Annotated in this window: 56 protein-coding genes and 1 tRNA gene (1 of these 57 cut by a window edge); 24 read left to right on the forward strand and 33 right to left on the reverse strand. The window is 66.8% G+C overall.

Annotated elements, in window-relative coordinates; genetic code table 11:
- Positions 1 to 123: 123 nt before the first annotated feature.
- The 4 genes from EG854_RS10550 to EG854_RS10565 are packed head-to-tail and all read right to left on the reverse strand — an operon-like array spanning position 124 to position 2,545.
- Complete coding sequence (locus EG854_RS10550; protein ID WP_123288092.1) at positions 124 to 318, reverse strand: Trm112 family protein; 195 nt, start codon at positions 316 to 318, stop codon at positions 124 to 126.
- A gap of 46 nt (positions 319 to 364) precedes the next feature.
- The gene (locus EG854_RS10555; RefSeq protein WP_123288093.1) at positions 365 to 1,024 is read right to left on the reverse strand and encodes an LON peptidase substrate-binding domain-containing protein; all 660 of its coding nucleotides are present in this window, start codon (positions 1,022 to 1,024) and stop codon (positions 365 to 367) included.
- Between the two features lie 9 nt (positions 1,025 to 1,033).
- Positions 1,034 to 1,948, reverse strand: coding sequence for a thioredoxin (gene trxA / locus EG854_RS10560; protein WP_123288094.1), 915 nt, complete (start codon positions 1,946 to 1,948; stop codon positions 1,034 to 1,036).
- Entirely contained in the window at positions 1,949 to 2,545 is a 597-nt protein-coding gene (locus tag EG854_RS10565) for a prolyl-tRNA synthetase associated domain-containing protein (RefSeq protein WP_123288209.1), read from the reverse strand.
- 79 nt (positions 2,546 to 2,624) lie between these two features.
- Between EG854_RS10565 and EG854_RS10570 the strand changes: the two genes are divergently transcribed.
- Entirely contained in the window at positions 2,625 to 3,365 is a 741-nt protein-coding gene (locus tag EG854_RS10570; RefSeq protein ID WP_123288095.1) for a DUF6065 family protein, read from the forward strand.
- Between the two features lie 24 nt (positions 3,366 to 3,389).
- Here the strand turns inward: EG854_RS10570 and EG854_RS10575 are convergent, their stop codons facing one another.
- Together EG854_RS10575 and EG854_RS10580 are read right to left on the reverse strand one after the other, a co-directional pair.
- Entirely contained in the window at positions 3,390 to 3,941 is a 552-nt protein-coding gene (locus tag EG854_RS10575) for a CC0125/CC1285 family lipoprotein (protein WP_123288210.1), read from the reverse strand.
- 126 nt (positions 3,942 to 4,067) lie between these two features.
- The gene (locus EG854_RS10580) at positions 4,068 to 4,721 is read right to left on the reverse strand and encodes a LysE family translocator (protein ID WP_123288096.1); all 654 of its coding nucleotides are present in this window, start codon (positions 4,719 to 4,721) and stop codon (positions 4,068 to 4,070) included.
- A gap of 117 nt (positions 4,722 to 4,838) precedes the next feature.
- Between EG854_RS10580 and EG854_RS10585 the strand changes: the two genes are divergently transcribed.
- The 5 genes from EG854_RS10585 to EG854_RS10605 all read left to right on the forward strand — a co-directional run bounded on the left by EG854_RS10585 (position 4,839) and on the right by EG854_RS10605 (position 9,294).
- Positions 4,839 to 7,541, forward strand: a complete 2,703-nt coding sequence (locus EG854_RS10585) for a PAS domain-containing protein (RefSeq protein WP_164462004.1) — start codon at positions 4,839 to 4,841, stop codon at positions 7,539 to 7,541.
- A gap of 63 nt (positions 7,542 to 7,604) precedes the next feature.
- A complete protein-coding gene (locus tag EG854_RS10590; RefSeq protein WP_164462005.1) occupies positions 7,605 to 7,970 on the forward strand; it encodes a response regulator transcription factor in 366 nt (121 codons plus the stop codon).
- A gap of 19 nt (positions 7,971 to 7,989) precedes the next feature.
- Positions 7,990 to 8,364 carry a response regulator gene (locus EG854_RS10595; RefSeq protein ID WP_123288099.1) on the forward strand — a complete coding sequence of 125 codons (375 nt, stop codon included), beginning with the start codon at positions 7,990 to 7,992 and terminating at the stop codon, positions 8,362 to 8,364.
- 35 nt (positions 8,365 to 8,399) lie between these two features.
- Entirely contained in the window at positions 8,400 to 8,804 is a 405-nt protein-coding gene (locus EG854_RS10600) for a response regulator (protein WP_206423401.1), read from the forward strand.
- A 79-nt stretch (positions 8,805 to 8,883) separates the two neighbouring features.
- A complete protein-coding gene (locus tag EG854_RS10605) occupies positions 8,884 to 9,294 on the forward strand; it encodes a response regulator transcription factor (protein WP_123288211.1) in 411 nt (136 codons plus the stop codon).
- A 223-nt stretch (positions 9,295 to 9,517) separates the two neighbouring features.
- Here EG854_RS10605 and groL read toward each other — a convergent pair whose 3' ends face one another.
- The 3 genes from groL to EG854_RS10620 all read right to left on the reverse strand — a co-directional run bounded on the left by groL (position 9,518) and on the right by EG854_RS10620 (position 13,271).
- Positions 9,518 to 11,167: a chaperonin GroEL gene (gene groL / locus EG854_RS10610; RefSeq protein ID WP_123288101.1), complete on the reverse strand. Its 1,650-nt coding sequence runs from the start codon at positions 11,165 to 11,167 to the stop codon at positions 9,518 to 9,520.
- 140 nt (positions 11,168 to 11,307) lie between these two features.
- Positions 11,308 to 11,595, reverse strand: a complete 288-nt coding sequence (groES, locus tag EG854_RS10615) for a co-chaperone GroES (protein ID WP_123288102.1) — start codon at positions 11,593 to 11,595, stop codon at positions 11,308 to 11,310.
- A 137-nt stretch (positions 11,596 to 11,732) separates the two neighbouring features.
- Positions 11,733 to 13,271 (reverse strand): tetratricopeptide repeat protein, encoded by a 1,539-nt coding sequence (locus tag EG854_RS10620; protein WP_123288103.1) that lies wholly within the window; start codon positions 13,269 to 13,271, stop codon positions 11,733 to 11,735.
- A gap of 160 nt (positions 13,272 to 13,431) precedes the next feature.
- On the opposite strand from EG854_RS10620, the gene EG854_RS10625 reads away from it, so the two are divergent.
- Complete coding sequence (locus EG854_RS10625) at positions 13,432 to 13,923, forward strand: hypothetical protein (protein WP_123288104.1); 492 nt, start codon at positions 13,432 to 13,434, stop codon at positions 13,921 to 13,923.
- Between the two features lie 3 nt (positions 13,924 to 13,926).
- Here the strand turns inward: EG854_RS10625 and pgi are convergent, their stop codons facing one another.
- A complete protein-coding gene (gene pgi / locus EG854_RS10630; protein ID WP_123288105.1) occupies positions 13,927 to 15,576 on the reverse strand; it encodes a glucose-6-phosphate isomerase in 1,650 nt (549 codons plus the stop codon).
- 145 nt (positions 15,577 to 15,721) lie between these two features.
- Between pgi and EG854_RS10635 the strand changes: the two genes are divergently transcribed.
- Complete coding sequence (locus tag EG854_RS10635; RefSeq protein WP_123288106.1) at positions 15,722 to 16,204, forward strand: hypothetical protein; 483 nt, start codon at positions 15,722 to 15,724, stop codon at positions 16,202 to 16,204.
- 39 nt (positions 16,205 to 16,243) lie between these two features.
- On the opposite strand, the gene EG854_RS10640 is transcribed toward EG854_RS10635, so the two are convergent.
- The 4 genes from EG854_RS10640 to EG854_RS10655 all read right to left on the reverse strand — a co-directional run bounded on the left by EG854_RS10640 (position 16,244) and on the right by EG854_RS10655 (position 20,136).
- On the reverse strand, positions 16,244 to 16,903 hold the full coding sequence (locus tag EG854_RS10640; RefSeq protein WP_123288107.1) for a redoxin domain-containing protein: 660 nt from the start codon (positions 16,901 to 16,903) through the stop codon (positions 16,244 to 16,246).
- 38 nt (positions 16,904 to 16,941) lie between these two features.
- Positions 16,942 to 19,098: a protein-disulfide reductase DsbD family protein gene (locus tag EG854_RS10645; protein ID WP_241153214.1), complete on the reverse strand. Its 2,157-nt coding sequence runs from the start codon at positions 19,096 to 19,098 to the stop codon at positions 16,942 to 16,944.
- Between the two features lie 123 nt (positions 19,099 to 19,221).
- Entirely contained in the window at positions 19,222 to 19,689 is a 468-nt protein-coding gene (locus EG854_RS10650) for an OmpA family protein (protein WP_241153215.1), read from the reverse strand.
- Between the two features lie 96 nt (positions 19,690 to 19,785).
- Positions 19,786 to 20,136, reverse strand: coding sequence for a YMGG-like glycine zipper-containing protein (locus tag EG854_RS10655; RefSeq protein ID WP_123288109.1), 351 nt, complete (start codon positions 20,134 to 20,136; stop codon positions 19,786 to 19,788).
- Between the two features lie 185 nt (positions 20,137 to 20,321).
- On the opposite strand from EG854_RS10655, the gene EG854_RS10660 reads away from it, so the two are divergent.
- The 5 genes from EG854_RS10660 to EG854_RS10680 all read left to right on the forward strand — a co-directional run bounded on the left by EG854_RS10660 (position 20,322) and on the right by EG854_RS10680 (position 25,012).
- The gene (locus EG854_RS10660; protein WP_241153216.1) at positions 20,322 to 20,657 is read left to right on the forward strand and encodes a hypothetical protein; all 336 of its coding nucleotides are present in this window, start codon (positions 20,322 to 20,324) and stop codon (positions 20,655 to 20,657) included.
- Positions 20,658 to 20,716: 59 nt separating this feature from the next.
- Complete coding sequence (locus EG854_RS10665; RefSeq protein ID WP_123288111.1) at positions 20,717 to 21,670, forward strand: diacylglycerol/lipid kinase family protein; 954 nt, start codon at positions 20,717 to 20,719, stop codon at positions 21,668 to 21,670.
- Positions 21,670 to 22,548 carry a metallophosphoesterase family protein gene (locus EG854_RS10670; RefSeq protein ID WP_123288112.1) on the forward strand — a complete coding sequence of 293 codons (879 nt, stop codon included), beginning with the start codon at positions 21,670 to 21,672 and terminating at the stop codon, positions 22,546 to 22,548. The genes EG854_RS10665 and EG854_RS10670 overlap by 1 nt, the downstream gene beginning before the upstream one ends.
- A 91-nt stretch (positions 22,549 to 22,639) precedes the next feature.
- A complete protein-coding gene (gene purH / locus EG854_RS10675; RefSeq protein ID WP_123288113.1) occupies positions 22,640 to 24,241 on the forward strand; it encodes a bifunctional phosphoribosylaminoimidazolecarboxamide formyltransferase/IMP cyclohydrolase in 1,602 nt (533 codons plus the stop codon).
- Positions 24,242 to 24,247: 6 nt separating this feature from the next.
- The gene (locus EG854_RS10680; protein ID WP_123288114.1) at positions 24,248 to 25,012 is read left to right on the forward strand and encodes a dienelactone hydrolase family protein; all 765 of its coding nucleotides are present in this window, start codon (positions 24,248 to 24,250) and stop codon (positions 25,010 to 25,012) included.
- On the opposite strand, the gene EG854_RS10685 is transcribed toward EG854_RS10680, so the two are convergent.
- The 7 genes from EG854_RS10685 to htpX all read right to left on the reverse strand — a co-directional run bounded on the left by EG854_RS10685 (position 25,009) and on the right by htpX (position 32,222).
- The gene (locus EG854_RS10685) at positions 25,009 to 25,458 is read right to left on the reverse strand and encodes an OsmC family protein (RefSeq protein ID WP_123288115.1); all 450 of its coding nucleotides are present in this window, start codon (positions 25,456 to 25,458) and stop codon (positions 25,009 to 25,011) included. The two genes, EG854_RS10680 and EG854_RS10685, sit on opposite strands and share 4 nt — an antisense overlap.
- A 1-nt stretch (position 25,459) precedes the next feature.
- Positions 25,460 to 26,494, reverse strand: coding sequence for a tryptophan--tRNA ligase (gene trpS / locus EG854_RS10690; RefSeq protein ID WP_123288213.1), 1,035 nt, complete (start codon positions 26,492 to 26,494; stop codon positions 25,460 to 25,462).
- A gap of 45 nt (positions 26,495 to 26,539) precedes the next feature.
- Complete coding sequence (gene murJ / locus EG854_RS10695; protein WP_123288214.1) at positions 26,540 to 28,132, reverse strand: murein biosynthesis integral membrane protein MurJ; 1,593 nt, start codon at positions 28,130 to 28,132, stop codon at positions 26,540 to 26,542.
- 709 nt (positions 28,133 to 28,841) lie between these two features.
- Positions 28,842 to 29,369, reverse strand: coding sequence for a hypothetical protein (locus EG854_RS10700; protein WP_123288116.1), 528 nt, complete (start codon positions 29,367 to 29,369; stop codon positions 28,842 to 28,844).
- A 31-nt stretch (positions 29,370 to 29,400) separates the two neighbouring features.
- Positions 29,401 to 29,847, reverse strand: coding sequence for a hypothetical protein (locus EG854_RS10705; protein WP_123288117.1), 447 nt, complete (start codon positions 29,845 to 29,847; stop codon positions 29,401 to 29,403).
- A 100-nt stretch (positions 29,848 to 29,947) separates the two neighbouring features.
- The gene (locus EG854_RS10710; RefSeq protein WP_123288118.1) at positions 29,948 to 31,183 is read right to left on the reverse strand and encodes an argininosuccinate synthase; all 1,236 of its coding nucleotides are present in this window, start codon (positions 31,181 to 31,183) and stop codon (positions 29,948 to 29,950) included.
- A 94-nt stretch (positions 31,184 to 31,277) separates the two neighbouring features.
- A complete protein-coding gene (htpX, locus tag EG854_RS10715) occupies positions 31,278 to 32,222 on the reverse strand; it encodes a zinc metalloprotease HtpX (RefSeq protein ID WP_123288119.1) in 945 nt (314 codons plus the stop codon).
- A gap of 108 nt (positions 32,223 to 32,330) precedes the next feature.
- On the opposite strand from htpX, the gene EG854_RS10720 reads away from it, so the two are divergent.
- Positions 32,331 to 32,576: a DUF1674 domain-containing protein gene (locus EG854_RS10720; RefSeq protein ID WP_123288120.1), complete on the forward strand. Its 246-nt coding sequence runs from the start codon at positions 32,331 to 32,333 to the stop codon at positions 32,574 to 32,576.
- A 112-nt stretch (positions 32,577 to 32,688) separates the two neighbouring features.
- Positions 32,689 to 33,324: a hypothetical protein gene (locus EG854_RS10725; RefSeq protein WP_123288121.1), complete on the forward strand. Its 636-nt coding sequence runs from the start codon at positions 32,689 to 32,691 to the stop codon at positions 33,322 to 33,324.
- Here the strand turns inward: EG854_RS10725 and pyrF are convergent.
- Positions 33,321 to 34,043: an orotidine-5'-phosphate decarboxylase gene (pyrF, locus tag EG854_RS10730; RefSeq protein WP_123288122.1), complete on the reverse strand. Its 723-nt coding sequence runs from the start codon at positions 34,041 to 34,043 to the stop codon at positions 33,321 to 33,323. The two genes, EG854_RS10725 and pyrF, sit on opposite strands and share 4 nt — an antisense overlap.
- A gap of 95 nt (positions 34,044 to 34,138) precedes the next feature.
- Between pyrF and EG854_RS10735 the strand changes: the two genes are divergently transcribed.
- Positions 34,139 to 34,837: a MarC family protein gene (locus EG854_RS10735; protein WP_123288123.1), complete on the forward strand. Its 699-nt coding sequence runs from the start codon at positions 34,139 to 34,141 to the stop codon at positions 34,835 to 34,837.
- 98 nt (positions 34,838 to 34,935) lie between these two features.
- On the opposite strand, the gene EG854_RS10740 is transcribed toward EG854_RS10735, so the two are convergent.
- Positions 34,936 to 35,736 (reverse strand): SDR family NAD(P)-dependent oxidoreductase, encoded by an 801-nt coding sequence (locus EG854_RS10740; protein ID WP_123288124.1) that lies wholly within the window; start codon positions 35,734 to 35,736, stop codon positions 34,936 to 34,938.
- Complete coding sequence (locus tag EG854_RS10745) at positions 35,733 to 36,197, reverse strand: Rrf2 family transcriptional regulator (RefSeq protein WP_123288125.1); 465 nt, start codon at positions 36,195 to 36,197, stop codon at positions 35,733 to 35,735. Before EG854_RS10745 ends, EG854_RS10740 begins: the two co-directional genes overlap by 4 nt.
- Before the next feature lie 166 nt (positions 36,198 to 36,363).
- Between EG854_RS10745 and EG854_RS10750 the strand changes: the two genes are divergently transcribed.
- Both EG854_RS10750 and EG854_RS10755 read left to right on the forward strand, forming a co-directional pair.
- Positions 36,364 to 38,346 carry a potassium transporter Kup gene (locus EG854_RS10750; RefSeq protein WP_123288126.1) on the forward strand — a complete coding sequence of 661 codons (1,983 nt, stop codon included), beginning with the start codon at positions 36,364 to 36,366 and terminating at the stop codon, positions 38,344 to 38,346.
- A gap of 1 nt (position 38,347) precedes the next feature.
- Positions 38,348 to 39,631 carry an RsmB/NOP family class I SAM-dependent RNA methyltransferase gene (locus EG854_RS10755; RefSeq protein ID WP_123288127.1) on the forward strand — a complete coding sequence of 428 codons (1,284 nt, stop codon included), beginning with the start codon at positions 38,348 to 38,350 and terminating at the stop codon, positions 39,629 to 39,631.
- On the opposite strand, the gene EG854_RS10760 is transcribed toward EG854_RS10755, so the two are convergent.
- The gene (locus EG854_RS10760) at positions 39,628 to 40,632 is read right to left on the reverse strand and encodes an adenosine kinase (protein WP_123288128.1); all 1,005 of its coding nucleotides are present in this window, start codon (positions 40,630 to 40,632) and stop codon (positions 39,628 to 39,630) included. The two genes, EG854_RS10755 and EG854_RS10760, sit on opposite strands and share 4 nt — an antisense overlap.
- Positions 40,633 to 40,722: 90 nt before the next feature.
- On the opposite strand from EG854_RS10760, the gene EG854_RS10765 reads away from it, so the two are divergent.
- A complete protein-coding gene (locus EG854_RS10765) occupies positions 40,723 to 41,598 on the forward strand; it encodes an ATP-grasp domain-containing protein (protein ID WP_123288129.1) in 876 nt (291 codons plus the stop codon).
- Here EG854_RS10765 and nth read toward each other — a convergent pair.
- Complete coding sequence (nth, locus tag EG854_RS10770) at positions 41,588 to 42,283, reverse strand: endonuclease III (RefSeq protein WP_241153221.1); 696 nt, start codon at positions 42,281 to 42,283, stop codon at positions 41,588 to 41,590. The two genes, EG854_RS10765 and nth, sit on opposite strands and share 11 nt — an antisense overlap.
- Before the next feature lie 164 nt (positions 42,284 to 42,447).
- Between nth and EG854_RS10775 the strand changes: the two genes are divergently transcribed.
- A complete protein-coding gene (locus EG854_RS10775) occupies positions 42,448 to 43,200 on the forward strand; it encodes a creatininase family protein (RefSeq protein ID WP_123288131.1) in 753 nt (250 codons plus the stop codon).
- A gap of 22 nt (positions 43,201 to 43,222) precedes the next feature.
- A complete protein-coding gene (locus tag EG854_RS10780; protein ID WP_241153227.1) occupies positions 43,223 to 43,726 on the forward strand; it encodes a phasin family protein in 504 nt (167 codons plus the stop codon).
- Here the strand turns inward: EG854_RS10780 and EG854_RS10785 are convergent.
- The 3 genes from EG854_RS10785 to tsaD are packed head-to-tail and all read right to left on the reverse strand — an operon-like array spanning position 43,723 to position 46,287.
- Complete coding sequence (locus tag EG854_RS10785) at positions 43,723 to 44,115, reverse strand: Rieske (2Fe-2S) protein (protein WP_123288132.1); 393 nt, start codon at positions 44,113 to 44,115, stop codon at positions 43,723 to 43,725. The two genes, EG854_RS10780 and EG854_RS10785, sit on opposite strands and share 4 nt — an antisense overlap.
- Positions 44,112 to 45,113, reverse strand: coding sequence for an NAD(P)H-dependent glycerol-3-phosphate dehydrogenase (locus EG854_RS10790; protein WP_123288133.1), 1,002 nt, complete (start codon positions 45,111 to 45,113; stop codon positions 44,112 to 44,114). Before EG854_RS10790 ends, EG854_RS10785 begins: the two co-directional genes overlap by 4 nt.
- Before the next feature lie 22 nt (positions 45,114 to 45,135).
- Complete coding sequence (gene tsaD / locus EG854_RS10795; RefSeq protein WP_123288134.1) at positions 45,136 to 46,287, reverse strand: tRNA (adenosine(37)-N6)-threonylcarbamoyltransferase complex transferase subunit TsaD; 1,152 nt, start codon at positions 46,285 to 46,287, stop codon at positions 45,136 to 45,138.
- A gap of 75 nt (positions 46,288 to 46,362) precedes the next feature.
- On the opposite strand from tsaD, the gene hemC reads away from it, so the two are divergent.
- The 3 genes from hemC (at position 46,363) to EG854_RS10810 (ending at position 48,111) form a co-directional block, all read left to right on the forward strand.
- Entirely contained in the window at positions 46,363 to 47,307 is a 945-nt protein-coding gene (gene hemC / locus EG854_RS10800; protein ID WP_123288135.1) for a hydroxymethylbilane synthase, read from the forward strand.
- Positions 47,308 to 47,313: 6 nt separating this feature from the next.
- The gene (locus tag EG854_RS10805; protein ID WP_123288136.1) at positions 47,314 to 47,994 is read left to right on the forward strand and encodes a uroporphyrinogen-III synthase; all 681 of its coding nucleotides are present in this window, start codon (positions 47,314 to 47,316) and stop codon (positions 47,992 to 47,994) included.
- Between the two features lie 41 nt (positions 47,995 to 48,035).
- Positions 48,036 to 48,111, forward strand: a tRNA-Thr gene (locus EG854_RS10810).
- A gap of 161 nt (positions 48,112 to 48,272) precedes the next feature.
- On the opposite strand, the gene EG854_RS10815 is transcribed toward EG854_RS10810, so the two are convergent.
- The 4 genes in view from EG854_RS10815 to EG854_RS10830 are tightly spaced (each overlapping or abutting the next) and all read right to left on the reverse strand, a layout consistent with a single transcriptional unit that may run on beyond the window.
- On the reverse strand, positions 48,273 to 49,910 hold the full coding sequence (locus EG854_RS10815; RefSeq protein ID WP_123288137.1) for a type I restriction-modification system subunit M: 1,638 nt from the start codon (positions 49,908 to 49,910) through the stop codon (positions 48,273 to 48,275).
- Positions 49,907 to 51,136 carry an ATP-binding protein gene (locus EG854_RS10820; protein ID WP_123288138.1) on the reverse strand — a complete coding sequence of 410 codons (1,230 nt, stop codon included), beginning with the start codon at positions 51,134 to 51,136 and terminating at the stop codon, positions 49,907 to 49,909. The genes EG854_RS10815 and EG854_RS10820 overlap by 4 nt, the downstream gene beginning before the upstream one ends.
- Positions 51,133 to 52,425 carry a restriction endonuclease subunit S gene (locus EG854_RS10825; RefSeq protein WP_123288139.1) on the reverse strand — a complete coding sequence of 431 codons (1,293 nt, stop codon included), beginning with the start codon at positions 52,423 to 52,425 and terminating at the stop codon, positions 51,133 to 51,135. The genes EG854_RS10820 and EG854_RS10825 overlap by 4 nt, the downstream gene beginning before the upstream one ends.
- On the reverse strand, positions 52,415 to 55,135 hold the 3' portion of the coding sequence (locus EG854_RS10830; protein ID WP_123288140.1) for a type I restriction endonuclease subunit R. It continues 321 nt past the right edge of the window; only the last 2,721 of its 3,042 coding nucleotides appear in the window; its start codon lies off the right edge, out of view — the gene reads right to left on this strand; it ends in the stop codon at positions 52,415 to 52,417. Before EG854_RS10830 ends, EG854_RS10825 begins: the two co-directional genes overlap by 11 nt.

The following is a 55,135-nucleotide window of genomic DNA, read 5'->3' on the forward strand; positions in this document are numbered from 1 at the left end:
GCTTCAACAAGCTCAAGCACTTCCGCCGCTTCGCGACACGCTTCGACAGGCTCGCCAGCCACTACCTGGCCTTCGTCCACATCGCTGCCTCCATGCTCTGGATGCGCTGAATGTCGATTCGTCCTAGTCCAGCGCGCGCGCTTCGCCGACCAGCAGGATCGGCACGCCGTCACGGATCGGAAAGGCCAGTTTGGCGCCCTTGGACACCAGCTCCTGACGGGCGCGGTCATAGGCGAGCGTGCCCCGCGTCACGGGGCAGACCAGCACCTCAAGCAGGCGCGGATCGACGGTCGAGGGGGTGTTGAAACTGTCGCTCATGCGCCGATCATAGAAGCGGTGGCGGCCCCGTCCAGACGGATGCGACCTATTGCAGCGAGGGCGGCGTGTCCTCGTCCCCGCTGTCGGCCGCATTGATGCTCAGCAGGGTGGTCAGGGCCCGGGCCCGCGCGGTCAGGTCCATCGCCTCGACCAGGGCCTGTTTCTCGGCCACCTCGAACGGCAGGGCCATGCAAAGGCTGTTCACCAGCGCCTCGGCCGGGGCGTCCCGCGCCGTGTCCCAGTCGATCTCGAGCCCCCGGTGCTCCAGAAACAGGCGCAGCGCCTCAAGCAGACCGGGGCGACCGATCTCGGCACTGGACGGCGCCGGTATCAGATCGGCGGCATAGGCCTGAAAATCCGCGCGCACCTGTCGATAGGGGGAGCGGGCCGGAATCTCTTCGGCGATCCGAAACCGACAGATGCCGGTCAGGGTGATCATATAGCGACCGTCCGGCGTCTCGGCGAAATTGGTGATCCGGCCGACGCAGCCGACCGGGGCCAGCGTGGGGTTGTCCGCCGGTCCACCTGTGGTCTGCACCATGCCGACCATCCGGTCGCCGGCCATGGCGTCATCGATCATGTTCAGATAGCGCGGCTCGAAGATATTGAGCGGCAGCTGCCCGCGCGCCAGCAGGACCGCCCCGTTCAGCGGAAAGACGGGGATGACCTGCGGCAGGTCTCCAGCCTTGACGATGCCCTGGGCCACCGCGCCGCCCTAGGCGAACAGCAGCGAAGACAGGCGACGACGCCCGTCCTTCGCCACGTCGGAATTCAGACCCGCGGCCTCGAACACGGTCAACAGTTGCTTGCGGGCCGCCTGATCGTTCCACTCGCGGTCGGCCTTGACGATATCCAGCAGCTGGTCGACCGCTCCGGCCAGATCCCCCTGGGCCGCCAGTACACCGGCCAGATCAAAGCGCGCCTGATGATCCGACGGGTCGGCGGCAATCTTCGCCTTGAGGGCCTCGACCTCGCTGTCGTCCGCCACCTGTGCCCCGAGGGCCAGCTGCGCGCGCACGCTCTGGATATCCGGGTCGGTCGAGTTCGGACCCGCCATGGCCAGGGTCTGGATCGCTTGATCCCGGTCGTCGTCCGCCAGATAGACCCGCGCCATCCCGGCGATGGCCTTGGGATTGTCCGGCTCCAGCGTCAGCACCTGGGCAAAGGCCTGGGCCGCGCCGCCCAGATCGTCCAGAGACAGGGACTCGGCTCCCAGAGACAACAGTTGATCGACGTCGGAATTGCCGCCCTTGCCGCCGGTCAGCTTGTCGATAAAGGCCTTCAGCTGGCTCTCGGGCACCGCGCCCTGGAATCCGTCCACCGGCTTGCCGTCGACAAAGGCATAGACGGTCGGGATCGACTGCACCCGCAGCTGGCCCGCATAGGCCGGGTTCTTGTCGACATCGATCTTGACCAGCGCCACGGCGCCGGCGGCGGCCCGCACGGCCTTTTCCAGCATCGGCGTCAGCTGGCGGCACGGTCCGCACCAGGTCGCCCAGAAGTCGACGATGACCGGGCGGCTCTTCGACGCCTCGACCACCTGTTTCATGAACTCCGCATCCGAGCCCTCGACGATCAGGTCGTCGGTGTTGGTGTGGCCGTTCGGTCGGGCGGGATCGATCAGGGACATTCAGGCTTCCTCAGAAGGGGGCGGGGTGTTCCCCGCCACATGGTCATGGGGCACGGGATTGGCAACCGGGTCAACGATGCGCGGTCCCTCTTCCCCGGAGAAATCGACGATCAGGGGGGTCCGTTCCAGCAGGTCGAGGAAACGCCGGAAATCCGTCTGGTCCAGCGCCGTCGTCGCCGTATTGGTCAGGGGGTGGAAATTGACCACCTCCGCGGTCCACAGGGCCCGGTCCAGCACGAACTGCACCCGCCGCTCCGTGTCATTGACCAGACCCAGCGCCGTCACCGACCCCGGCGTCACCCCCAGCGTCTCTCCCATGGCCTCTTCGGAGGCGAACGACAGCCGGTCCGAGCCCAGCCGCTTTGCCAGTCGCTTCAGGTCGATCGTCGTGTCCTGCCGCGCGCTGACCAGCCACAGCCGGCCGCCCCGGCCCTTCAGGAACAGGTTCTTGGTGTGGGCCCCGGGCAGGGCCGCCTTGATGTCGTAGCCCTGGTCGACCCGGAACACCGCCGGGTGGTCATGGGTGCGCGGCGCAAGTCCCGCCTCGGCCATCCAGGCCAGCAGGCGGTCACGGTCAAAGGGGGCAGGAAGGCTCATCTCGCCATCATAGGTTTTGACCGCGTACAGGGCCACCGGATAGGAGAGGGGCTGAGGCAATCTGAACCGGAGGTCCAAGGTGGAACTGGAGTGCTATCCGATGACGGCGCGGCCGCCGGACATGGTGCCGGGGCGACAGTCGCGCGCCTGGATGGACGCCTTTGCCAGCCGCCACCCCTACCGCTGCCTGCCGCTGACCATGGCCAACACCACGGGCTGGGAGATCCTGTGCCCGGTCGGCTTCACGGCCGAGTGGAACGGCGGCCCGCGTCAGGAAGACCTCCGCATCACGCCCGAGCGGGTCAATTCCGACCTCAGCCACTTCGTCACCTCGCACTTCTCGCGCGGCGTGCTGACGATGCATCCCCAGTATATGTTCCGCACCCCGCCGGGCTGGCAGATGATGGCCACCGGCTCGCCCAACCATGTCAAGGACGGCATTCAGGCCCTGACCGGCCTGATCGAGACCGACTGGCTGCCCTTCCCCTTCACCATGAACTGGATCTTCACCCGCCCGGGCAGCATCACCTTCGAGCGCGGCGAACCGTTCTGCTTCATCACCCTGATCGAGGCGCGCAAGGTTGAGGACTTCCAGCCCGTGATCCGCTCGCTGGAGTCCAACCCCGGCATGAAGGACCAGTTCGAGGCGTGGAACCGCCAGCGCACCGACTTCAACCAGCGGCTGGCCCGCGGCGACCCGGAAGCCGCCAGGGAGGCCTGGCAGCGCTACTACTTCAAGGGTGAGATCCCCGAGGCGCTCGGCAATGCGCCCGAGACCCACTCCAACAAGCGGCGCCTGAAAACACCCCGGCTGGGCTGACCCGGCCGGGGCGCGTCCCTGTCCCTAGCGCGTCACGCGCGGGGCGATGTTGGCGATCACATCGCGCGCGTCAAAGGCATTGGGGTCGCCCGCCGGCTTGGGTCCCCGGCCCATGATGATCTCCGAGGTCGCCTCGAACCGGTCGATCTGGCGCACATTGATGTCGTTCCAGTACGGGTCGAACCGGCTCCAGCTGCCGCCGCGATAGAAGCGCCAATAGGGGTTCCAGCCCCGGTAATAGGGGTCATAGAAGGGGTCCCGTCCGCCGACATAGCGGGTGTCGCGATCCGTGGCCCGCTCGACCGTGGCGAACCAGTCAAAGCCCTCCTGCACCGTCAGCTCGGCGGCGCGCAGCAGCAGCGACATCTCGACCTGCTCGCGTGAGGTCACCGAGTTCCCGGCAAAGGCCACGCGGAAGCGGTTGGCCTCCAGCCGCTGCTCGGCATAGCCGCCGGCGCGTCCGGGCTGCATGGGGCCATAGGGGGTCGGTGTGGCACAGGCCGCGACCGTCAGGGCCAGGGCGCTTGCGGCCACCGCAAACAGGGCGGGTCGGCGATTAGTCGTACGAAGGGTCATGTCCATCTCCGAAAGCGAGGGCGTCCGCATAACAGGTGCGCTCACCCGTCATCCAAAACAAGAGGTTGGCTGTGGCCCAGCCAGGCGCTTTCCACCTGAACGACGCCTGAACGCCCCCGGTTCCGTCTATAGCCTCAGCCCGATCAGCACCGCCGCCGCCAGCAACAGCACCCCGACCGCGGCATCAAACCCCCGCCGGAACCCCGGCGCCGTCATCCGCCGCGCCAGCGCCGCCCCGCCCAGGCCGTAGGCATTCATGGTGATCATATCCATGCCGATGGTCGCCAGGGCGAACAGCGCCAGCTGCGGCCCCAGCGGCCGCCCCAGATCCAGAAACGGCGGCAGCACGGCGGTAAAGAACAGCACCGCCTTGGGATTGGCCAGCTGCACCATGAAGCCATCAAAGAACGCGCTGCGCCCCAGCGTCAGGTTGGGCCGCTCAGGCCTGCCCGGCACCTCACTCCCCTTTGGCCCCCGCACAGCCCCCCACAGGGCCTTGCCGCCCAGCCAGGCCACATACAGCGCCCCGCCCACGGCGATCACCCGGAAGGCGGCGGGAAAGGCCAGCACCAGCGCCCCCAGCCCCAGCGCCGCCGCCGTGAACCACACCAGCGTCGCCAGACTCATGCCCAGCACCCCGACCACCACGGCCCGCCGCCCGCGCGCCATGCCATTGGCGATCGAGAACAGATTGGCCGGCCCCGGTGTCACCGCCAGCACCGCCATCACCCCCAGAAAGGCCGCATACCGCTCAGGATCGACGGGCAAGGCATAGGTCATGCCGCCCGATGGATGAGGGTGCGGGTGCGGTCAAGGGGCGTTGTTGCTGTTGATCCCGGGTAATGTTTCATTCTGGGATTGGGACCTATGCTCGCCGCGCCAAGGAGGACTGCGACGGTGGACGAGATCTCGAGAGTTCGCGCGCTTCATGAACATGCGGTGCTTGATACGGAGGCTGAAGAGCGGTTCGATCGTGTCGCTGGGATGGCGGCGGCATATTTTGATGCGCCGATCGCTCTAGTGTCTCTCGTCGATACAGACCGACAGTGGTTCAAGGCATGCATCGGCCTCGACGTTCGGCAGACGACGCGGGACTGGGCGTTTTGCCATCACGCGATCCAGCTTGGAGCGGATCAAGTCATGGTGGTCGAGGACGCGACCAAAGACCGGCGCTTCGTCGATAATCCCCTCGTCACAGGCGAGCCGAACATCCGCTTCTACGCCGGAGCGACCTTGACCACAAAGGAAGGGGCCAACCTCGGTACTCTTTGCGTCATCGACACCCAGCCGCGCACCAGGCCCTCGGAGGCCGATTTGGCGCATTTGGCCTCTCTGGCCAAGATGGTGGTGGACCAGATCGAGCTGTCCAAGGCCCGCAAGGCCTTGGAGGAGCGCCATCAGGTGCTCGACCTCGCGGAGAAGCTGTCTCTGACGGGCTACTGGACCTTGAACACGGATACGGGGGCTGTGTTCTGGTCGCCTCAGGTCTATGCGATCCATGGGGTCGACGATGAGAACTACCGACCCGGCCTTGACGACGCGCTGGCCTTCTACGTCGACGGCGACCGCCAGATGGTCGAAACCCTTCTCGCCGAGAACGCCGCAGCGGGAAAGGGATGGGATTTCGACGCGACGATACAACGACGGGATGGCACCCTTCGGAACGTCCGCTCGGTGGCGGCCTGTCAGAAGGACCCCAACGGTCATGTGAGGGGCTTCATCGGCGTCTTCAAGGACCTGACTGACGAGCGGCGCGTCATCGCCGAAGCCGTGGAGCAGGAGCGGCGCTACCGACTGCTCGCCGACCACGCCAGCGATGTGATCGCAGTGTATGGAGCTGACGGAAGGTTCACTTACCTGTCACCGTCCATTACGGAACTGCTCGGCTATCTGCCGGACGAGCTCTTGGGAAAGACGCCCTATGACCTTATCGCCCCCGAAGACCAGGCTCGTGTCGCTTCCGAGTTCGCCGCTGCGGCCAGGTCGAAGTCCGCTCTGACCGTCGAGTATCGCGTCCGTTCCAAGGACGGTCGAAGCCGCTGGCTCGAAGCGCGGCCCCGGTTTCATCGGGACGAGGCCGGCAAGGTCATTCAGATCACCGATTCGGTGCGCGACGTGACCGAGCGGCGTGAACGCGAGGTGGCGCTGGCAGAGGCGCGGGTTGCTGCCGAGAGCGCAGCCACGGCCAAGGCCGAGTTCCTCGCCAACATGAGTCATGAGATCAGGACACCTTTGAACGGCGTGATCGGATTTGCCGAGGTTCTGGCCAACACCGTTCTGGATACCGACCAAAAGCGTTACGTCGACCGCATTCGCACGGCCGGAAAGGGCCTGTCGGCTCTCATCGACGACATCCTCGACTTCTCGAAGATCGAGTCCGGCAACATGACGATCGAGGCGCGCCCGTTCGACCTACGCGCCATGGCGACGGAAATCGTCGATCTCACTCGCGCAAGCATCGCCGGGCGGCTGCACCTCGACATCGACTATGACGGCGGCCTTGCCGATCGCGTCATCGGCGACGAACAGAGAACCCGGCAAGTCCTCCTGAACCTGATCGGGAATGCCGCGAAATTCACCCATGCAGGCTCGGTGCGGCTGGAGGTGCGTCGGCGACAGGATTGGCTGGAGTTCAGGGTCGTGGATACGGGCATCGGTATCTCGGCCGAAGCCATGAGCCGTCTGTTCGACGGCTTTACTCAGGCTGACGCATCCGTTGGGCGCCGCTTTGGCGGGACAGGGCTCGGCCTCAACATCAGTCGTTCGCTGGCACGCCTGATGAATGGGGATGTCACGCTGGAAAGCGAGCCGGACGTGGGCACCACGGCCATCTTCTCCTTGCCCTACAAGCCGAGCGCGGATCAGCCCGTTTCGCTTCCACTCCGTTCAGCTCGGCAGCGTTCCGAACGCAAGCTGCGCATCCTCGCGGTAGACGATGTTCCGACCAATCTTGAGCTTATCGAAATCCTTGTCGCCGGCGTCGGACACGATGTGACTTGCGCGGCTTCCGGGGAAGCGGCACTCGAACGCTTGCGGGCCGATCCGGCTTTCGACCTTATTCTCATGGACGTCCAAATGCCCGGGATGGACGGTCTGGAAGCCACCCGGCGTATCCGCAGGATGCCCGAGGCGGCCAACGTCCCGATCGTCGCCCTGACGGCCAATGTCCTGGCCGATCAGATCGAGGCCTGCCGTGCGGCCGGTATGGACGATCACCTCGCAAAGCCGATCAAGCCGGAGGTGCTGGGCGAAACGCTGGACCGCGTGTGCCGCATGGCCGTCCCTCCGCCGTCGAGCCCGACAACCCCGCATGGGGCGGACCCCTTGGCCGCACTCAAGGAACGCTATCGCGAGCAAATGAAGACCTTCGCCACTGAGTATTCCCGCATGCTGGCCATGCCTTCCGAAGCGGGGGTCGCCGCCATCGCGGCTTACACCCACTCCATCGCGGGAACGGCGGGAAGTCTGGGCTTCGCCGACGTCTCGACGGCGGCATTTCAACTGGAGTCCGCCGCCAAACAATGCCGCGAAGACGGAAGCGCCGTCGAGAGTTTGCCTGCTCTCATTCAGGCCGTGCTTCGAGCTGTAGAACATACATGAGGGTTGTGTTACGTAACGGTGTGTGGCCGGGGAGCTATTCCAAACCCTTATTCGAGGTTGGTTTTGTCCAAGTGCATCGTGGTCGAGGACGACCCCTTCTGGTCCGCAGAAATCTCTGCCGCTCTGTCGCAGGCCAACATCCAAATTCTGAACGCTCAAGACGGACGCCAGGCGTTGGACCTGGCGAGCCGCTACCCAGATGCCACCATGGTGCTCGACCTCATTTTGCCAGAGGTGGACGGCGTCGAAGTGCTCCAGAAGCTTTCCGAGGTGGCCCCACTTATGCGCGTCCTCGCCGTCACCGGCGGCGGTCGACTCGGAGCGGGCTTCTACCTGAAACTGGCGTCGACGTTCGGCGCCACGGGTCAACTCGCGAAACCTTTCACCGCACAGCAGCTTATAGACAACTGGACGGCCTTGGCGGCTTGACGCCTGGAGCTCGGAGCAAATGATGGGAACTGCCGCGTTGATCCTGGTGGTCGATGACGACCCGGTCATGCGCGAAATCACGCGCGTTCATTTGGAAGGCGCTGGTTATCGAGTGGCCCTCGCCACCAGTGCCTCCGACGGTCTTCAGAAGGCGCGGGCTCTTCGACCGTCAGTGGTCGTAATGGATTTCGCCATGCCGGGAGGCTCCGGAGGCGAAGCGCTGCGGGCCCTTCGGATCGACGACGAGATCGGAAACACACCCGTCTTGATGGTGACGGCCTGGTCTCTGGCAGAGAGCCAATCGTCAGCATCGGGCCTCGCAGCGACTTGGCTCCAGAAGCCCGTTATGGGCGACCGCCTGATTCAGTCCGTGCGAGATCTTCTTCCCGCATGATCCGACCTGGGGGCCATGGTTCGCGAGGCGCACGAGTGCTGGTCGTTGACGACGACCCCTTCATCCAGAAGATGGCCGAAGCACTGCTGGGGCGGGACGGTCGCCGTGTGAGCGTGGCCGCGACCGGCGCGGCCGCCTTGGCCAAGATGGCAGAGCCCGCGCCGGAGCTCGTGTTGCTGGACCTCGGCCTTCCGGATATTTCCGGCTTGGAAGTTCTGCGACATTTCCGGGCGACGAGCGCCTGGCAGCAGGTGCGCATCCTGGTGTTCACCGCGTCGCACGAGACCGAGAACATCGTTCGCGCCAAGCAGGCCGGCGCCTCGGGCTATGTCTGCAAGCCTGTTAAGCCGGACACCCTGGCGGACATGGTCTGCGACCTTCTCGATCAGCCCTCTCTGACCTGGGTCGACGACTACACCCGAGCCCATCGGCCGATCTGATCCGGCTCAACGCGACGTTTACCCCAACTCGGTAGGTTCGACCCCGGCCCGGAAGTAGTTGTCGTCGTCGGAGTATCCCGTGATCAAGCCCCGCATTCTCGTTGCCGAGGATGACCGCTATCTGGCCGCCTTGATCCGTCAGACCCTGGAAGGGCGAGGGCTGGCGATCACCCTGGCCCAGAATGGCGAAGAGGCGCTGTTGCAGGCCGATGAGATTTGTCCTGATCTGGTGATCCTGGACGTCGGCATGCCCGTGCTCGACGGCTTCACCGTCCTAAGAACCTTGAAGGCTGACCGCTTTCACAGCCAGGTGTCGGTCTTGATGCTGACGGCGGCCAGAAGCGAGACCGATGTCCGCCGCGCGATCACGAACGGCGCGTCCGACTATCTTACGAAGCCGTTCCGGCCCGACAAGTTGATCCTGCGGGTGGACCGTTTGCTCCAGAGGTCACAGAGCAACAATATCCGAATGGGATATGAGTTCGCCTAGCGGCAACAAGGGCGTATCCGCATTCCTTTCTGGCGAACGAACCGCTCTCTTCGGGCATCCGCTTCGAGCGGAGACACCCGTGCGCAACGCTCCGGGCCAGCCACTACAAATCTGGACAGCCAAAAAGGCGCCCCCGTTTCCGGGAGCGCCCTCTTCTGTCCCGGCTCAAGGCGGGGAGGACAAGGCTGGCTGAGGCGGGCTGACGCCCGCCCCGAGCGTGGACTTAAAAGTCCATGCCGCCCATGCCGCCCATGCCGCCCATGTCGGGGGCACCGCCGCCGCCCGAGTTCTTCTTCGGAGCGTCCGCCACAGCGGCTTCGGTGGTGATCAGGATGCCGGCGACCGAGGCCGCGTCCTGCAGGGCGGTGCGGACCACCTTGGCGGGGTCGATGACGCCCATCTTCACCAGGTCACCATATTCCTCGGTCTGGGCGTTGAAGCCGAACGAGGGGTCCTTGTTCTCCAGCACCTTGCCGACCACGATCGAGCCTTCGACGCCGGCGTTTTCGACGATCTGGCGGATCGGGGCCTGGATGGCGCGACGGATGATGGCGATACCGGCGGTCTGGTCGGCGTTGTCGCCGGTCAGGCCTTCAAGGGCCTTGGTGGCCTTGAGCAGGGCGATACCACCGCCCGGGACGATGCCTTCTTCCACCGCAGCGCGGGTGGCGTTCAGGGCGTCGTCGACGCGGTCCTTCTTCTCCTTGACCTCGACCTCGGTCGAGCCGCCGACGCGGATGACCGCGACGCCGCCGGCCAGCTTGGCCAGACGTTCCTGCAGCTTTTCCTTGTCGTAGTCCGAGGTGGTGTCCTCGATCTGGCGCTTGATCTGGGCGATGCGGGCCTCGATGGCGTCCTTCTCACCCACGCCGTCGACGATGGTGGTGTCGTCCTTGGTGATGGTGACCTTCTTGGCCTTGCCCAGCATGTCCAGGGTGACGTTTTCCAGCTTGATGCCCAGGTCTTCCGAGATCACCTGGCCGCCGGTCAGGACAGCGATGTCCTCCAGCATGGCCTTGCGGCGATCGCCGAAGCCCGGCGCCTTGACGGCGGCGACGCGCAGGCCACCGCGCAGCTTGTTGACCACCAGGGTGGCCAGGGCCTCGCCCTCGATGTCCTCGGCGATGATGACCAGCGGACGGCCCGACTGCACCACGGCTTCCAGGATCGGCAGCATGGCCTGCAGGCTGGAGAGCTTCTTCTCGTGGAGCAGGATCAGCGGCTCCTCGAGGTCGGCCTCCATCTTGTCGGCATTGGTGATGAAGTAGGGGCTCAGATAGCCGCGATCGAACTGCATGCCTTCGACGACGTCCAGCTCGGTTTCGGCGGTCTTGGCTTCTTCAACCGTGATGACGCCTTCATTGCCGACCTTGTCCATCGCCTTGGCGATCATTTCGCCGACTTCGACATCGCCATTGGCGGAGATGGTGCCGACCTGGGCGATCTCGGAATTGGCCGAGACCTTTTTGGAGGTGGCCTTGATTTCGGCGAGGACGGCGGTGACCGCCTTGTCGATGCCGCGCTTCAGATCCATCGGGTTCATGCCGGCGGCGACGGACTTGAGGCCTTCCTGCACGATCGACTGGGCCAGCACCGTGGCGGTGGTGGTGCCGTCACCGGCCTTGTCATTGGTCTTGGAGGCGACCTCGCGGATCATCTGGGCGCCCATGTTCTCGAAGGCGTCTTCCAGCTCGATTTCCTTGGCGACCGAGACGCCGTCCTTGGTCGAGCGCGGGGCGCCGAACGATTTCTGGATGACCACATTGCGGCCCTTGGGCCCCAGGGTGACCTTGACGGCATTGGCGAGGACGTTGACGCCGCGCAGCATCTTGTCGCGCGCATCGGTGTTGAACTGTACGATCTTGGCAGCCATGGAGGCAGCTCCTTTGAAGTAGTGAGTGGTGAGTGACGAGTGGTGTGTGGCGAGGATGATCGAGGTCAGGTCTGAGCGGCGGGGTCACGCTGGACCGGTCTCGCCACTCGCCACTCGTCACTCGCCACTGGGGCTGAGCCTTAGCTCAGCACCCCCAGCACGTCCGATTCCTTCATGATGATCAGGTCTTCGCCGTCGATCTTGACCTCGGTGCCCGACCATTTGCCGAACAGGATGCGGTCGCCGGCCTTCAGCTCCAGGGCATTGACCTTGCCGCTGTCGTCACGGGCGCCGGGCCCGACGGAGACGACTTCGCCTTCCTGGGGCTTTTCCTTGGCGGTGTCGGGGATGATGATCCCACCCTTGGTCTTGGATTCTTCTTCCACGCGCTTGACCAGCACGCGATCGCCGAGAGGACGAAACGCCATCTGTGATATCTCCCTTTGGAATGGTCTCCCGACCGGGGCTTTGGCAGCCGCAGGGCGAGAGTGCTAATGCGGCCTGCAGGTAGGGTCTGACACCCCGGCGCGTCAAGGGTTGAGGGGTCTGCGGGGCGAGAAAAATCTCAGCGCGGGGCAGCGTCGACCAGCTGTTCGGCCCGGTCCCAGCTGGCGCGGACCTGCTGGGCGAACAGGGGCGCGGCCCGGCGCAGGGGATCGCCGCCCTCCAGCGCCATGCCGCTCCGCGCAAACAGGTCCCGCCGCGCCGGCCGCAGCACCGCCAGCGCCTCACCCGGCCGGTCCCGGTCCGACAGGAAGCCCGCCATCGTCCCCGCCAGCCGCACCGCCTCCGGATGCCCCGGTGCCAGTCGCGCGGCCAGGATCGCCTGCGACCGCTGGTACAGGGCCTCAGCGTTGGCGTCGTCGCCGGTCTCCGCCAGCGCCAGCGCCCGCCCTTCCAGCGTTGTCACCAGATCGGGGCTGTCGGCGCCCAGCCCCGGCTCCAGCACCGCCAGCGCCTCGGCGAACAGCGGCAGGGCCTCGGCGTGGCGTCCCTGACCGGACAGGGTGATGGCCAGATTGGCGCGGGCGATGCCGGTGAAGGGGTGCTCGGGCCCGGCCAGTTCGACCGCCATGGCCAGCACCCGCTCGAACACCGGCTGGGCCTCGACGTCCCGGTCGGCCACATGCAGATACCAGCCGAAATTGTTCAGCAGCTGCGACAGCAGGAAGGGATCGCCCACCCCCTCGGCAATGCCCACGGCGCGGGCATAGGCGGCCTCGGCCTGATCCATCCGGCCGGTCCGGCGCAGCACGTTTCCGAGGTTGCTGAGCACCAGCGCCACGGTGTCGCTGTCGCGGCCATAGGCGACCTCATAGATGCCCAGTGCCCGGCGAAAGATCGGCTCGGCCTCGACGAACCGCCCCTGGGCCATCAGGGCATTGGCCAACTGGTTCATGGTGTCGGCGGTCAGCGGATCATCGGGCCCCAGCAGGTCCAGCCTCAGGCCCAGCCCCACCCGCGCCGCGCTTTCGGCCTCGGCGAACCGGCCCAGCGCGTCCAGCGCCCGGCCTTCCTCGAACAGCAGTTCGGCGACCGTCGCCGTGTCGGTCTGGTCCGCCAGCAGCGCCCGGGCCCGGGCGATATTGACGAGCGCCGCCTCATAGCGCCCCTGAATGTAGAACAGCCGCCCCTGGATCTGCAGCGGCGTGACCAGAGCCGGATCTGCCGCGCCGTGCGCCGCTTCAATGACGGCGACTGCGGTGGCGAGGGCCTGCTCTGCCTCGGCGGCACGATCGGTCGCCAGACGCAGGCGCGCCACCTCGACCCACGCGGCCGAGGCCTCCTCGACCTTGCCGGTTTGCGCGAACGCCGCTGCGGCCTCGACATAGGCAGCTTCTGCGGCGGCCACCTCCCCGGCATCGCGGGCGGCGACGGCAGCCTGCAGACGTTCGCGGGCAAGGGCATCGGGGCTGGAGATGCGCACATCCGTCGGTCCGGCCGTCGGAGGGGGCGGCGGCGGTGGTGGTGGGGACGGCGGCCTGTCCTGGGCCAGGGCGGTCCCGGCGATCATCAGGCTGCCTGCCAGCGCCGCACAGGCAGACAGCGCCCGGGTGACCAGACGGCGCAGCGAAGGATCAAGTCGGGGCGGGGCAAAGGACATGACGCGGCAACCTGCGCTGAACGCCGTTCTGAGACAAGCCCGCACACGGGATGAGCCGCTCGATGAACGCGGGATGAACAGACCCCTCTCATCGGGTTCAGGTGGGGCGCGCGAGTATGGGGCCATAGTTTCACCCGACCCTCCACGAAAGGACGGATCCATGACCCGCACCCTGACCTCCGACACCGCCCAACGCACCGCCGTGACGGGCGCCCTGACCGCCGGTGTGCTGGCGCTCGGCCTCATGGTCGCCAACCCGGTCTCAGCCCAGAACTACCGCTATGACCGCTATCCGGACCGCGACCGCTCTTCCAGCGGCGAGGATGTCTTGCTGGGCGCGGCTGTCGGCGCTATCGCCGGGGCCATCATCGGCAATGGCGAGGGCGAATATATTCTGGGCGGCGCTGTCGCCGGGGCCGCCATCGGCGCCACCGCCAACCGGGGCGATGACTGTAACTACTATCGTGGGGGCCGCTGCTACCGGAACCAGGGCCACTGGGAGCGCGAGCACGGCATCAACAGCCGTGATCCCCGCTACTATGGCAATGACCGTCGCGACCAGCGTTACGACCAACGGTACGACCGCCGCTACGATCGTCGCGATGACCGCCGGGATGACCGTCGCGACTACCGCTACGACCGTCGCTGGTAAGGTCTAGATCAGCCGCTCAAACAACGACCGCGTGGACGGGTCCCAGCTCTCTGGGGCCCGTTTCGCTGAGTCGCGGCTCTCTTGCGCAGCCCCCAGCACTCGCTTCGCCAGCACCTTGCCCAGTTCGACCCCCCACTGGTCAAAGCTGTTGATGTCCCAGATCACGCCCTCGATGAAGGTCTTGTGCTCATAAAGCGCCAGAAGCGCGCCCAGCGCCTGCGGCGTCAGCCGGTCCATCAGGATGGTGGTCGAGGGCCGGTTGCCCGGAAAGGCGCGGTGGGGCGCCAGTCGTTCGGCCTCGCCCTGGTCCATCCCCTGCTCCATCATTTCAGCCAGCGCAGCCTCGGCCGTCCGTCCCCGCATCAGGGCCTCGGACTGGGCCACCGCATTCGACCACAGGGGCGCGCCGTCCCGGCCCTCCAGAGTCTGCTTCACCACCACGAATTCGGCCGGCACCACATCGGGTCCCTGATGCAGCTGCTGGAAAAAGGCGTGCTGGCCGTTGGTGCCGGGCTCGCCGAACACCACCGGCCCGGTGCCGCGCGTCGCCGGCTTGCCCTCGCGGGTCACCCGCTTTCCGTTCGACTCCATCTCCAGCTGCTGCAGAAAGGCCGCAAGACGCCGGAGGCCATGGGCATAGGGCGCGACCGTACGCGCCCGCCGCTTCAGCCCCTCGACATTATAGACCTGCGCCAGCGCCATCAGTACCGGCGCATTGTAGGCCAGCGGGGTCTCGAGAAAGTGCCGGTCCATCTCGCTGGCCCCGGCCAGCAGGCTGCGAAAGACCTCTCCGCCCAGACCGATCGCGCACGACAGGCTGACCGCCGACCACAGGGAATAGCGCCCCCCGACCCAGTCCGAAAAGCCGAACACCTGACCACAGCCGAACGACTCGACCTTGTCGGGCGCCGCTGACACGCCGACCAGATGCCGCCGCAAGCCCTCTTCCGGCAGGGCGGCGGCCAGCCAGTCCCGCGCGAGCACGGCATTGGTCAGGGTCTCCTGCGTCGTGAAGGTCTTGGAGACGACGATAACCAGCGTCGAGGCCGGATCCAGCCCCGTCAGCGCCTCGGCTATCTCCTGCGGATCGATATTGGCGACGAACCGCACGTCGATCGCCGGGTCCAGCGGCCTCAGCGCGTCCCACACCAGACGCGGCCCCAGATCCGAGCCGCCAATGCCGATGTGAACCACCGCCCGGAACCTTTCGCCCGTCGCACCAGCCTCTTCACCGGCCCGGATCGCTTCGGCATAGGCGACCATCTGGTCGCGCACCTGTTCGACCTCGCGCGACACCGGCTCGCCCAGCGCCTCGAAATGCGCCCCGTCGGGGGCCCGCAGCGCAGGGTGCAGCACCGCCCGCCCCTCGGAGGCATTGACAGCAGCCCCGTTGAACAGGGCCCGCTTCCAGTCGCCGACGTCACAGGCCTCGGCCAGCGCCAGACAGGCATCCAGCCCCTCTGCGGTAAAGGCCTGTTTCGACAGGTCGAGGGTCAGGCCCGCTACCTCCAGCGTCAGCCGCCCGACCCGCCCTGCCTCCGCCTCGAACAGGGTCTCGATCCGGGCATCCCCGTCGCGGGCGGCGACAGCGTCAAACCGGGTCCAGGCCTCCGCCCGGCGCTTTTCATCAGTCAGGGGCAGGGCGATAGACATGGGCGACTCCGGATCGGGGGGTGGGCGTCAAGGGCTCGTTTACGGCTGGGGCGTAAACCGGTGCAATCCCCAAGGTCGCCCCGATTCGGGAAACGACCAGAAGATTGATGTCATCATGGGCGCTCTGGCGCCCGGAAAGGTTCCCATGTCCTGCGGACTGGCCCTCGCGACTGCCCTGCTGCTCACCAACCCCGATGTGGCGCTGGCCGCTTCGGTGGATCCGGCCACCGTGCCCGCCGACCTGACGGGTCTGGCCGCCGAGCCCCTGTTCGTCGACATCGTCTCCCGGTCCGGACGCCTCAAGGGTGTGGCCGAGGGCTGGGCCGTGTCCGGTGCCGTTCACGCGCCCGGTTTTCTGACCGGCAGCGAATGGCTGACCTTCCGCACCGAGGCCACGGCGCTGGGTGAGCTCAATATGCAGGGCCATCTGATCCTCAAGTCGCGCGAGAGCGAAGGCGACATGACCTGCATCCTGCGCGGCCTGTCCGAGGACCTGCCGGTCCGTCTGGCCGATATGGAAGCCGCCGATAGCCCGGGTGCCCGCGATCTGGCCCTGGCCGAACTGGTGCACCTGTTCGACGACAACATCGCCGTCATCACCAGCCCGGCCCAAACCTTCCCGGAATAGGGGCGTTTCCGGAATAAAGCCGTTCCGGAGTAAGGGTCCCTACGCCCCGTCCAGCTCGTCCGCATATTTGATCGAGCAGCCATAGGGCGTGGCGAACGGGGTCGCGACCGGACGTCCGGCCTCCATGTCCGTCAGCGCCGCCTTTACATAGTTGTTGGCCCCTTCCAGATCCTCGATCTTGTTGGTCGGGCGGTCGTCGATGCCGCCCACGAACAACAGTCGTCCTTCCGGATCGATGATCCGCATGTCCGGCGTGGTCTTCGCGTCATACAGGCGGCCGACCGTGCCCTCGGGGTCCAGCAGCAGATGGGTGGCGGCGGCATTGTTGCGCGACTGCCATTCCCGCGCCGCCTCGCCCTCGACATAACCCTGCTGGCCGGGGGCCGAGGATATGATGGTCAGCCACACGACGCCGTCGCCGGTCGCCTCGCGCTGGAGGGCCTGCATGGCGCCGGCCTCATAATGTTTCTGGACATAGGGACAGCCCTCATTGGTCCATTCCAGAACGACCGTCCTGCCGCGGAAATCGGCCAGGCTGCGTTCCACCCCCTCGGCATCGACCAGGGTAAAGGCCGGGGCCATGTCGGCGGTCGGGGCTTCCGCGGTCTCTGTCGCTCCGGTCTCGGGGGCCTCGGTGGCGGGGCTACAGGCGGCCAGAAGCGCCAGGGCGGCGCCGGTGGCCAGCAGTCGGATGATCATCGCAGTCTCTCCGTCAGGGTGGGCAGGAAATCAGAACCTCATGAACCGGCGTCGCGGATCGCCTCGGCGACCAGTCCCGGCGTCAACAGTTGCGGCAGCACGCGCGGGGCCTCGGCGCCCGGCGCATACAGCAGATAAAGCGGAACGCCCGACCGCCCGTGGCGCTCCAGCTCGCGGGTGATGGCGGGATCGCGCACCGTCCAGTCGCCGACCAGATAGACGGCATTCGTCTCGTCCATGGCCGTGCGGACCTGACCGGACGACAGCGCCACCCGCTCATTGATCTTGCAGGTCACGCACCAGTCGGCGGTGAAATTGACCAGCACAGGGCGTCCGTCGGCCTGTGCCGCCGCAACGGCCTCCGCTGACCAGACCCCGGCCTGTGGCCCGGCGTCTGCCGATGCGGTGGCCTCCGTCGGCGGGACCGGCTCCATCCGGCTGACGACGACCAGTGATGCGATCATGGCGACCCCCGACACGGCGGCGAGGATCAGGGCCCAACGTCCTGCCCCGGCCTGCCGCACGCCCCACAGCCACAGGGCAAGGGCCAGCATCAGCCCGGCGATCAGCCCCAGCGCCAGCACCTCACTGCCCGCCTGCCGCGCCGCCACCCAGGCCAGCCACAGGGCGGTCGCATACATGGGAAAGGCCAGCAGGCCCTTCATCCGGTCCATCCACAGCCCCGGTCGGGGCAGCCGCGCCAGCAGGGCCGGGCTGAACGCCACGACCACGAACGGCAGGGCCAGTCCCAGCCCCAGCATCAGGAACACGATCAGGGCCGCGGCCCACGGCATGATCAGGGCCGCCCCCAGCGCTGCGGCCATAAACGGGGCGGTGCAGGGCGCGGCCACGGCCACGGCCAGCACGCCGGTAAAGAAAGCCCCCGTGCCCCCGGGCAGGCGCGACAGCCGGGCCTCGCCCAGCCCCTGCAAGGACTGGCCGATGTGATAGACGCCCGACAGGTTCAGCCCGACGGCCAGCGTCAGCAGCGACAGCGACAGCACCACGACCGGGCTCTGCAGCTGAAAGCCCCAGCCGACCGCCTCGCCCGCCGCCCGCAGCCCCAGCATCAGCCCGGCCAGCAGCAGGAAGGTCACCAGCACCCCGGCCAGGAACATCAGACCGTCGCGCCGCGCTTCCTGCGGGGCGTGTGCCGCCCGCGCCAGCGCCGCCGCCTTCATCGCCAGAATGGGAAACACACAGGGCATCAGGTTCAGGATCAGTCCCCCGACCAGCGCCAGCAGCGCCGCCTGCATCAGGGCCGAGGGGTCGAATCCGGCCGGACCGGCGGCATCTTCCGCCCGCAGGGTGCCGCCGCCGCTGATCCCGTCGGGCAGAAGGCCGGGCTCGGCAACGATCTCGAAGGCGCCCTGTCCGGTGGTGATGACCCCGGCCACCGGCCCGATCAGCCCGCCCGCGCGCACCTTGCCGCCGGGTGTCAGGTTCAGTCTCAGCCCCTCGGGACCCCAGGTACCGGTCTGGGTCGCAGCATGGTCGATGATCCCGCCCTCGAAGGGGAAGAAGTAGACAGGCCCGGGGCCCTCGGGCCCCTGAACGGCCTCGCCGGTGATCGCCAGGGTGAGGCTCCCGTCGTCGCCGCGCGCGACCCGGGCGGCCAGCCCTGCCGGACGCGGCGAGGACTCCAGCACAGTCTGAATGGCGCTCGCATGGCGGGTCTCCAGCGGGGTCTGGTCCGCCGCCCCGACCGGGAGGCGCAGGCCCAGCGTCAACTCGTCCGGTACGCACATCTCGGCGCTGCACACCAGAAACAGGGCCGTGACCGACAGGTTCAGAATCCGGCCCGGCTCGGCGTCGGCGGGCACGGTGATCGGCACCGGCAGATAGACCACGTCCGAATAGCCATAGTTCATCAGACCCGAGAGCGGCTGCCGCTCCGGCAGGGGCCAGACGATCTCGCCCGCCTCGAGGCCATCGGGCAGGCGCCAGTCCAGGGTGGTGGCCCCGCCCGAATCTCCGGGATTGCGCCAATAGGTATGCCAGTCCGGCTCGATGTCCTGACGCACGGCCAGGATCAGCGTCGAGCCGGGCGTCGCGCTCGCGGTCATGGAGACCAGTTCGGCCGTGATCCGTTCGGTCGAGGCCGGACCGACGGTCGACGAGGCGTCCTGCGCCGGGACCGGCACGGCCACCAGCGCCAGCCAGCCCCCGATCAGGAGGGCGAGCAGGCAAGCCACAAGGGAAGTCGGTCGCCGCAGCCTCGTCACCCGGATCCTCGTCAACAATCGATCTGGGCCTACCCTAGACAGGGAAGGGCCGACAGGTCACGCCCCGGGGCTCTGTGCGACGGCAGGTCGCGGTTAGCGGCGCGGGGCCGCGTCCACGATGACCTCGGTGCGGCGACGCAGCGGCTCGGCTGTGCCATCGGCAGTGACCGCTCCGGTGTCGCCCTCGACCGCGATCTCGAACGCCGGCAGGGGCCAGCCCTCGGCCTCGAGCGCCTCGGTGACGGCGACCGCGCGCCGCTCTGACAGGCCCTGATTGGCCGCCGACGACCCCGTGGCCGAGGCCAGGCCGACGATCTGCACCTTGCGGATGTCGCAGTCCCTGAGCTGGTCAGCGGTCATGCGGATCGCCCGCCAGGCGGGATCCGTCAGCTGGGCCTGGCCTTCACCAAAATAGATGTCGAACCGCTTGGTCGTGCAGGTCGTCGGCGTCGAGACCAGATCGCTCCTGTCACGGAAGAGGCCCGAACCCTCGCACCCCGTCAGAACCAGGGCCGCGGCCCCCGCTACAGCCATAAAACGCAGCGTCGATATCGATGACATGATCAGCTCCCACCCGGACAGGGCTCCACCCTAACAGAAAAAGGCGGCCCTCCCGCATGGAAAGGCCGCCTGTCTCATCAGATTATCACACCGGGATCAGTACCGCGGCGGGTTCCGGCGCGTCCCGTCTTCCCAATAGCAGTCCCCTTCCGGATAGCAGTAGTAATAGGCGCCGCGCTGCTGGTCATAGTTGCGGCGCTGGTTGGCGCGGTCTTGCTGCGACCCGCGGATGGCGCCGGCGGCCCCGCCAACGGCAGCACCGATGGCGGCGCCCGTTCCGGCACTGCCGTCACCCACATTGTTCCCGATAATGGCGCCGGCAACGGCACCAATGGCGGCACCGGCAGCGCCCTGCCGGACGGTCTGGTTCGGATTGCCATACGGATCACTGGCGCAGGCCGAGGTGAGCAGACCCGCAGCCGCAACGGCCAAAAATACCTTCTTCATCGTCAATCCCTTTTCCCTTCGGTTCGCCCCCGAGGTGAGAACGCTGGATTACTGTCCCGGTTCCTCGACTATATCTCGCATTAAGACTGTACTAAGGTCCGGGAGACGGGGCCGGGGGGCGTCTGTGCCACCGGTACTCCCGAACGTAGGGGGTTTAGCGTATGCGTTTCAACCAGATCACTCGCATGGCCGACGATGGCCACACCGGTCCTGTCTGGGCCCGCAAGAGCCGCCGGTCGGGCGGTGGCCTGTCGGGCATCTTCGGCCTGATCGTCACCCTTCTGGCCGTGTTCGGGGCCCTGACGGCCGCGCTCGGTGTCAAGGAACAGTCGCTCGCCGAGGGCGGGGCGGTCCTCGACAGCTGGATCACCAAGGGCGTCGATGGTGCCAAGGGTCTGGTCGGCCAGGCTCCTGAGGCCGCAGAGGCGGTGGCGGATGATGCCGGCGACCTCGCGGAAAAGACCGGGGATGCCCTGGAAGCCGGAGCCGAGAAGACGGCCGAAGAACTGTCCAACCCCTGAGCGGTCGCGCGTCGCGCATCGGGTTGGAACGCCATGGCCTGTCGGCACGTTGACGGGCCATGGCTGAAACCTTGACCGTAGATGAGTCGTCGCCCGAGCGCACGCTGACGACAGCCGTGCCGCTGGGCACAATCGTCGTTCTGGTCAATCCTCTGTCCGGGAGTGTCGGGGCCAATGCGGTGGCCGAGGTGGAGGCTATTCTGGCCGACTATCCCCTCACGGCGACGGTTGTCGCGCTGACGCCCGACGATTTCGACGACCAGGTGGACGCGGCCTTCGAGGCGAAGGTGGATGCCCTGTTCGTGCTGGCGGGCGACGGCACGGCTGGCACCATCGCCGCCCGGGCCGGGCCCAAGGGTCCGCTGGTGGCCCCCTTGCCCGGCGGTACGATGAACATGTTGCCCAAGGCGCTTTACGGCACGGGTGACTGGAAAGAGGCTCTGCGGCGGGCGCTCGAATCCGGCACCGAAATCGCCGTCGCCGGAGGACGCGTCGTGGATGCGACCGACTCCCGACCCTTTTTCTGCGCCGCCATTCTGGGCGCGCCCGCCCTGTGGGCCCCTGCGCGGGAAGCGGTCCGCACCGGACGTCTGCGACTGGCGTGGCTTTATGGCGTGAGGGCGCTGCGCCGCGCTTTCAGCGGACGGCTGCGCTATACACTGGTCGGTGAGCATCCGTCCCGAACCGAGGCCCTGGTCCTGATCAGTCCGACGATCTCCCGCGCAATCGACGCCGGTGCCGGGCTGGAAGCTGCCGCCATGAACACCACCGGCGCGGCCGAGGCCTTCCGGCTGGCGGCTCACGCCCTGTTCGACGACTGGCGACGGGATCCGGCAGTCCGGACACGCCCCACCCGCTATGCCAGCGTGGCGGCCCGCTCGCGCATCCCCGCTGTGATCGACGGCGAACCGACCCTTCTGGACTCCGAAGCCGAGGTCATCTTCGACGCCGTGGCCTTCCGCGCCCTCGCCCCCGCCCCCGAGCCGCAAGCCGAGGCGGAGGCAGGCGTCTGATGGGACAGATCGTCCAGATATCCGACATTCACTTCGGCTGCGAGATCCCCGAGGCGGTCGCGGCCGCCCATGACCTGCTGCACGCCACCCGCCCGGACCTGACCCTGATCACCGGCGATATCACCCAGGTCGGGGCCCGCTCTGAATTTCTGGCGGCGGCCCGGTGGATCGACAGTCTGCCCACGCCGGTGTTCGTCACGGTCGGCAACCACGATGTGCCCTATTGGGACGTGATCGCCCGGGTCTTTCATCCCTGGACAGCCTTTGAGGCAGCCGTCGGCCATCCGGCTCATGATCACCAGTTCAGCGCGCGCCTCAGCGATACGGCCCTGATGGTCCGCGGCATCACGACGGCGCGCGGCTGGCAGGCCCGACCCAACTGGTCAAAGGGGGTGATCGACCTCGACCAGACGGCCCGGGCTGCAGAGGCCCTGTCGCGGGCCCCGGCGGGTGCGCTCCGGATCGTGGCCGTGCATCACCCGCTGATCGAGATGGAGGGCGCCCCTGTCACCGGCGACGTCAAACGGGGTCGCCGGGCGGCAGAACTGTTCGCGGACGCCGGGGTCGATCTGGTGCTGAGCGGCCATGTGCATGTGCCTTTCGCCCTGCCGATCCAGCTGGGCGATCACCGGTCCTATGCCGTGGGTTGCGGAACCCTGTCGCGTCGCCTGCGCGGTGTGCCTCCCAGCATCAACCGCATCGAATGGGACGATGAGACCATCACCGTCACGGTACTGGCCTTTGATGGACAATCCTTTGTCGAGGACACGACCTGGACCCTGTCGCGCCGTCAGGACACCCGCAGTGCCGCGACCGCCCCCCGCCCCGAAGCCGTGGCCGAAGAGATGCGCCAGCTGGCCGAGGACGACCCGGACTGAGGTCGAACGGGGTCTTTTGCGCAGGCGTCCGGGCGGTGCTAGACGCGCGGCCATCCGCCGCCTCCCCGCGCCCTCCAGACCGAGCCCGCTCATGCCCGCCGCCCCCGACTTTCCGCCCGCCCCCGATGCCGTCCGCCCCGTCCGGGCGCTGATCTCCCTGTCTGACAAGTCGGGCCTGGTCGAGGTTGCACAGGCGCTCAACGATCTGGGCGTGGAACTGGTCTCGACCGGCGGCACGCGGGCTTCGATCGAAAAGGCCGGCCTGCCGGTGCGCGACGTCGCCGACCTGACCGGCTTTCCGGAAATGATGGACGGCCGGGTCAAGACCCTGCACCCGGTTGTGCACGGCGGGCTGCTGGGGGTCCGCAATGCGCCGGCGCATGCCGAGGCGATGGATCAACACAGCATCGGGCCGATCGATATCGCCTGGATCGATCTCTACCCGTTTGAGTCCACAGTTGAGTCGGGCGCGGGCTTCGAGGCCTGTATCGAGAACATCGACATCGGCGGGCCGGCCATGATCCGCTCGGCGGCCAAGAACCACGGCCACGTCGCCGTCTGCGTCGACCGCGACGCCATGGATCAGGTGATCGCCGCCCTGACGGCAGATGGAGCGACCTCGCTGAACCTGCGCAAGCAATTGGCCGCCCGCGCCTTTGCCCGCACCGCCGCCTATGACGCCGCCGTCAGCGGCTGGTTCGCGGCGCAGGTCGAGGACGCGGCTCCGCTGCGCAAATCCATCGCCGGCACCCTCGCCCAGACCCTGCGCTACGGCGAGAACCCGCACCAGACGGGCGCCTTCTACCGCACGGCCGACCGTCGTCCCGGCGTCGCCAACGCCCGCCAACTGCAGGGCAAGGAACTGGGTTACAACAACATCGCCGACGCCGACGCCGCCTGTGAGCTGGTGGCCGAGTTCGCCGAGCCCGCCTGCGTGATCGTCAAGCATGCCAACCCGTGCGGCGTGGCGGTCGGGGCCGATCTCTCGAGCGCCTATCAGCGGGCCCTGGCCTGTGACGCGGTGTCGGCCTTCGGCGGGGTGGTCGCGGTCAACCGGCCCCTGACCGAGTCGGACGCGCGGCTGATCACCGACATCTTCACCGAGGTCGTCATCGCTCCCGGTGCGGACGACGCGGCCATGGCCGTCTTTGCGGCCAAGAAGAACCTCAGGCTGCTGCTGACCGACGGCCTGCCCGATCCCATGCAGGCTGGCTCGGTGTTCCGCTCGGTCGCCGGGGGCTTCCTCGTCCAGTCGCGCGATCTGGCGCGGATCACCCCCGCCGACCTGACCATCGTCACCAAACGCCAGCCGAGCGACGCCGAGGTGCGTGACATGCTGTTCGCCTTCACCGTGGCCAAGCACGTCAAGTCCAACGCCATCGTCTATGCGAAGGACGGCCAGACCGCCGGCATCGGCGCGGGCCAGATGAACCGGCGCGACAGCGCCCGCATCGCCGCCATCCGCGCCCGCGAGGCCGGAGAGGCCCAGGGCCTGCCCTCACTGGCTGAGGGTTCCGCCTGTGCGTCCGAGGCCTTCTTTCCCTTCGCCGACGGCCTGCTGGAGGCGGTGGCCGCCGGGGCCACCTCGGTCATCCAGCCGGGCGGCTCGATCCGCGATGCCGAGGTGATCGCCGCCGCCGACGACAAGGGCATCGCCATGGCCTTTACCGGCGCCCGAGTGTTCAGGCATTGATGGTCGATGGACGCGCTTGCGGAACGCTGGGCCCGGCTGGAGCCGCATGTGACGGAGGTTGGGCCGGACGACGACCGGCCGCGTCCGGCGGTGCTGCTGTTCCACGGGTGCGGCGGGATCCGCGATCACCTGCCGGCCTATGCCGAGGCGGCGAGGGCGGCGGGCTGGCGGGCGTACATCATTGATTCCTTCGCGCCCAGGGGCTGGAGCCGGACCTTCGCCATGGCCACGGTCTGCACCGGTCTGCACTTCCGGGGGCATGCCAGGGGCGGGGATGTGCTGGCCACGATCGACGGCCTGTCGCGCAAGCCCGAGGTCGACGCCGGCCGCCTGTGTCTGGCCGGGTGGAGCCACGGCGGCTGGGGCATTATGGAAGCAATGAGCGCCGACTCCCGGCCCGGGGCGCTGGGCCTGTCGGACCCCGCCGCCTGCGATCTGGCGGGGGTCAAGGGGGCCTGGCTGGCCTACCCCTACGTCGGCCTGCTGGCAGCCAACCGGATGAAGCCCTGGCGGCACTGCCCCCGGACCATCGGGGTCATCGCCCGGACCGACCACCTGACCACGGTCCGCAACGCCGAGCGGGTCCACGGCATGGTCCGCAACTGCGGCGTCGAGGTTGAGACCTGGATCGCCGAGGGCACCCATTCCTTTGACGAGCCGATGAGCGCCCCGCCGATGCGCCACGACCCCGAACTGACGCAGGAAGCGATCCGGCGCTTCACCGCCCTGCTGACCGACCTCGCCCCCTCATTCCAGGATACGGGCCTCTAGACGGGCTCGACGACCACCTCGCCCCGGATGGAATTGGCCAGATAGCAGGCCTCATGCGCCCGGTGGTGGAGGTCGTCCAGAACCTCGGCCGAGGGGGCCTCGCCGCCCCACCGGATGTCGGGGAGCAGGGTCACCCGCGTGATCGACACCTTGCCCCGCTCGTCCCGGCCCATGCTGGCGACAGCCGCGTCTGTATAGCGATCGACCGTCAGGCCCGCCTTGGCCGCAAAGGCCAGGAAGAACAGCATGTGGCAGGCGGACACGGCCGCGACCAGCGCCTCTTCCGGATCCACGGCGGCCGGGTCCGAGCCGGGCACCGGCGGGGCGGACGAACCGCGCACCACGGCACCCCCGTCAAACCGCCAGTCGTGGCCCCGGGAATAGGCCCCGTCGGTGAACGATTGATCGCCGCGCGACCAGTCGACGGTGGCGGTGTGGGTGCTCATCTCAGGCCCTCCAGAAGCCCACGATCCGTTTGACCTCGTCGACGACCGGGTCGGCGACGGCTGAGGCGCGTTCGGCGCCGTCGGCCAGCACGCGGTCGATCTCGGCCGGGTCGGCCATCAGGCGGCGCATCTCGGCCGTGACCGGCGCCATGGCGGCGACCGCCACCTCGGCCAGTTTCGGCTTGAAGGCGCCAAAGCCTTGCCCGGCGAACTCGGCCAGCACGGCCTCCTTCGTCTGGTCCGAGAGGGCGGCATACAGGGTGACGAGGTTCTTGGCCTCGGACCGTCCTTCCAGTTCCTCCATCGTCTCGGGCAGGGGCTCGGGGTCGGTCTTGGCCTTCCTCACCTTGGCGGCGATGGTGTCGGCATCGTCGGTCAGATTGATGCGGCTGAGGTCCGACGGGTCTGACTTGGACATCTTGGCCTGACCGTCCCGCAGACTCATCACGCGCGGGGCGGGCCCCTGGATGACGGGATCGGGGATGGGGAAGAAGCCCGGCACGCCAAAGTCATTGTTGAACTTCTGGGCGATGTCGCGCGTCAGCTCGAGGTGCTGTTTCTGGTCCTCGCCGGTCGGGACCTCGGTCGCCTTGTAGACGAGGATGTCGGCGGCCTGCAGCACCGGATAGGTATAGAGGCCGACCGAGGCGCGTTCCTTGTGCTTGCCCGACTTCTCCTTGAACTGGGTCATGCGGTCCAGCCAGCCGAGGCGGGCGACGCAGTTGAACACCCAGGCCAGCTCCGCATGGGCACGGACGGCCGACTGCGGGAAGATCACCGACCGCGCCGGATCGAGGCCCGAGGCCAGATAGGCGGCGGCGATCTCGCGCGTCTGGGCGGCCAGCTTTTCGGGCTCCTGCCAGACGGTGATGGCGTGCAGATCGGCGACGAACAGGAAGCAGGGAGCGCCCGCGTCCTGCAGCTGGGTGAAGCGCTTCAGCGCCCCCAGATAGTTGCCGAGGTGCAGGGCACCCGAAGCCTGAATGCCGCTGAGGATGCGGCGCGAACCGGAATAGACGGGAGGCGTATCAGTCATGGTCAGGGCCATGCCCCAGCCGGGGCGGGAGGGCAAGTGGGGGCATCAGGCCTTGCCTCCATTGCCACGCTGGACCAGCGCCTTCAGCTCGGAGATGCGGACCGCGCGGGTGGCGAGGGCGAGGACGGCATAGGTCAGGCCGCCGACGGCGGTGACCAGCAGGACCGAAAGCTCCTTGGCGCCATGGTCAAGGCCTAGGCCGGACAGGGCCTGTCCGATGGAGGGCTCATAATACGGCCGGGCCCAGGTGGCGACGGCGGCCAGCAGGCCCATGCCGGCAGCGGCGAAGGCGATGCGGATCAGGCGCGAGACCAGCGCCGGGCCGGGCCGGTAATGGTCCCGCCGCCACAGGGTCAGCGCCAGCAGGCCGGCATTGGACCAGGCGGCGGCGCTGACGGCGGCGGCGATGCCGGGCACGCCCATATTGGCCCCGAAGAACAGTCCGACGGCCAGCGTCACATTGACGACCACCGAGACCAGGGCAAAGCGCATCGGGCTTTTGGTATCGCCGCGCGCGAAGAAGGCGGGGGCCAGAATCCGGATCAGCACAAAGGCCGGCACGCCCCAGCCGAACTGGAACAGGGCCTCGGCGGTGGCGCGGGCATCGACGTCGAGGAAGGCGCCGCGCGTGAACAGGGCGTCGATCAGGAAATAGGGCATGCCCATCAGGGCGGCGGCGGCGGGCAGGGTCAGGGCCATGGACAAGAGCACCGCCTGATCCATCGAGGTCTTTTGCTGGGCGCGGTCATTGGAGGCCACGGCCGCTGACAGACGGGGCAGAAGGGCAATGCCGATCGCCACCCCGACCAGCCCGAGCGGCAGCTGGTACAGCCGGTCTGCGGTCGCCAGCCAGCTGCGGCCGCCCTCAACGAAGCTGGCCAGATTGCCCGAGACGAAGACGTTCAGCTGGGTCGCCGAATTGCCGATGGCGGCGGGGATGGCGGTGATGATGATGGCCTTGACCGCCGGCGTCAGGCGCGGGATCGCCAGATGGATGTTGGCCCCGGCCTTGCGCACGGCCCACCAGCACAGGCCGGCCTGGGCCACGCCCGCAGCCAGCACCGCCCACGACGCCGCATAGGCCGCGCCGACCTGTCCGCCCGTGGCTGGAATGACGGCGGCCAGCATGATCAGGTTCAGCAGGATCGGATAGGCGCCCGAGACGATGAACCGCCCGCGCGCATTCAACACACCCGACAGCAGGGCGGCGACGGCCATGCAGGGCAGATAGGGCATGGTGATCTGGGTCAGGACCACGGCCAGCTTGAACCGCGCCGGATCGTCGAGGTAGCCGACGTTGATGACCGTCATGATCCACGGCATGGCCAGCTGGGCGACGATCGTCAGGATCACGGTGACCATGGCGACCATGGCCAGCGCCTGGGTGGCGACGCGGTCGGCGGCCTCGGGGCCTTCGGTCTCCAGCGTACGGGCATAGGCGGGGACGAAGGCGGCGGCAAAGGCCCCCTCGGCAAAGATGCGCCGGAACAGATTGGGGAAGCTGAGGGCCGTATTATAGGCGTCGGCGGCAGGCCCGGCCGAGGCCCCGAGCGCCGCCGAGATCACCACATCGCGGGCAAAGCCAGCCCCGCGACTGATCAGGGTCAGGCCGCTGAAGATGGCCGAGGACCGCATCATGCCGCCCTCACGACGGGAGGGCGCTGCCGCCGGGGTGGTCCCGCCGGGGGTGGTGGTGGCCGTGGCCTCGGGCGTCGGAACGGTCTCGGGCGGCAGGCTCACAGGATCGGGCTCACGGGCGTTGGCTCTGGCAGGCGGAACACCAGCCATAGGCCGATTTCAGATGCGTTGCACTCATCGAAAAACACCGTCTGAATAGTCTGAACCGTCTGGAATGGACTCTCCGCCCGCCAGACTTCATCCCTTCTCCCGATGGGAGAAGGTGGCGCGTGAGCGCCGGATGAGGGGCGGAGGTGTCCGTCGGCGACCGCCGTGGCAGCGCCTGCATGCGGCAAGAACCCCTCCACCACTCCGTGGTCCCCGTCCCCATGAATGGGGAGGAGATGAATTTATACCGTCTGAACCGTCTGAAACGTCTGAATAGTCTCAATTCGCCCTCCTCCGGTCGGGGTATCGGCAACCGGACAGTATGGGGGATGCGGCGGCCAGGGCGGGCAGAACGGTGCGGGACGTGCGGGGACTACTCAAAACGCAGGGGATTCGGGCGGCGGCTATCGCAATTGCAGTCTCCTCCCTGGCGAAGCCGGGGAGGTGGCGCGGCGCATTGGCGCCGTGACGGAGGGGATCTTGAGGGCGAGCGCGCGGTGAAGAACTCCTCCACCGCTTCGCGGTCCCCCTCCCCATCAAGATGGGGAGGAGACGCCGGGCCTCAGTCCTCGGGGGCAGCCTCGAGCTCGGCGTCGACTTCGTCCATGGCCATGCCGAGGGCATAGTCGGCCATGAGGCCGTAGGTGGCCTGATGTTCGGGGTCGTCGGTGGCCCATGCGCCGTTGGTCATCATGCCCTGACCCACGGCCATCGCCTCGGCGATGCCCATGCCGCCGGCCTGATCGGCCTCGGCCAGAGCCTCAGCCACGACCGCCTCGATGTCGACTTCGGCCAGGGCCTCGGCGACGATGCCGGACACGGACACCGAGACCGTCTGGGTGAAGGCCAGGACGTCGGGCTGATACTCGCCCCACAGCGCCATGACGGCGGCTTCCTTCTGGTCCTCGGTCAGGCTGTCGTCTTCCGAGATCGCTTCGGCGCGTTCGGCGAACTCGTCCATCCGGCCCTCGAAGACCTCGGCGGCGGCTTCCAGAGCGGCTTCAGCGGATTCCGGCTCGGCGGCCTGGGCTACGGCGGCGGAAACCGGCAGCAGGGCCAGGGCGGCGGCAAGCGACAGGGCACGGATCATGGTCAGACCTCCTGAGCGAGATAGGGGCGGCTTATTCGCCTTCGGCGGCCATGGCAGCAGCCAGTTCACCGGACAGCAGACCGGGGACCAGCATTTCGACGAACATGTCCTCGATCATGCCTGCGGCCAGTTCGGCGTCCTCGGCGGTGCCGCCCTCGTCGAGGGTCTGCTGGCGGACGAAGCCCGACAGCATGGCGACGAAGCCGTCGATTTCGGGCTTCTTGCGGTCGATGGCGGCCTGCATGCGGGCCTGACGGTCTTCTTCGGTCAGGCTGGTGTCGGCGCGGATGGCCTCGATCTCGACGACCAGCGCCTCGAGCGTGACCTCAAAGGCCGCGGCGCGGGCTTCAAGCTCGGCCTCGGTGACCGGGTCCTGGGCGATGGCAACCGCCGCAACGGGCGCGGCTACGGCGGGCAGGGCGAAGGCCGACAGGCCGAGGGCGGAGACGGCAACGGCGGAGAGGATCAGACGACGCATGGGAGGGCCTTTGGGCTTGGGGATAATCGTTACCCCAAGACTTTACCCATCAGCCCCGCCCTTCAAGTGAAATCGCGGTAAGGCTGCGTCAGGCCCCGGATCAGGCCCCGCCGGTCCGGCGATTCCGACGCTCCAGAACCCGCAGGCGCAGGGCGTTCAGCTTGATGAAGCCCGCCGCGTCGCGGTGGTCATAGGCCTGGACGCCTTCCTCGAAGGTCACCAGGTCCTGATCATAGAGGCTGAGCGGGCTCTCGCGCCCGATGACCGTGGCATTGCCCTTGTAGAGCTTGACCCGGACGGTGCCGGAGACCTGTTCCTGGCTCTTGTCGATGGCGGCCTGCAACATCTCGCGCTCGGGCGCGAACCAGAAGCCGTTGTAGATCATCTGGGCATAGCGGACGGCCAGTTCGTCCTTCAGATGCATGGCGCCGCGATCCAGGGTGATCGACTCGATGCCCCGGTGGGCGGCCAGCAGGATGGTGCCGCCCGGCGTTTCATAGATGCCGCGCGACTTCATGCCGACGAACCGGCCCTCGACCAGATCCAGACGGCCGATGCCGTTGTCGCGGCCCAGATCGTTCAGGCGAGCCAGCACGGTGGCGGGCGAGAGGGCCTCACCGTCGATCGAGACCGCGTCGCCGCGCTCGAAACCGATGGTGATGACGGTGGCCTGATCGGGCGCATCCTCGGGCGCGATGGTGCGCTGATAGACGAATTCGGGCGCCTCGACCGCCGGGTCCTCCAGCACCTTGCCCTCGGACGAACTGTGCAGAAGGTTGGCATCGACCGAGAAGGGCGCCTCGCCGCGCTTGTCCTTGGCGATCGGAATCTGGTGCTTTTCGGCAAAGTCCAGCAGGGCCTCGCGGGACTTGAAGTCCCATTCGCGCCAGGGGGCGATGACGCGGATGTCGGGCTCCAGCGCATAATAGCCCAGCTCGAAGCGGACCTGATCATTGCCCTTGCCGGTGGCCCCGTGACAGACGGCGTCGGCGCCGACCATGCGGGCGATCTCGATCTGGCGCTTGGCGATCAGCGGGCGGGCGATCGAGGTGCCCAGCAGATACTGGCCTTCATAGAGGGCATTGGCGCGGAACATGGGGAAGACGAAGTCCCGGACGAATTCCTCGCGCAGGTCGTCGATGAAGATGTTCTCGGGCTTGATGCCCATGCGGAGCGCTTTTTCGCGCGCGGGCTCCAGCTCCTCGCCCTGACCCAGATCGGCGGTGAAGGTCACCACCTCGGCGCCGTACTCCGTCTCGAGCCATTTCAGGATGATGGAGGTGTCGAGCCCGCCGGAATAGGCAAGGACAACCTTTTTGGGCTTGAAATCGGACATGGCGGATACCTCGGGGACGGGGCGCGGGGAGGCGCACGAAACGATGGCCGCGCTTAAAGAACCAGACGCCTGCGAGCGCAAGCCCCGGCTTGTTCTAACCCCACGGCCCGCGCGGGGCGGAGGGGGTGGCCGGCACGGTGGTGCCGGGCGCGGCACTGACCGGCGGGCGCGGATGCAGGGGCGTGGCGCCCGTGGAAACGGCCAGCGCCATCAGGGCCTTGATGCGGTTGCCGGTCGCCGGGTGGGTCGAGAACAGGCTGTCGGCCCCCTTGCCGGCCAGCGGATTGATGATGAACAGCTGGCCCGAGGCCGGATTGCGCTCGGCCACCGGATTGTGGATGCGACGGGCATAAGCCTCGATTTTTTCGAGAGCGGCGGCGAGGGCATGCGGGTCGCCGGCGATCCCGGCGCCGATACGGTCGGCCTCGTACTCGCGGGTGCGGCTGATGGCCATCTGCACCAGACCGGCGGCCAGCGGGGCCAGCAGCATCAGGGCAATCGTGCCGATCAGACCGCCGGTGCGCTCGCGGTCGCCGCCAAAGAACAGGGCGAAATTGGCCAGCGCCGAAATGGCGCCCGCGACCGTGGCGGTGACCGTCATCACCAGGGTGTCGCGGTTCTTCACATGGGCCAGCTCATGGGCCATGACGCCGCGCACCTCATCCCGCGTCAGCAGGTCCAGCAGGCCCGAGGTGGCGCAGACGGCGGCGTTCTCCGGATTGCGGCCGGTGGCAAAGGCGTTGGGCTGGTCCGAAGGGATGATGGCCACCACCGGACGGGGCAGGCCGGCGCCTTCGGCCATCGCCAGCACATCGGCGACATAGGCGCGCACCACGGCATTGGGGTGGGTCTCATCGACCGGCTGGGCCTTGTAGAGCCGCATGACGATCTTGTCGGCGTTCCAGTAGCTGACCAGATTGAGGGCCGCCGCCAGACCCAGGGCAATGACCATGCCCACGGCGCCGCCGATCAGATAGCCGATGCCGACGAACAGGGCCGTCAGGGCGGCCAGCAGGATGAAGGTCTTGGCGTGGTTCATGACCGGACGGGAACTCTGACTGTTGGTCGGCGAGACGGACGGACTGGCCGTCGTGTCACCGGTCTCCTATGTGTCCTCAGCCCCGCCGCGCCTCAAGAGGACCCGCCTGTGACCGAAGCGCCCACCCCCACCGATGACGTGCCGGACGCCGTGGTCCACAACGCCGACCTTCCGGGGGCCACGCCGCACCGGCCCCTGACCGATCTGGAGCGCCGCGTGCTCGAGGAGGCCGCCGCCCGCAATGCCGAGGCCGATGCGGCCGGGCCCCCCTCGGACGAGGTCGGCGGCCCGCGCGGCCCCGAGCCGACCCGCTATGGCGACTGGGAGCGCAAGGGTCTGGCCGTCGACTTCTAGGTCATGCCCTGAGCGAATCCGTCGCCTCACGAGGGAAAAGCGAACGATCCGCCGGGCATGGCGTTAACGTTTCGTTCATCCCCGCCGCACCGGCGATTTCGAGGATAAGGCGATGCCGACTCCGCGCTCCTTTCGCGCCCTGACCCCCCGCACTCTGGCACTGGGTGCCGGCCTTGCGGCCCTGACGCTGGCCGCTGCCACGCCCGCCGCGGCACAATACCGGGATCAGTATCGCCCGCCGGCGCAGGCCTATGCCAGCTATGGCAGTTACGGCCAGTCCTATGGCCGGGCCGATACCCGGGTGGTCGTCACCTACGGCCAGCCCTCGCCCTATGACTATGGCTACAGCTATCCGCGCACCGGGGCTGCGGGTGCAGTCTATGAAGGCGAGACGCGGGTCTATGCCGCGACCGGGGCTGCGGCCACCGGGCGGGGTAGCTACGGCTATGACGACTACGGATACGGTGGAGGCTATTACCAGTCGCCGCGTCCGCATGACGGCTATGCCTATCGCTACCGCCAGCGTCACGACAGCTATGGCCTTGGTCACGACCGGGATTACGACCGGGGCGGGCGCTATGGCTACAGCCGCTATCAGGGCTATCGCGACGAATACGGCTATCAGGACGACCGGCCCCGGTCCGACCACCGCCGTGATCGCTATGACGACCGCTATGACCGGAGGGACCGTCGCTATGACCGCCGGCGCGACTGCGACTGCTCCGACGTCTATATGTACGACCGCTAGACTTCGAGCATTTCGGCGGCAATCCGCGCCGCCGCCATCGATGGACTGTCTGCGGCCACCACCGGGCGCGCCACCACCAGATGAGTGGCCCCGGCCCTGAGCGCGTCTGACGGGGTTGCCACCCGCTGCTGATCGCCCCTGTCGGCCCCGGCCGGCCTTACGCCCGGGGTGACGATCAGGAAGTCCGGCCGGCCGGCCGCCTGTGCCAGCGCGCGCACCCGGGCGGCTTCGAGCGGGCTGGACACCACCCCGTCCATGCCCAGATCCAGCGCCTGACGGACCCGCCGCTCGACCAGATCGGACGCCGACTGGCCGTAACCGATCTCGACCAGATCCGTGTCGGACAGGCTGGTCATGACGGTCACGCCCAGAAGTTTCGTCCCGGTGCCCGCCGCGTTCCGGCCCCGGATCGCGGCCGCCATCACCTGGGGCTCGGCATGGACGGTCAGCAGGTCGCAGCCGCCCTCGGCCACGGCGCGCGCCGCGCCCTCCACCTGGGCGCCGATGTCGTGAAGCTTCCAGTCCTGAAACACCGTCTTGCCGCGCGCCCGCAGTTTTTGGGCGAACGCGACGCCGCCCGGACGGGCCAGCAGGCTCAGCCCGACCTTATAGGCCAGAACCCCGTCGGCAATCCGGTCGACCAGTGCCCCGGCCGCCTCGACCGACGGCAGGTCCAGCCCGACGATCAAACGCGGATCGGCCAGAACGGGAGAGGTCATCGACGGGCTCCTTGCAAGCGGCTATGGGGAGGACATGGGTGCGCCGTGGCGCGCCACACCATCACCGGACGGATTTACACAGGGGACTTTCAGCCATGGGCGCGGTCGATCTTGGCGTCAACCTGTTCGTAGCCCTGTTCGCCCTGGTCGATCCGATCGGCAACATCCCGATTTTCGCGGCGGCCACAGCGGGGGCGACCCTCAGCCAGCGGATGTCGGTGTCGGCGCTGATCTGCCTGTTCATCGTCGCCTTTCTGGTCTTCTTCTTTTTCACCGGTCTGGCGCTGCTGGAGTTTTTCGGCATTTCGCTGGCGGCCTTCAGGATCGCCGGCGGCATTCTGCTGCTGCTGCTCGGCCTCGACATGGCGCGCGAGGACTTCCTCAAGATCTTTGCCGATGCCGATTCCCAGTCTGATCTGGCCGATGTGCGGGGTTATGCCCGGCGACGCTTCCAGCGGCTGATCGTGCCGTTCGCCATGCCGCTGCTGATCGGCCCGGGCGCCATTTCCACCATCATCATCCAGGCGGGTGAGGCGACCAAGATCGGCCCGTCCGGTCAGGTCGCAGGCGTGGCCGCCATCGTCGCCGCCGGTCTGGCCACCTTCATCTGTTTCGCCATGACCGGGCCGATCAGCCGCCTGCTGGGCGAAGTCGGCATGGCCATTGTTGTGCGGGTTCTGGGCCTGATCCTGTGCGCCCTGGCCATTCAGTTCATCCTGGCGGGCCTCGGCGAGGCCATCCCCGGCATGTTCTCGGGCGCCGTGACCGCGCCCTACCCGGCCGGCGGGCACTGACAGAGGCGTGAATAGTGAGTGGTGAGTCGTGAGTAGTGGGGCCTCCGCCTGCTCAGCCGGCCCTGCTCACCAATCACTGCTCACTACTCACCCTTCGCTCAGATCCGCTTCAGCCGTTTCGCGTGACCGCCGACCATGGACAGGGCCATGCCGTCGGGCAGGTGTTTGGCGAGGCCCGCCATGAGATTGTTCATGACGCCCGGGGTCACCTGAGGGCGGTTGGCCTCGCAGGCGCGCCAGCCGACCCGGGCCACATGGTCCGCAGTCTGCCACATCCATGAGGGATAGGCCGAGGACACCTCCTCGCGGGTGCCGTTGACGTCGTGAAACTCGGTCAGCGTATAGCCGGGACACAGCGCGGTGACGTGCACCCCCGTGCCACGCATCTCCAGCCACAGACCCTGTGAGGCCTTGATCATGAAGCTCTTGATCGGGCCGTACAGGGTGTCGCCGCCGGTTGCGGGCATGCGCCCGGCCAGGGAGGCGACATTCAGCACCCGGCCGAAGCTCCGCTCGACCATGCCCGGAACCAGCGCCCGACTGAGCTGAACCGGCACGGTCAGCATGACGCGGATCATGGCCTGCTGATCTTCGGGCGGGGTTTTCAGAAATCCCTCGGTGCGGCTGAAGCCGGCATTGTTGATCAGGCCGTCGACCGTCAGCCCCTGCGCCTGAATATCGGCCGCCAGCTGGTCGGCCGCGCCCTCGACCCCCAGATCGGCGAGGATGACGCGGGCGTCGCAGCTATGGGCCGCGCTCAGCTCGGCCGCCAGCGCATCGAGGGGCGCCTTGCGACGCGCCGTCAGGATCAGGTCCCAGCCCTCGGCGGCATAGACGGTGGCCAGCGCCCGGCCGATGCCGGCCGAAGCGCCGGTGACCAGCACCCGCCTGCGGGTCATTTGCCGGCTGCGACCGGCAGGGCGAAACCGGCCAGGGAGGGCGGGTTGTCGGCCAGAAGGTCGGCGATGGTGATACGCGACAGGGCCTCGCCCGCCGCCCGGTCTGCGGCGATCAGCGCCCGGGCGACCTGTCGGGGGATATGTTCGCCGACCGGACAGCCCTTGGCCCCGGCAGGCGGCGAGCCCAGATGGGCGCAGCCGTGTACCGCCTTCAGCACCTCGTCCAGACGAATGGTCTCGGGACGGCGCAGCAGCCAGGCCCCGCCGCTGGCCCCCGAGCGCGTCTCGATCAGGCCGGCGCGCGCCAGAAGGCCGGTCACGCGGCGGATCACCACGGGGTTGGTGGGCACCGAGGCGGCCAGAATGGCGCTTGGCACCGCCTGCGCAGGTCCATAGGCGCCCTTGTGGGCCAGGTAAGCCAGGGCGTGGGCCGCGACGGGGAATCTTTGACTGTCGGACATGGGTTTCGGGTTCCGTATGCGGACTTAGGCGTTTGTCGCAAGAATCACAAACGCACGCGCGCACGGTGCGGTGCAGGGGGCCACGATTGAACCGTCCGACGAAAGGGTCTAAAGCCCCGCGGCTTCATGGAAGGGTCCGTCCTCCCACGGCACCCGGAGACCAGGCATGACCGGGGATACCCCCAGGCCCGACGCATCGCCCCCGGGTGACGCGTCCGGCCCCGCAGCGCCTCAGGCTACATCCGATACGACCGCGCCCGGAAACGGGCACGGCAGTCACGGACTGGCGGCCAAGGGCAAGCTGGGTCTGGTCATCGGGGCCATCGGTGTGGTGTTCGGCGACATCGGCACCAGCCCGCTCTACGCCATGCGTGAAGCTCTCAGTCACAGCCGCTCGGGCGGCGAGGCCGAACTGGCGGTGCTGGGAACGGTCTCGCTGGTGTTCTGGGCGCTGATCCTCGTGGTGACGGTCAAATACGTCGTCTTCCTGATGCGTGCCGACAACAAGGGCGAGGGCGGCAGTCTGGCGCTGATGGCGCTGGCCCAGCATGCGATCGGCAAGCGATCGGCGCTGGTGTTCTTCCTCGGCATCTGCGGCGCGGCCATGTTCTATGGCGATGGCGTGCTGACGCCTGCGGTCTCCGTGCTCTCCGCCGTCGAAGGTCTGGGCCAGGCCCCCGGCATCGGCCGCAATCTGATGCCCTTCGTCGTGCCCATCGCGGCCGGCATTCTGGTCAGCCTGTTCATGGTGCAGTCGCGCGGCACGGCCAGCATGGCCCGCGCCTTTGGCCCGATCACCACCGTCTGGTTCCTGATTCTGGCCAGCCTCGGCGTGTTTCACATCTTCGACGATCTTTCGATCCTGAGGGCGCTATCCCCCCACTACGGGGTGATGTTCCTGATCGACAACGGCGTGCTGGGCTTCATCCTGCTGGGCAGCGTCTTTCTGGCCGTCACCGGCGCCGAGGCGCTCTACACCGACATGGGCCATTTCGGTAAGGCGCCGATCCGCGCCGGCTGGCTGTGGTTCGTCCTGCCGTGTCTGATGCTCAACTATCTGGGTCAGGGCGCGCTGGTGCTCAGCGATCGTTCCGCCGCCGCCAACCCCTTCTGGGAGATGATCCCCCAGCCGATCTACTGGCCCGTGCTGATCATGGCGACGCTCGCCACCATCATCGCCAGTCAGGCGGTCATTACCGGGGCCTTCTCCCTGACGCAGCAAGCCGTGCAACTGGGCCTGCTGCCCCGCATCAGCATCCTGCAGACCAGCGAGACCCAGGCCGGCCAGATCTACATCCCCGCCATCAACGGGATCATGCTGGTCGGCGTGTTGCTGCTGCTGGTCATGTTCCCGACCTCGTCGCAGCTGGCCGGGGCCTATGGTGTCTCGGTGACCGGGGCCATGCTGGTCGACAGCCTGCTGGCCTGGTTCATCGTCAGACGTCTGTGGAAGTGGAGCCTGCCGCTCAGCATTGCGGCCATCACCCCTTTCCTGATCATCGATATAGGTTTCTTTGGCTCCAACCTGATGAAGGTCCCCGACGGAGCCTGGGCGCCGTTGCTGATGGGCGCCGGTATCGTTCTGATCATGTGGACCTGGGTGCGCGGCACGCAGATCCTGACCGCCAAGACTCGGCGCGACAGCCTGCCCCTGTCCGACCTGGTCGACATGCTGTCGGCGCGGCCGCCGCACCGCACGGCGGGCACGGCCATCTTCCTGACCTCGGACCCCGGGGTCGCCCCGGTCGCCCTGATGCACAATCTGAAGCACAACAAGGTGCTGCACGAGAAGAACATCATCCTGACGGTCAAGACCGTCGATCAGCCCCGCGTGCGCGACGACAACCGCATCGCAATCGAGCCGATCAACGACGACTTCAAACGTGTGGTGCTGTCCTATGGCTTCATGGAACAGCCCAATGTGCCCAAGGCGCTGGGTCTGTGCCGCAAACAGGGGCTGAAGTTCGACATCATGTCGACCAGCTTCTTCCTCGGCCGCCGGTCGGTGGTGCCCTCTTCGACCCAGGGCATGCCCCTGTGGCAGGATCGGCTCTATATCTTCCTGATGCGCAACGCGGCCAATCCGACCGACTTCTTCCATATCCCGCCCGGCCGCGTGGTCGAGCTGGGCACCCAGGTGTCGGTCTAGGATGACGGAGGATCCCGGAATCCAGGCGCGTCATGCCGCCGGTCTGCTGCTGAACGCCGCGCTGGAGCGGCGCAATGGCCTCGACGAGGCCCTGTCGAAGCCGCCGGTCTCAAGTCTTGAGCCGCAGGACCGCGCCTTTGCCCGGGCGGTGGCCATGGCCGCCCTCCGACGTCTGGGTGAGATCGACGCCATCCTCGATGCGCGGCTGAAGCGGTCGCCTCCGCCCGCTGTCCGCACCCTGATGCGCACCGCCCTGGCCCAGACCCTGACGCTGAAGACGCCCGCCTTTGCCGCCGTCTCCAGCGCCGTCAAACTGGCCGAGCGCGATCCGGCCACCCGGCCCTACAAGGCGCTGATCAATGCCGTACTGCGCGGGATCGACCGCGACGGCACCGGGCCCACCGATCCGGTGGCCAACTTTCCCGACTGGCTGACCGCCCGCTGGCGACAGACTTACGGCGGGGCCGCGCTGCAGGCCATGGCCCGGGCCGCCAGCCTGGAGCCGCCCACCGACCTCAGCCTCAAGCCCGGCGCAGATGCCGAGGCCCTGGCTGAAGTTCTTGAGGCCCGCATTCTCGCCCCCGACACCCTGCGCACCGACCGCCGGGGCGATCTGCGGGACTGGACAGGCTTCGAGGACGGCATCTGGTGGGTGCAGGACGCCGCCGCCGCCGTGCCCGCCCGCCTGCTGCAGGTGCGCCCCGACCACAGCGTGCTCGACCTGTGCGCGGCTCCCGGCGGCAAGACGCTGCAACTGGCGGCCACCGGCGCGACCGTCACGGCGCTGGACCGCTCCGACAAGCGGCTGGATCGCCTGCGGGACAATCTGAAACGGATGGGTCTGTCGGCCGAGGTCATCGCCTCGCCCGCCGAGGACTGGACCGATCCGCGCCAGTTCGACCGGGTGCTGCTGGATGCGCCCTGTTCGGCGACCGGCACCTTCCGCCGCAATCCCGAGGCCCTGCGCGCCACCCGGCCCGCCGATATCGGCAATCTGGCCGATGTGCAGCACCGGCTGCTGGATGCGGCAGCCGCCCGGGTCGTCCCCGGCGGGCGGCTGGTCTATTGCACCTGTTCGCTGGAGCGTGAGGAGGGTGAGACCCAGGTCACGGCCTTCCTGCGCCGCAATGTGGCGTTTCGCACCGTGCCGGCCGATCCGGCGGCGGTGGGCGCCCCGGTTGAGGCCCTGACGTCCGAGGGCTGGCTGCGCATCCTGCCCGGTCAGTGGGCCGACCGGGGCGGGCTGGACGGCTTCTTCATCGCCGCGCTGGAACGCGTGGACTAAAGGCGGATACCGGCGGCCTCGGCCAGATCCTTCAGCGAGGTCATGGGGCGCGGGCCCCAGTGCGAGATGACCTCGGCGGCGGCAATGGCGCCCAGACGCCCGCAGGTCTCCAGCGGCAGGCCGCGCGCCAGACCGAACAGCACACCGGCGGCATATTGGTCGCCTGCGCCGGTCGTATCGACGACCTTGCCGACCGGCTCGGCGGCGATGTCGGCCCGCTCGTCGCCGCGCACCAGCACCGAGCCCTTCGGCCCGTGGGTCACGGCCACGACCTCGACCTTTTCAGCCAGGGCGCGCGTGGCCGCCTCGACGTCATCGGTCTCGAACAGGGCGCAGGCCTCGGCCTCATTGGCAAAGACGATGTCGGTCGAGCCGTCGAGGAAGGCCAGCAGCTCGCTGCGCCAGCGGGCCACGACGAAGGTGTCCGACAGGGTGATGGCGACCTTGCGGCCCGCCTTGTGCGCCGCCTCGGCTGCCGCCTCGAAGGCTGCGCGGGCCGGGGCCGGGTCGAACAGATAGCCTTCCAGATAGACGATGGCGCTATCGGCGACCTGCGCCAGATCGACGTCTTCGGGCGCCAGCTGGTTGGCGGCACCCAAGAAGGTGCACATGGTGCGTTGGCCATCCGGCGTGACATTGATCAGGCAGCGGCCCGTGCCCTGCCCCCCGGTCAGCACCGGCGTATCGAAGGTCACCCCCGCCGCGCGGATGTCGTGGGCGAAGACCCCGCCCAGCTGGTCGTCGGCGACCTTGCCGATATAGGCCGCGCGTCCGCCCAGGCTGCCGATGCCGGCCACCGTGTTGCCCGCCGATCCGCCCGAGGCCTCGACCCCGGCCGCCATGGCGTCATAGAGGGTGGCGCTTTCGGTCTCATCGACCAGCCGCATGGAGCCGGGCTCCAGCCCCTTGTCGCTCAGGAATTCGGGGGTGCACGGGCTCAGCACATCGACGATGGCATTGCCGACAGCGCAGACGTCGTGGGTGGGGACGGAATGGGTCATGGGCGCCGCTTAGCCCGCCCCACCGCAGATGGCCAGTGGGGGCGCCGGAAGGCGGCTTTTCCGCGCCGCATTTTCCGCTAAGAGGCGCCCATGACCGATATCGTGATCCTGACCCCCAACCCCGACGACCCGTCCTTTGCCGGCCAGTGGCCGCAGGTGCGCGACCGACTGATCGGCGCCCTTGCCGAAGGCGGGCTGGCCGCCCGGTCCGAGGCCTGGACCGACCATATCGATCGCGCCGACGGTCTGGCGGGCGCCGATCTGGTGATGCCACTGGTCGCCTGGGGCTATCACCGCGACCATCTGCGCTGGATTCGGGCCTGTGCGACCTGGCAGGCGGCGGGGGTCCGCATGCTGAACCCGGCCGGGGTGCTGGCCTGGAATTCCGACAAATCCTATCTGAAGCGGCTGGGCGAGGCGGGCCTGCCCGTCCCGCCGACGATCTGGAGCGAGCAGGTCACGCCGGATCAGGTCGCCGACGCCTTTGACGCGCTGGGCACCGACGATCTGGTGGTCAAACCCCGTGTCTCGGGCGGCGGCTGGCAGACCACGCGGCTGGCGCGCGGCGAGGCCCTGACCGAGGCGCCGGATGGCCCGGCGCTGATCCAGCCCTTCATCGCGGCGCTGGAGACCGAGGGCGAGCTGTCCCTGTTGTTCTTCGGCGGTCGTTTCAGCCATGCGGTGCGCAAACGCCCCCGCGCCGGCGAGTTCCGCATCCAGCAACAGTTCGGCGGCCTCTATGCGCCCGAGCCCGACCCGGACCCTGTGGCCCTCGCACTGGCCGAACGGGTGCTGGCCACGGTCGAGGAAGAGCTGTTGTACGCCCGGATCGACCTCGCGCGCGGCCCCGACGGCCAGTGGCTGTTGATGGAGGCCGAACTGATCGAACCGGACTTCTATCTCAACCATGCACCGGACGGGGGGAAGGCCTTCGTCACCGCGGTCGCCGCTCGCGTCAATCGTTGACCACGGGCGAGACGGACGGGCACAGGTCGCGGATCACGCAGGACTCGCATTTCGGCTTGCGCGCCACGCAGGTGTAGCGGCCGTGCAGGATCAGCCAGTGGTGGGCTTTCGGCAGCCAGGCGGGCGGTACGATCTGGTGCAGCTGGGCCTCGACCTTGTCGGGGGTCGCGGCATTGGCCAGCGCCAGCCGGTGCGAGACCCGGAACACATGGGTGTCGACGGCGATGGCCGGTTCGATCTCCAGCTCGTTCAGCACCACACTGGCGGTCTTGCGGCCCACGCCGGGCAGGGCCTGTAGCTCGCCCCTAGTCAGGGGCACCTCGCCGTCGTGCTGCTCCAGCACCATGCGGCTGAGGGCGATGACGTTCTTCGCCTTGTTCCGGTAGAGGCCGATCGAGGCGATGTAGGGGATCAGGCCTTCCTCCCCCAGGGCCAGCATCTTTTCCGGCGTGTCGGCGACGGCGAACAGCCGGTCGGTGGCCTTGTTGACCGAGACGTCGGTCGCCTGGGCCGACAGGGCGACGGCAACCACCAGCGTATAGGGGCTGCTGAAATTCAGTTCGGTCTTCGGCTCGGGCATGACCGCCGCCAGCCGGGCGAAGAGGGTCTCGACCCGTGCGGGATCGGGCGGCCAGCCGCGCGCGCCCCGCGCCCGGCCGTTCTTCGCCTTAGCTTTCGTTTTCACGGTCGTCCGGGCCAGATCCGCCTCCCTCAAGCGCCGTTCCTGCCAGCCCGTGCCCGCCGGGCCAAGCCGCGATTTGTCGGCTGCGACCAATCGGCGTATGCGATTCTGGCCCGTGGGGGCCCCAGTCCATTATCCTGCCCTGTATCTGAGTTCCGGAGTTTGTCATGCTGATCCACCTGTCGTCCTGGCCCGAGATCGAGGCCCGGCTGAAGACCAACAAGACGGTCATCGTGCCGATCGGCTCGAACGAACAGCATGGCCCGACGGGCCTACTCGGCACCGACTGGCTGTGCCCGGAAATCATCGCCCACGCCGCCGAAAGACAGGACGACGGCCTGGTCATCGCCCCGACCTTCAACATCGGCATGGCCCAGCACCATCTGGCGTTTGCGGGGACGATCTCGCTGCGCCCCTCGACCTTCATGGCCGCCATTTCCGACTGGGTCAGCTCGCTGACGCGTCACGGCTTCGAGCGGATCTATTTCCTCAATGGCCACGGCGGCAATGTCGCGACCATCGAGGCCACCTTTGCCGAGATCTATGCGGAGTGGAGCTTCCTTGAGGAACGCGCGCCCTTCGCCCTGAAACTGGTCAATTGGTGGGACCTGCCGGGGGTGCACGCCCTGTGCAGCTCGATCTTCCCGACCGGCCACGGGATGCACGCCACGCCCTCCGAGATTGCCGTCACCCAGGCCGCCTATCCGGACCGGATCAAGACCGCCGACTATTCGCCCAAGATCGCCCCTGTCGGCCCGATCCGCGATGCGCTGGACTATCGCGCCCGCTTCCCCGACGGGCGGATCGGCTCGGACCCGGCCCAGGCCAGTCCCGAAAAGGGCCAGCGGATCATCGACGCCGCCGTGCCGGCCCTGATCAAGGATGTGGCGGCCTTTACGAATGAAGTCGTCCCTGACTGATGGAATGGTCTAGGCTGGGCGCATGACCTCCCCCAAATCGATGACGCGTGACGGCAAACACATGGCCCGCAATGCGCGGACCGCCCTCGGCACAGCCACCGACAGCCATGAAATGCTGACGGCCTCGTCCGACGTCATCGCCGCCCGGATGGAGATCATGGCCCGCGCCCTGGCCGATCCGCTGCGTGCCGACGTCACCGAGTTGTCGCTGATGGGCACCGAAAAGCTGGAGGCCCTGAGCGCCTCGGCCGCTTCGGTGGCCGGAAACGTCAGCACGCTTGCCGCCCGTGCCTCAAAGTCGGCGATGGACGAGGTCGGCCATGCCCAGCGCGCCGCCACCGCCATGGCATCGGCCCGGACACCGGCGGGTCTGGCTTCAGCCCAGTTCAGCTACGCCATGGGCTGGTGGGGCCGGGCGGCCGGCCAGATGCTGACCTTCAACACCGGCCTGCTGAAAACCCAGGCCGAAGCGCTGAAGCCCCTGCACACCGCCGCCGTCGCCAACGCCAAACGCCTGAAGCGCTAAGCTGTCCGCACGACCCCGCCCGAGGCCTCGACCGGCCACGGCGTGAGGCGGGCCCCGGCACAGGGTCCGCCGACGCAGGCGCCGTCCAGTGGCTCGAACACCGCCCCGTGCCAGCCGCACAGGATCAGCGAGCCGTCGGGCGTCAGATAGCGGTCCAGCTCGATGGCCATGGGGAAACCCTGATGCGGGCAGCGGTCGACCCAGCCCGCCACCTGACCGTCCTTGCGCACGACAAAGCCATGGAAATAGGTCTCGCCGATCTGCAGAACAAAGCCGCGTGAGCCGGGCTCGGCGATGTCGTCCAGCGCGCACAGGGCCACGCCTGCCGGGGTCTTCCACACCCGTTTCCGCTCCAGGTCCGGGGCCTCGGGTTTCGCCTCGTTGGTCATCCGTCGGTCTCGGCCCGCAGGGGGCGCGACAGCAGGCTGCCGATCACCTGATCAACCGTTGCTTCCCCGGCCAGAAGGGCGGCGACGCCATAGGCGATCGGCATGTCGAGGCCCAGTTTGAGGCCCAGATCACGCACGGCGGGCGCGCTCTGATAGCCCTCGGCCACCGAGCGCTTTCCGGCCAGCGCCTGCTCGACTGTCTGGCCCTCGCCCAGTGCCAGCCCGAGGCTCATATTGCGCGATTGCGGGCTGGAGCAGGTCAGCACCAGATCGCCCAGTCCACATAGACCCGCGACCGTCTCGGCCCGGCCGCCCAGCGCCACGCACAGACGGGTCATTTCGGCAAAGCCCCGGGTGATCAGGGCGGCGTGGGCGCTGCGGCCCAGTTGTCGCCCCTCGACAATGCCACAGGCGATGGCCAGCACATTCTTGAGCGCCCCGCCGGCCTCGGCCCCGATCAGGTCGTCGGTCAGGTACAGGCGGAAGCCCGGCGGCGACAAGCGCGCCATCAAGGCTTCGCCCAGATCGGCATCAGCCACCGCCAGCGTCACGGCGGTCGGCAGGCCGCGCGCCACCTCGCCCGCGAAACTGGGGCCCGACAGCACAGCGGGCGTGGCCTCGGGCAGGGTCTCGGCCAAGACATCGGTCATCAGCTTCAGCGTGCCGCGCTCGATCCCCTTGGAGCACAGGATGACCGGCGTGCCGGGCCGGAAGTGCGGGCGAAAGGCCTCCAGCGTGCCGCGCAGATGCTGGGCGGGCGGCACCGCCAGCACCAGATCGCAGTCGGCCAGATCGGCCATCTCGGTCTTCGCACGGATGGCCGGGTCCAGTTCGATGCCCGGCAGGAAGGCGGCATTGACCCGGTCGCGCGTGATGCTGTCGACCACTTCGGTCTCGCGGGCCTGAAGCGTTACCGCCAGCCCGGCGCGCGCCACCACCTGGGCCAGGGCCGTGCCCCAGGCGCCGCCGCCGATCACCCCTGCCGTCTTCATCTGCATTGCTCTGCTCCGTTACGACAGGTCATGACTTGGCGCCCTTGCGGCCCGGCGCGTGGGTGGGATCAGACAACGCCCGGGCCTCGTCCAGCGGCCAACGGGGGCGCGCCGCCACCGCGAGGTCACTGGTCAGGCCCAGCCGCAGCCGTTCGGCGCCCGCCAGGGCGATCATGGCGGCATTGTCGGTGCAATAGGCCATGGGCGGGGCGACAAAGTCGAATCCGCGGGCCTCAGCCACTGCGGTCAGGCGAGCGCGCACCGTGGCATTGGCCGCCACCCCGCCGGCGACGACAAAGGCGGGCCGGTCGAGGTCCGGATGGCTTTCGGAAAACAGGTCCAGCGCCCGCACCGAGCGTTCGGCCAGCTGGCGGGCGATCGCATTCTGGACGGCGCGGGCCAGATCGGCCTTGTCGGCCTCGGTCTCCAGCCCCTGCGACAGGCGCGCGGCGGCCGTCTTCAGACCCGAGAAGGAAAAGTCACAGTCGCGCCGTCCCAGCAGCGACCGGGGCAGGTCGAACCGCTCGGCCCCCGCGTCCGTGCCGGTGGCCGCCAGCCGTTCCAGCGCCGGGCCGCCGGGATAGCCCAGCCCCATGGCCTTGGCGATCTTGTCAAAGGCCTCGCCCGCCGCATCGTCCAGCGTGGTCCCCAGCCGGGACATGTCGCCGATGCCGCGCACCTCCAGCAGCTGGCAATGCCCGCCCGAGACCAGCAGTAGCAGGAAGGGATAGGCCACCGGCCGGCCCAGCCGGGCCGAGACCGCATGCCCTTCCAGATGGTTGACCGCGACCAGCGGCAGGCCGCGCCCCATGGCCACACCCTTGGCATAGCTGAGCCCGACCATGACCCCGCCGACCAACCCGGGCCCGGCGGTCGCCGCCACCCCGTCCAGCCCGCTCCAGTCGCAGCCAGCCTCAACCAGCGCCCGCTTCACCACGCCGTCGATCGTCTCGACATGGCTGCGCGCCGCGATTTCCGGCACCACCCCGCCATAGGCCGCATGGTCGTCGATCTGGCTGTGGACCACCGAGGACAGCACCTCGACCGTGCCGTCTGCGGCCTGACGCACCACCGAGGCCGCCGTCTCGTCGCAGCTCGTCTCGATGCCCAGCAGGACGAGCGGCCCGGTTGCCGTGCCCGGCCCCGTGCTATAGGGCGCGGCTCTGGTGTCCATGCTCATCGGGGTGGCCACAATCCTGTTCACCGGGTCGAGGTAGCGGCCCGCAACCCGCGACGCAACGGCGACGATCCGACCATGACGCTCACCCTCCGCATCGGCACCCGCCGCTCGACCCTGGCGATGACCCAGACCGGTCACATCCGTCAGGCTCTGGCCGGGGCGCTGGGCGTGGACGCGGCCGACATCGACGCCCGCCTGCCGCTGGTGCCGATCGTCACCACCGGCGACCGGATTCAGGACCGGCGCCTGCTTGAGGTCGGCGGCAAGGCGCTGTTCACCAAGGAGATCGAGGCCGCCCTGATCGATGGCCGCTGCGATCTGGCGGTTCATTCGCTGAAGGATGTACCGGTCGAGCCGCCGCCCGGACTGAAACTGGCCGCCATTCCGGTGCGTGAGGACCCGCGCGACGCCTTCGTCAGCGAGCGTTTCGACAGCGTCCTGGACCTGCCCGAAGGGGCCCGGGTCGGCACCGCCAGCCTGAGACGCCAGGCGCAGCTGCTGGCCCTGCGCCCCGACCTGCGCATCGAGCTGCTGCGCGGCAATGTCGACACCCGGCTGAAGCGCGTCGCCGACGGCGAGTTCGAGGCCATTCTGCTGGCCGCCTCGGGCCTCAACCGGCTGGGCCGCGGTGACCGCATCCGCGCCCTGCTGCCGGTCGAGGATTTCGTCCCGGCGCCCGGTCAGGGGGCCCTGGCCCTTCAGACGCGCGAGGACGGCGCGCCCGGCCTCGATCAGTGGGGTGCGGCGCTCAACCACCCCGCCACGGCGCTGGCGATCATCGCCGAGCGGGCCGCCATGCGGGCGCTCGAGGGCTCCTGCCGCACCGCCGTCGGCGCCCATGCCTGGCTGGAGGGTGAGGATCTGGTCCTGATCGCCGAGCGCCTGCGCCCCGACGGCACCCGCCGCTGGCGCGAGACGGCCCGCATCCCGCTGTCCTCCGACGTCGAGGCGGCAGCCGAAGCTCTCGGCCAGACGGTCCAGAACCGCGCCCTCGTCGACGGCGAGCCGTTCGAGAACTAAAGCCCCATGCGCCTCTGGATCACCCGCACCCGGCCGGCCGCCCGCGAGACAGCGGACCGGCTGGTGGCGCTGGGTCATGATCCGGTGATCGCGCCCCTGCTGGCCGTCCGCGCCCTGCCTGCCGACAGCCCCGTCCCCGACCACGCGGCGCTGGCCTTCACCAGTCGCAATGCCGTGGCCGTCTGGGCCGGGCTCAACCCGGAGCGCGCGCTGCCGGTGTTCTGCGTCGGTGATGCCACGGCAGACGCCGCCCGAGTGGTCGGCTTCAGCGACGTTCGCTCGGCGTCCGGCGATGCCCGCGCCCTGGCCGCCCTGATCCGGCACGCGGCCACCTGCCCCGTGCTGGTGCCCGGCCCAACCCGACCGGCTGCCGACCTTGCCGCCCTGGTCGGCCCCGGCGTTTCGATCATGCCCCATGCGGTCTATGAGACGGTCGAGGCCGACATCGCCGCCCCCGACCCCATCGACGGCATCCTGTTCCATTCGGCGCGGGCGGCCAGCGCCTTTGCCCGCCGCCATGCCGCCTCAGCCCGGGGGCGCCTCGCCTGCGCCCTGTCCGACGCCGTGGCCGAACCGCTGATGGCGCTGGGCTTTTCCGAGGTTCGCATCGCCGCCCGACCGGACGAGGACGCCCTTCTCGACACGCTTCGCCCAGAGACGCTTGGCAAGCCGCCCGGCCCCGTATAAACACCGCCCTCGCGCCGGGCCGGTCACGCCCGCCGACATAGGCCGCCTTAGCTCAGCCGGTAGAGCATCGCATTCGTAATGCGGGGGTCAGGTGTTCGAGTCACCTAGGCGGCACCACCACTCTAGAGCCACTCTAGCTAGGAAGACACCGCCCTTTGGGCGGAGAGGTGCTTCCGCGTGGGTGTTGCGTGGGTATGCGGTGGGAGCGCCCCCGCGCGCTTGGGTTTGGACGAGCTGTAAATCTTGGGCACAGCCGAACGCATGCAGAGCCCCGGCCGTCAGCGAGTCGGCAGGAGGGGCAACCCAAGCGCCTTTAGAAACTCGTTATGCTTAGTCGCCGCGTCCGAAACGGTCTTTTCGATCGAGACCAACTCCGCGTGCGTCGCGTCCAAGTCGATCTCTTTCTCTCCCACGGCCGTGCTGATGTACCGTGAGATGTTAAGATTGAAGCCCTCTTCAGCGATCCGCTCCATGCCGACACGCTTGGAATAACGATCTTCCTCGGTGCGGAATTGGTAGGTGGAGACGATCTTGCCGATGTGATCCGGCGTCCCATTCTTGCCGTCCCCGAGCTTGTTCTGGCGCTTGTCCTTCACGAAGTGCTCGGCAGCATTGATGAAGAGGACGTCATCGGGCTTTTTGCATTTCTTCAGCACGAGGATGCAGACCGGAATGCCCGTCGAGTAGAACAGGTTGGCAGGCAGGCCGATAACCGTGTCGATATGGCCATCCTTCAGCAGCTTCGTGCGGATGCGTTCTTCCGCCCCGCCTCTGAACAGCACGCCGTGCGGCAGGATGATTGCCATGACACCCTCATCCTTCAGGTAGTGGAAGCCGTGTAGAAGGAATGCAAAGTCCGCAGCCGACTTGGGGGCTAGGCCGTAGTTCTTGAATCGCACATCGTCGCTCATCGCCTCGGTCGGTTCCCAGCGGAGACTGAAGGGCGGGTTGGCCACGATGGCGTCGAAAGCTGGCTTCTTGGCCGGATTCAACTCGCGCAGGATGTCCCAGTCATTTGACAGCGTGTCCCCGTGGTAGATTTCGAACTCGGTGTCCTTCACGCCGTGCAACAGCATGTTCATGCGGGCAAGGTTGTAGGTGGTGATATTCTTTTCTTGCCCGTAGATTTTGCCGATGCCGTGCGGCCCCATGCGCTTGCGCACATTCAGCAGCAGCGAACCCGAGCCGCATGCGAAGTCGAGCACGCTGGCGAGCCGTTCTTTCTTGCCGGTTGCAGGCTCCTGGCTGTCGAGCGTCACGATCGCGGACAGGATGTCTGACACCTGTTGCGGGGTATAGAACTCGCCCGCCTTCTTTCCGGAGCCGGCGGCGAATTGGCCGATCAGATATTCGTAGGCATCGCCCAGCGCATCCACGTCGGATGAGAAGTCGGCGAGGCCTTTCGCAATCTCGGTGATAATGGCGCAGAGTTTGGCGTTGCGATCAGCGTAGGACCGGCCGAGCTTTTCTGAGCCAAGATTGATTTCTGAGAAGAGGCCGCCAAACGTGCTCTGGAACGACTCGTTTTCGATATATTTGAAGCCCGCTTGTAGGGTGTTCAGCAGTTCGTCGCTCTGCGTCCGCGCCATATGGGCGATGCTGGTCCAGAGGTGTTCCGGCTTGATGACGTAGTGCGCCTTGAGGCGCATCTGCTTTTCAAAAGCCGCGATATCATCGGGGTTCTCCGCGTACCAAACGGAGAGGGGCGAGCGCCCGCCGTTGCCGATCGAGTTGGGATCGGGGTAGTCGCGCCCTAGCTCCTTCTTCGCCGCCGCCTCGTAATTGTCAGAGAGGTAGCGAAGAAACAGGAAAGACAGCATGTAGTCGCGGAAATCGTCCGCATTCATCGCCCCGCGCAGCGTGTCGGCGATGTTCCAGAGCGTCTTCCCCAGCTGTTTTTGGTTGTGGTCGTTCATTGTACTTGGGCTTCCTGGGCGACGGGCGCTGGCGCCGGGGCGGGGTGCGGTGCCGGAGCGGCGCCTGGCAGGTGGAACTCGAAGCGCGTTACGAACTCGCGAAGTATACGGCGAAACAGTTCCTTGTTGTCCTCGCCCATCTCCGTGGGTTCATGGATGGCGTAGGCGCCGTGGCTGAGGAGATTTAGCGCACGGTTGAACAGTGCCCGATCTTCGTCGTTGTCCAGTGCCCTCAGGCAAAAGGAGATGCTCGGGTGTCCGAAAAAGGACGCTGTCTTCTCCATAACGCTGCGCAGGGCATTGAAGTGGAAGGTGTAGAGCTTTCCCTTCTTCGGATCGGCCGCGCGCTGCAATTCGGCGAGCGTCGCCACATGATGAAAGAAGGGCGTATCTTCTGTCGCCTGAAGCGTGTAGGTGCCGTCGCCGCTTGGGCGGTGCAGGAAATAGCGCCGATGGTCGACCGACGGTAAGTCATCAGTCTTTCTGCCGACTTCGTTGCACATGACGTTGAAGAACAGCGCGTGATGGGACGAGAAGATCACCTTTATGGGGGCCGGCTCACCGTCGGCATTTTTTCGCGTTGCCGCCCGGCGGAGGAGCTTGGCGAGATCGCAGGCGACGGAGATCGCGTTGTTGTCATCCAGCGACGAGATCGGGTCGTCGATATAGAGGTATTTCCTGCCCTGATAGGATTGATTGCCATCCAGCATGCGTTCGCAGATCGCCATGAACACGCACCAGATAAAGATGTTCTGCTCGCCGCGCGACACCTTGATGTTGGTCTCCGCGCCTTTGCTGAAGCTCACATAGTCCGGCTTGGAAACGGTTTCCTTCCCTTGCCGGACCTCCTTGTAGGCGAAGTCGAAATCGAAATCGGCGTAGCGCGAAAGATATTGGGCGATCGTCTGGTCGAGCGCGAGTTCCGTCATCGCGTTGAAGAAGGACGACTTCTCGTTCAATTGCAGGCGGCGCACGCTGTCGCCTTCAAGGTCATTTTCCCAGACGAACAGATCCTCGGTGAAGGCGTTGAAATAAAGCGTGTCCGGCGTTCCGGTCGGGTTCCTCTTGTTCTTGCGTTTCCCCGCGTCTTTGAACTCCATCGACAAGCGGGTCTTACCCGTGCGGTTGTAAGCGTATATCAATAGCAGAGAGGCTGGTCCTGTGGGATTGTTCAGATCGTCACGAAGCCGGGCCACCAGGCTTTTCAGGTTTTTGTAGGTGCTCATGCGCCAACCTCCCCAACTTGGGGGAAAAGCTGCTGCATCAGGCCCTTCTTGTGAGTCTTGAGCGTGTCGAGCTTTCGGGTCTCTGCGGCGATGAGGTCGTCAAGGGAGGTGAGGCAGTCCGCGATGCGCTGTTGTTCCGGCGGCTTTGGAACAAAGAATTTATACCGCAGGAACTGCGAGCCATTTATTGAGTTGATGGTAGCCCCAAGATCACCGGCGACCTGCTTCTGATATCTTGAAGTTTGGAAAAGCTGAAAGGCGAACTTCGGCGTCTTTGAGCGGAAAACGGTCATGAATGCGCCATGGGTGCAGAGCGGCATTCCTTCTGGAATTAATGCCGTCTTACCGATTAGGGCTGTTGAACCATTTCGTACACAAACCAGAATGTCATTCGGTCTAGAGAGGTTCGCTCTCTTTATGTTCGGGTCAACGTAGACACAATCCTTCAGATCGATTTTCCCACCTTGGATGTTTGACGAACGCAGGACCAAAAGGCCCTCCTCCTGGACGTCATCAGGGCTGTAGGTTAGCCCAGAAACAAGGTCGCCCAGCGAGTTGAGGCGAACCTCCTTCCACTCACCCGCCCCCTCAAACTCAGGGAAGCGGAGGCGGGGTTGGGTTTCGCCTTCCTGTGGGAAAAGCTGTTGCATCAAGCCCTTCTTGTGGGCCCCTAGCGCCTCTACCTTCTGCCGCTGCGCAGCAATCAGTGCGTCCGCCGAGTCCAGACAGTTGGCGATCTTTTGTTGCTCGGCTTCGTCTGGCCGCCACGCGTTTGTCGACAAGAACTGAGTGACGGAGATATTGAACCGGCCAGCTCGTGCACCCTCGTTGACCAGCCCTCCCAGCGCTGGATCATGGCTTCCAGACTCGAAGTACCACTCCCAAAAGGCAGGGTTCTCGCTCGGCTGGAACCGGAAGCACTTATAGATCGGCGAGACAACCCCACCCGAATAGTTCGAAAGCCGTTTGATCGTGCCGAAACTTGATGCTTTCGTTGTACGGTCGTTGTAGACAAAGTCGTCTTTTCGAATCTTCAGATAGCGGTCGGTCCTGTCACCAGCGATCTTCTTTCCAAAATAGTCGCTTTGCAGTACAAGGCCGCGCTCCCCCGAAAGACTCAGAACGTTGTCGGCATCTCCGGTTGTCGCCCTGTCAGTTACTGGCCTGGCCAGCTTCTGTAGCGAAATCTCCTTCCAACCATCCGCTGTCCGAAACTCCGGAAACCGCAGCCTTGGCACCAGCGTAGCCCCATCGATCGGCTCGGCAGATGATTTCCCCTTACTGATCATAAGCGCTCAGCCCTGAAACCTCGCGCCCAGCCGCCCGCTTCAGCAGCAGCGGCATCAGGTCGGCCATCAAGTCCAGTTCCTTCACCCGCCGCGTCTTCCAGTTCAGGCCGAGAGGTTCCATCAGGTCGGTGAGCGCCTCACCGTCAAAGATCATGCGTTGCAGGATGGTATCGACAAAGCCTTGCAGCGCCTCGGTGGCCAGCCCGTGCTTGCCAGCGATGCCTGCCAGCTCCGCCGCATTCTTCTCCGTTTTGAAGCGACTGTAGCCTTCGCGGATGGCCTTTTCGCTCAAGCCCTCGCCCGCCTTCAGGGTGTTGATATAGGCCGCGATATCCTCGCGCTCGTCCATGAACTTGGCATCGGACTGGATCAGGCCGATCAGCTCTGCGCTGCTCATCTTCTGCTTGCCGGGCGCGCTTTCCGAATAGCGGGCGATCAGACCCATGATGTAGTCATAGTCGATGACAGCCGAGGCGAAGAGAACGAACTCGAAGTCCAGTTGGTCGGCGTCTTGGCTTGGCTTGCCATCGCCCTGATCTTGGCGGTTGCCCTGCTGCGCGCGGAGGCGCTGGGCGGTTTCGAGGTATGCGCCACGGAAGCCCAGAAGGTTGTCGCGGGGCAGAACCTGTTCGATGGCGTTGCGGTTTTCGTCGGTCAGGTCGGTATACTGATCGAGTTGGGTCTTTAGGCGCTGAACCTCTTTGAAATGCTCGATGAACGCTGCGCGAGCTGCGTCGCCCTTGAGGTTCGGCACCGCTTCGGGGGCACAATCGAGACCTTGCGACTCCATGAAGGCGTCGAGCTTTTGGACGGCAGCTTCCAGCTTATGGATGACCACCGGGGCCTTATCGACCAGCCAGATTTCGCGCGCCTTTTCGCCGGCGGCCTCCCCTGAAAAAAGGGCAATGGCAGCATCCACTGCGCCCTGCTGCTGGCGAAAATCAAGGATGTTGCCATAGGGCTTGGTCGCGTTCAGCACGCGGTTCGTGCGCGAGAAGGCCTGGATCAGCCCGTGATGCTTCAGGTTCTTGTCGACGTAGAGGGTGTTCAGAAATTTTGAGTCAAAGCCCGTCAGTAACATGTCCACCACGATCGTGATGTCGATCTTGTGGTGCGGTTGGTTGGGGTAGGCCTTCTTGAGATCGGCATCCGGCCATTGCTGATCTTTGATGCGCTTCTGCACGTCCTGATAATAGAGATCGAATTCACCGATCTTGTGATTGGTGCCGTACTGGGCGTTGTAGTCGGCGAGGATGGCCTTCAGCGCTTCCTTCTTTTTTTCAGGCTCGACTGCGTTGTCTTCCTTCTCCTGCGGCAGGTCTTCCTGGATCTGCTTCACATCAGGATCGCCGTCAGCCGGCGGGGAGAAGACGCAGGCGATGTTCAGCGGCCGGAAGCCGGGATCAGCGGCTAGTTTCTCGGCCTGCATGGCCTTGAAGAGGGCGTGATATTCGATGGCGTCATTGATCGACGACGTGGCGAGCAAGGCATTAAACCGGCGCTGCCCGGTGGCCGCGTCGTGCTTGGCGAGAATCGCCTCGATCACCGCCCGCTTGGCCAGCGGTTCGCCCGGCTTGGGCACGGTCTTGCCCTGCGGCTTGTAATAGTCGACGTGGAACCGCAGGACGTTGCCGTCTTCGATCGCATGCGTGATCGTGTAGGTGTGAAGACGCTGTTGGAAGAGGTCTTCCGTCGTCTTCATGCTGGCCTGCGTGTCCTCGATTTTCTGCTGGGCAGCGTTCTGATCGAAGATGGGGGTTCCCGTGAAGCCGAAAAGCTGGGCACGCGGGAAGAATTCCTTAATGGCCTTGTGGTTCTCGCCGAACTGCGAGCGGTGGCATTCGTCGAAGATGAAGGCAATGCGCTTGTCGCGAAGGGGTTCGAGCTGTTCCTTGAAGCTCTTCTTGCCGTCCTTCTTCTGCTGCTTGTTACGCTTGCTATTTTCGTCCAGCGCCAAGCCCAGCTTCTGGATCGTGCAGACGATGACCTTATCGGCGTAGTTATGCGAGAGGAGGCGGCGAACGAGGGAGGCGGTGTTGGTGTTCTCCTCGACGCAGCCCTCCTGAAACTTGTTGAACTCTTCACGCGTCTGCCGGTCGAGGTCCTTGCGGTCCACCACGAAAAGACATTTCTCGATGTCGGGATTGTCCTTCAGGAGCGTAGACGCCTTGAAGGAGGTGAGCGTCTTCCCGCTTCCCGTAGTGTGCCAGATGTAGCCGTTGCCGCAGTCTTGGGCGATCGAATCGATGATCGCCTTCACCGCGTACACTTGATAGGGGCGCATCATCAGGAGCTTTTGCTCGCTAGCGACCAGAACCATATAGCGGCTGATTGTCTGGCCGAGATTGCACTTCCCAAGGAAAGTCTCGGCGAAGCCGTCGAGATGAACGACCTTCTTGTTGTCTATATCCGCAAACTCATAGACCGGCAGGAAGCGCTCTTCGGCATTGAACGCGAAATGGCGCGCATTGTTGTTTGCGAAGTAGAACGTCCGATCGCGGTTGCTCACAATGAACAACTGCAGAAAACACAAGATTGTCTTGGAATAGCCGTTTCCGGGATCATTCTTGTACTCGACGATCTGCTCCATGGCACGTCGAGGGCTTATGCCGAGGGTTTTCAGTTCGACCTGAACGACCGGCACCCCGTTGATCAGGAGAATGACGTCGTAGCGATGGTGGCTGTTGTCCGTGTTGATGCGGAGCTGGTT

This window comes from Brevundimonas halotolerans (genome assembly GCF_003730275.1).
Lineage (GTDB): Bacteria > Pseudomonadota > Alphaproteobacteria > Caulobacterales > Caulobacteraceae > Brevundimonas > Brevundimonas halotolerans.

Bases quoted from the DNA above. Each gene is read 5' to 3' on its own strand.
- EG854_RS10550 (WP_123288092.1), bottom strand. From the start codon at position 318: ATGAGCGACAGTTTCAACACCCCCTCGACCGTCGATCCGCGCCTGCTT.
- trxA (WP_123288094.1), bottom strand. From the start codon at position 1,948: ATGTCCCTGATCGATCCCGCCCGACCGAACGGCCACACCAACACCGAC.
- EG854_RS10565 (WP_123288209.1), bottom strand. From the start codon at position 2,545: ATGAGCCTTCCTGCCCCCTTTGACCGTGACCGCCTGCTGGCCTGGATG.
- EG854_RS10575 (WP_123288210.1), bottom strand. From the start codon at position 3,941: ATGACCCTTCGTACGACTAATCGCCGACCCGCCCTGTTTGCGGTGGCC.
- EG854_RS10580 (WP_123288096.1), bottom strand. From the start codon at position 4,721: ATGACCTATGCCTTGCCCGTCGATCCTGAGCGGTATGCGGCCTTTCTG.
- EG854_RS10595 (WP_123288099.1), top strand. From the start codon at position 7,990: ATGATGGGAACTGCCGCGTTGATCCTGGTGGTCGATGACGACCCGGTC.
- groL (WP_123288101.1), bottom strand. From the start codon at position 11,167: ATGGCTGCCAAGATCGTACAGTTCAACACCGATGCGCGCGACAAGATG.
- groES (WP_123288102.1), bottom strand. From the start codon at position 11,595: ATGGCGTTTCGTCCTCTCGGCGATCGCGTGCTGGTCAAGCGCGTGGAA.
- EG854_RS10620 (WP_123288103.1), bottom strand. From the start codon at position 13,271: ATGTCCTTTGCCCCGCCCCGACTTGATCCTTCGCTGCGCCGTCTGGTC.
- EG854_RS10625 (WP_123288104.1), top strand. From the start codon at position 13,432: ATGACCCGCACCCTGACCTCCGACACCGCCCAACGCACCGCCGTGACG.
- pgi (WP_123288105.1), bottom strand. From the start codon at position 15,576: ATGTCTATCGCCCTGCCCCTGACTGATGAAAAGCGCCGGGCGGAGGCC.
- EG854_RS10635 (WP_123288106.1), top strand. From the start codon at position 15,722: ATGTCCTGCGGACTGGCCCTCGCGACTGCCCTGCTGCTCACCAACCCC.
- EG854_RS10640 (WP_123288107.1), bottom strand. From the start codon at position 16,903: ATGATCATCCGACTGCTGGCCACCGGCGCCGCCCTGGCGCTTCTGGCC.
- EG854_RS10650 (WP_241153215.1), bottom strand. From the start codon at position 19,689: ATGTCATCGATATCGACGCTGCGTTTTATGGCTGTAGCGGGGGCCGCG.
- EG854_RS10655 (WP_123288109.1), bottom strand. From the start codon at position 20,136: ATGAAGAAGGTATTTTTGGCCGTTGCGGCTGCGGGTCTGCTCACCTCG.
- EG854_RS10660 (WP_241153216.1), top strand. From the start codon at position 20,322: ATGGCCGACGATGGCCACACCGGTCCTGTCTGGGCCCGCAAGAGCCGC.
- EG854_RS10665 (WP_123288111.1), top strand. From the start codon at position 20,717: ATGGCTGAAACCTTGACCGTAGATGAGTCGTCGCCCGAGCGCACGCTG.
- EG854_RS10670 (WP_123288112.1), top strand. From the start codon at position 21,670: ATGGGACAGATCGTCCAGATATCCGACATTCACTTCGGCTGCGAGATC.
- purH (WP_123288113.1), top strand. From the start codon at position 22,640: ATGCCCGCCGCCCCCGACTTTCCGCCCGCCCCCGATGCCGTCCGCCCC.
- EG854_RS10680 (WP_123288114.1), top strand. From the start codon at position 24,248: ATGGACGCGCTTGCGGAACGCTGGGCCCGGCTGGAGCCGCATGTGACG.
- EG854_RS10685 (WP_123288115.1), bottom strand. From the start codon at position 25,458: ATGAGCACCCACACCGCCACCGTCGACTGGTCGCGCGGCGATCAATCG.
- trpS (WP_123288213.1), bottom strand. From the start codon at position 26,494: ATGACTGATACGCCTCCCGTCTATTCCGGTTCGCGCCGCATCCTCAGC.
- murJ (WP_123288214.1), bottom strand. From the start codon at position 28,132: ATGATGCGGTCCTCGGCCATCTTCAGCGGCCTGACCCTGATCAGTCGC.
- EG854_RS10700 (WP_123288116.1), bottom strand. From the start codon at position 29,369: ATGATCCGTGCCCTGTCGCTTGCCGCCGCCCTGGCCCTGCTGCCGGTT.
- EG854_RS10705 (WP_123288117.1), bottom strand. From the start codon at position 29,847: ATGCGTCGTCTGATCCTCTCCGCCGTTGCCGTCTCCGCCCTCGGCCTG.
- EG854_RS10710 (WP_123288118.1), bottom strand. From the start codon at position 31,183: ATGTCCGATTTCAAGCCCAAAAAGGTTGTCCTTGCCTATTCCGGCGGG.
- htpX (WP_123288119.1), bottom strand. From the start codon at position 32,222: ATGAACCACGCCAAGACCTTCATCCTGCTGGCCGCCCTGACGGCCCTG.
- EG854_RS10725 (WP_123288121.1), top strand. From the start codon at position 32,689: ATGCCGACTCCGCGCTCCTTTCGCGCCCTGACCCCCCGCACTCTGGCA.
- pyrF (WP_123288122.1), bottom strand. From the start codon at position 34,043: ATGACCTCTCCCGTTCTGGCCGATCCGCGTTTGATCGTCGGGCTGGAC.
- EG854_RS10735 (WP_123288123.1), top strand. From the start codon at position 34,139: ATGGGCGCGGTCGATCTTGGCGTCAACCTGTTCGTAGCCCTGTTCGCC.
- EG854_RS10740 (WP_123288124.1), bottom strand. From the start codon at position 35,736: ATGACCCGCAGGCGGGTGCTGGTCACCGGCGCTTCGGCCGGCATCGGC.
- EG854_RS10745 (WP_123288125.1), bottom strand. From the start codon at position 36,197: ATGTCCGACAGTCAAAGATTCCCCGTCGCGGCCCACGCCCTGGCTTAC.
- EG854_RS10750 (WP_123288126.1), top strand. From the start codon at position 36,364: ATGACCGGGGATACCCCCAGGCCCGACGCATCGCCCCCGGGTGACGCG.
- EG854_RS10755 (WP_123288127.1), top strand. From the start codon at position 38,348: ATGACGGAGGATCCCGGAATCCAGGCGCGTCATGCCGCCGGTCTGCTG.
- EG854_RS10760 (WP_123288128.1), bottom strand. From the start codon at position 40,632: ATGACCCATTCCGTCCCCACCCACGACGTCTGCGCTGTCGGCAATGCC.
- EG854_RS10765 (WP_123288129.1), top strand. From the start codon at position 40,723: ATGACCGATATCGTGATCCTGACCCCCAACCCCGACGACCCGTCCTTT.
- EG854_RS10775 (WP_123288131.1), top strand. From the start codon at position 42,448: ATGCTGATCCACCTGTCGTCCTGGCCCGAGATCGAGGCCCGGCTGAAG.
- EG854_RS10780 (WP_241153227.1), top strand. From the start codon at position 43,223: ATGACCTCCCCCAAATCGATGACGCGTGACGGCAAACACATGGCCCGC.
- EG854_RS10785 (WP_123288132.1), bottom strand. From the start codon at position 44,115: ATGACCAACGAGGCGAAACCCGAGGCCCCGGACCTGGAGCGGAAACGG.
- EG854_RS10790 (WP_123288133.1), bottom strand. From the start codon at position 45,113: ATGCAGATGAAGACGGCAGGGGTGATCGGCGGCGGCGCCTGGGGCACG.
- tsaD (WP_123288134.1), bottom strand. From the start codon at position 46,287: ATGAGCATGGACACCAGAGCCGCGCCCTATAGCACGGGGCCGGGCACG.
- hemC (WP_123288135.1), top strand. From the start codon at position 46,363: ATGACGCTCACCCTCCGCATCGGCACCCGCCGCTCGACCCTGGCGATG.
- EG854_RS10805 (WP_123288136.1), top strand. From the start codon at position 47,314: ATGCGCCTCTGGATCACCCGCACCCGGCCGGCCGCCCGCGAGACAGCG.
- EG854_RS10815 (WP_123288137.1), bottom strand. From the start codon at position 49,910: ATGAACGACCACAACCAAAAACAGCTGGGGAAGACGCTCTGGAACATC.
- EG854_RS10820 (WP_123288138.1), bottom strand. From the start codon at position 51,136: ATGAGCACCTACAAAAACCTGAAAAGCCTGGTGGCCCGGCTTCGTGAC.
- EG854_RS10825 (WP_123288139.1), bottom strand. From the start codon at position 52,425: ATGATCAGTAAGGGGAAATCATCTGCCGAGCCGATCGATGGGGCTACG.